Below are 54,754 nucleotides of genomic sequence, written 5' to 3'. Positions count from 1 at the left end.
GCCGATGAGCGCGCCGGTCCCGGCCGAGCCGCCCGTCGCCGCGCCGATCGCGCCGCCGGTGCCGGCGCCGAGCGCGCCTCCGGTCAAGGCGCGCGTCCCGGATCGTGGCCACAGGCCGCCGCGGCGAGGACGATGCCCGCAAAGAGGGTGTTGAGGAGAAAGCTGCGCGTCGCGGTTTGCCTCCTGAGTCGTCTCTGCACGGACCGACGTCGGACCAGGCCAAGGGTCGCAGGCGAAGGGAACCTGTCGCCGCGAGTGCCAGGGCTGCGCCGCGACGGCGGGCTGGGTCGGCGCGCCGGACCGCATCTTCCCGAGGGCGGCGCGCCGCGACCGGGCACCGGCTGCGCCTGCGGCGCAGCCGGCGCCGGAGCATCCACCCTATCGTTGGTTAAAATTCCGCAAACGCTTCGGCGTTCCTATCCTCGTTGCCCGGCGGCGATCCGCGCCTCCCCGCGCGGGCGAAGAAGCGGGACGATCGGGACGGCGGCTCCGAATGGCCAGGCTGATCCTCAGGGGCGCTGCGCTCATGGTGCTCGTGATCGCCATGGCGTTCGCCGGCGCGTTCCTTGCCCTGATCCAGCAGAGTGTCTCGGCCGAGGGACGTCCGGACAGGGCCGCCGCCCCGCCGCCCGCCGCGATGGCGCAGTTCTGATCGCGGGCGGCCGGATCCGGCCGGCAGCGCGAAGCCGCTCCGCAAGCCACGATCCGGGGCCATGGCGGCGGGAACGGCCGGGCGAGAAGGTCGCCGGCGGGCGGCACGCGCCCCGCCCCGGCAGCGCATGATCGGAGTGGCCGCGGCGCCGCGCCCCGCAGCAGGTGCCGCCACGCCGTACGGCGCCCGCCCATCGCGACCGGGGATCGTGCGCCGGCGCCCAGCCCGGCGCGGCGCCGACTTCTCGGCACGCGAAGATTCGCCAATTGCCTCTCGACCGAGGTGATGGGCCAGCCGCCGCGGGTGCCGGCGCGACACGAGACGGCGGACCGGCCAGCGGAGGCCCGCGATGGGGGAGAACCTGATCGCATTCGCCGCGGTGGGCTTCGCGGCGCAGTTCGTCGATGGCGCCATCGGCATGGCCTATGGCCTCACGGCCGCCAGCGTGCTGCTCAGCCTCGGCGTTACGCCCGCGATGGCGAGCGCCAGCGTCCATGCCGCCGAGGTGTTCACCACCGGCGCCTCCGGGCTCTCGCACTGGCTGTTCGGCAATGCGCGGCGCGCGCTGGTGGTCCGTCTCGCGGTGCCAGGCGCGCTCGGCGGGGCCCTCGGCGCCTATGTGCTGGTCGAGATGCCGATCGGTCCGGTTCGCGTCGTCGTGAGCCTCTATCTCGTGAGCATGGGCGGCCTGATCCTGCTCCGGGCGCTGCGGCCGCGACCGGCGGTGATCGCGCAGCCGCCGCTGCGGCGGGTGGGCCTGCTGGGATTCTGCGGTGGCGCCCTCGACGCGATGGGCGGCGGCGGCTGGGGGGCGATCGTCACCACGACACTGATCGGCCAGGGAACCCTCCCCCGCGTCGCGATCGGCTCCGCGAACCTCGCGGAGTTCTTCGTCGCCCTCACGATCTCGATCACCTTCCTGGCGACGATCGGCGTGTCGCTGCGCGCGGTGGTCGCGGGACTGGTGCTGGGCGGCGTGCTGGCCGCGCCCTTCGCGGCGCTGGTGGCGCGGCGGGTGCCGGAGCGGCCGATGATGGCGCTGGTGGGCGTGGCCGTCTCGCTGCTCGCGCTGCGCGGCCTGGTACTGGCCCTGCGGGATCTGGCCGCGGCAGGCTGAGGCGGCTGAACGGCCTCGCGGCAGCGGCGCCGGCCCGCCCGGGGAGCGGCCGCCGCGGCGGCGAGCGGTTCAGTCGGGCAGGCCCGGCGCGGCCCGCTCGTACGGGTGCGACCGCGCGCGGCGCAGCTGCCAGACCGCGCCGCAGAGGGCGATGAACGCCTCCGCGTCCTCCTGCCAGATCGAGAGGTCATGCCGTGGCGGGCGCCCGCGTCGTCTGGCGGGTTCGGCGATCACCGGATCGGGCCGATCCTCGAGCAGACGTCCGGCGAGCTGCAGCAGGCGTTCGGCGACCTCGACCTCCCCGGCCTCGCAGGCGGACCGGCCTGCGTCGAGGACGCGGGCGAGCACGCGGCGCCCGGCGGGCCGCGAGGCGGTGGCGTCCGCTGCGGACGGCATCGTCCGGCCTCCGCGGAGGGCGGCCGCGGCATACGCCCCCGGTCCGGCATGGCCTGCGGGTATCGGGGAGAAGGCGGCACCCGCGCCCGCGATAGGCGCGCCGTCGTGCAAAGGCGGATCGGCGGGGGAAAAATGCTCGGCCACGTGACACTTCCCGTAGTCGCTGTCCGGACCGGATCGTTGCCGCGTGCAGGGTGCGGAGCGGCCTTGCCGCGGTGGGGGGCTCCAGCCCGGGGTTCCGGAGATCGGCGTTCGCTGGCCCAAATATGCCGCGACCGAACCGATATGTCACGAAAAATTTACCGACTTGCTCTGTCTTGTGACGGGACTTGGAATCCCTTTTGCTTGAAAAAACGACCTCCGGTTGAAGCGCCCCGCCGATCGGAAAGGCTCGTCGCGGCGCCGACCGGGCCAGGCGCGGCGGCACGGCGCGCAGCCGCTCGACCGGGCAGCGCCGGGGACCTGAAGGCATTGGCCGTCGCACGCAGGTTCCAGCGCGGCGGGCACGCCCGGTCTTGATCTGCGGATGCGCCGGACGCCGGCCAGCCTAGCGCGGCGCCAGTCCCACCGCCCCCAGCACCGCGAAGGCCAGGCCCGCGATGGCAAGCACCAGATAGGGGCTGCCCCGCGGGTGCAGCAGCGCCAGCGTGGCGAGCGCGGTGGTCGCCACGCCGACGGCGCCTGCCTCCGCGGCCTGCAGCAGCGTCAGCGCGCCGGCGAAGATCAGCCCGACCGCGACCGGCGCAAGGCCGCGCTCGATCGCCGCCCGCACCGGCGAGGCGGCATGGCGGCGGCCGAGCACCCCCACCGCGCAGACCAGGAGCGAGGACGGGAGGTAGAGGCCGAGCGCCGCCACCAGCGCCCCGGGGAACCCCGCCGCCTTCCAGCCGATCAGCGCGGCGATGAGCGAGCCGGGGCCCGGCGCGGCGCGCGAGATGGCGAACAGGTCCACGAACTCCGCATCCGTCATCCAGCCGTGCACCTCGACGGCCTGGCGCTGCATCTCGGCGAAGATGCTCGGCCCGCCGCCGAGCGAGACGAGCGAGAGCGGCACGAAAACCAGGGCGAGGGCGAGCAGCCGGTCAGCCTCCATGGCCGCGCCGCTCCCGCTGCTGCGCGCGCCAGGCGAGGGCGACGCTCGCCGGGATGACCGCCAGCACCACCGGGATCATCGGCCATTTCAGCACGCCGACCGCGACGAACACGACGGCCGCGACGGCGAAGGGCGCCACGCCGCGCATCCGCCGCGCCGCGCGGATGCCCATCGAGCAGGTGAGGCCGATGCCCGCCGCGGCGACGCCGGCGAGCGCGGTGCTGACCGGCCCGACGGCCCCGTAGCGCTGATAGAGCAGCGCGAGGACGAGGATGACCAGGAAGGGCGGGCCGAGCAGCCCGATCCCCGCCGCCACCGCGCCGATCCCGCCGCGCAATTGCAGGCCGATCTGCAGCGCCAGGTTCACGCTGTTCGGCCCGGGCAGCACCTGGCCGAGGGCGAGCGCGGCGAGGAACCGCTCCTCGCCCATCCAGCGGCGGCGCTCCACGATCTCGCGGTGCATCCAGCCGGAGAGCCCGCCGCCGAAGCTCACCATGCCCATCTGCAGGAACACGGCGAGGAGCGCGGGCAGGGTGGCGGGCGAGCGCGGCGGAGCATCGTCGGGCGGCATGCGGCGAAGCTAGCCGAAGGGGCGGCCCGCGCGCAGGGGGTGGATGGCCTCGCCGGCGCGCTCCGCTAGAGTGGGCGCCGCATCGCCGAGGGGAACCGCCATGGAGCACGTGAAGGTCTGGGACGACGGCCCGGTGCGCATCGTCGCGCTGGACCGGCCGGAGAAGGGCAACGCCATCACCAGGGGCATGGCGGAGGGCGTGCAGGCGGCGATGCGCGACTTCGCCGCCTCCGAGACGAGCCGCGCCATGGTGCTGACCGGCACCGGCACCCGCGCCTTCACCTTCGGCGCCGACGTCACCGAGCCGCCGGAGCTGTGGCGCGCCGTGCCGACCGTCGGCGTCGCCACCAACAAGCCGATCATCGCCGCGATCGAGGGCTGGTGCGTCGGCGGCGGCATCGTGCTGGCGATGATGTGCGACCTCGCCGTCTGCGGCCGCAGCGCGAAGTTCTACTACCCGGAGGCCAAGCTCGGCATCACCGGCGGCATGATCGCCGGCCTCGTCTCGCGCATCCCGCACAAGATCGCGATGGAGATCGCGCTGCTCTGCCGCACCGTCGAGGCGGAGCGCGCCGAGCGCGTCGGCCTGGTCAACGAGGTGGTGCCGGACGGCGAGGCGCTGGCGAAGGCGATCGCCTGGGGCAAGGAGCTGGCGGCGATGGCGCCGCTCGTCCTCGGCGAGATCAAGCGCATGGTGACGGAGGAGATCCTTCCCCGCGGCCCCTCCGAGCGGATGGCGATCCACATGCAGCGCATGGGCGCGATCCGCAACTCGGAGGACTTCCGCGAGGGCGTGGCGGCGTTCAGGGAGAAGCGGCCGCCGCGCTTCCGGGGACGCTAGCCGGCCGGCGGCGGGAGGCGTTCCCGCTCGGCCGTGCCGGCTGCAACGGCTCCCGCTCCCTGTCTGCCGGGCCGATTCACGCTCCCGGCTGTCTCCGGCCGTCCGCGATCTGCCCTAGCGCGCGGGTGGCGCCTCCTCGCCGAGCGTGATGGCGTCGATCTCGGCGAGGTCCCCGGCGCCCAGCGCCCATCCGGTCGCCTTGACGTTCTGCGCCACCTGCTCCGGCGTGCTGGCGCCGGCGATCACGCTCGCCACGGTCGGGCGCGCGAGGAGCCAGGAGAAGGACAGCTCCAGCATCGTCCGCCCGCGCTGCTCGCAGAACCCGGCGAGTCGCTCGGTGATCTCCCAGTTCCGGTCGGTGAGGAAGGCGTTGGCGAGGCGCTGGGTGACGGTGAGCCGCGCGTTCTCCGGCATCGGGCGGTTGCGCCGGTACTTGCCGGTCAGCAGCCCGCTCGCCAGCGGGAAGTAGGGCAGCAGGCCGAGGCCGTGCGCCTGCATCGCCGGGATCAGGTCCTTCTCCGGGGCGCGCACCAGCAGGCTGTACTCGTCCTGGCACGAGACGAAGCCGTTGCAGCCGAGCGCCTTCGCCGTCCACAGCGCGTCCACCACCTGCCAGGCGGCGAAGTTCGAGACGCCGACATAGCGCACCTTGCCCTGGCGGATCAGGTCGTCGAGCGCGCGCACCGTCTCCTCGAGCGGCGTCAGCGGGTCGAAGCGGTGCACCTGGTAGAGGTCGATCCAGTCGGTGCCGAGGCGCCGCAGGCTCGCCTCCACCGCCGCCATGATGTAGCGGCGCGAGGCGCCCTGCCTCGCCCCGCTCTCGTCCATCGGGTTGCCGAACTTGGTCGCCAGGACGATGTCCTTGCGGCGCGGGCCGAGGGCGGCGCCGAGGTATTCCTCCGATCCGCCGTGGCGGACCGGGCGACCGTAGACGTCGGCCGTGTCGAACAGCGTGACGCCGTGGTCGAGGGCGGCGTGCACGACGCGCCGCGTCGCCTCCGGGTCGAGCCGCGCGGCGAAGTTGTTGCAGCCCAGGCCGACCACCGACACGCGGAGGCCGGACGGGCCGAGGTTGCGCTGCTGCATGGGCGGACCTCTCGGGCGGGGGCCGGAGCGCGAGGATAGGGGCCGCCCGCCGCGCGGCACAAGCCGCGGCGGCGCTTGACCCGGGCGGGCGCGCGCTGAAAGCTCGCGCCGCGGCGGCCGCGCCGGACCGGCGGTGCCGACCGAGGAGCCGACGAGAGGAGACGCCGATGGGCTTCCCGATGACCCAAGCCGATCCCGCCGCGCTCGGCCTCGATCCCGATGCGCTCGCACGGCTCTGCGCCCTGGTCGAGCGCCACGTCGCCGAGGGCCGCCATCCCGGCGCGCAGCTCGCCGTGGCGCGGCGCGGGCGGCTCGCGCTGTCCCGGAGCTTCGGCCAGGCGCGCATCGGCGCCGAGGCGCGCGCGGCCGACGAGCGCACGCTCTGGCTGCTCTACTCGAACACCAAGGTCGTCACCGCCGCCGCGGTGTGGAAGCTGGTCGAGGAGGGCGCGCTGCGCTTCTCCGACACCGTCGCGAGCCACGTCCCCGGCTTCGAGCGGAACGGCAAGGGCGAGATCACCGTCATCCAGCTCCTCACGCACCAGGCGGGCTTCCCCTCCGCCGCGGTCACGCCCGAGGCGTGGGAGGACCACGAACGCCTGCGCCGCGAGGTGTGCGACTTCGTCCTCGAATGGACCCCCGGCTCGCGCGTGCACTACCACCCCGCCGCCGCGCACTGGGTCGCGGCGGTACTGATCGAGGCGATCACCGGCGAGGACTTCCGCCGCGTCATCCGCGAGCGGATCGTCGCCCCGCTCGGGCTCGGCGAGGAGCTGTTCGTCGGCCTGCCGGCCGCCGAGGAGCCGCGCGCCGCCGGCATGTACGATCCCCTCCCCGGCGGCGGCTTCGCGCCGCGCATGCCGGAGAACACCTCCGCCCACCGCGCCGCGGGCGTTCCGGGCGGCGGCGGCTACGCGACGGCGCGGGCGATGGCGGCCTTCTACCAGATGCTGGCGCAGGGCGGCACGCTCAACGGCGTGCGCGTGCTGGCGCCGCGCACCCTGCAGTTCGCCATCCGCAACTTCACCGGCGAGCGGGTGGACGGCTACATGGGGATGCCGATGCACCGCGGCCTCGGCCCGCACCTGCGCGGCACGACGGAGACGATCCGCGGCCTCGGCAGCCTCGCCCACCCGCGCACCTTCGGCCACGGCGGGGTCGGCTCCTCCTACTGCTGGGCGGACCCCGAGTCCGGCGTCTCCTTCGCCTTCCTCAGCAACGCGCGGCACGAGAACGCCTTCCACGAGCCGCGCATGGACACGCTGAGCAACCTCGTCCACGCCGCGATCGTCGGGGAGTGAGGCGGCGGCGCTACACCGCCCGCACCCAGCCGCCGTCCACGTCCCACAGCGCCCCCTGCACGTAGCCGGCGGCGCGCTCGCTGGCCAGGAAGGCGACGACGCGGCCGATCTCCTCCGGCGCGCCGATCCGCGCCACGCCGTGCTCGGCGGCGAGGCTCGCCGCGCCCGCCGCCTCGTCGGCGCCGAGCTCCGCCGCCCGCGCGCGGATGCGGGCGGCGAGGCGGTCGGTCGCGATCAGGCCGGGGTTGATGCAGTTCACCCGCACGCCGTCCCTCACGCCGCGGTCGGCCAGCGCCTTGGTGAAGTTCATCAGCGCGGCGTTGACCGAGCCGCCGATGGTGAAGTCCGCGCTCGCCACGCGGCCGCCGGCGCCGGCGATGTTCACCACCGCGCCGCGCGCGGCGACGAGGTGCGGCCAGGCGGCGCGGCAGAGGCGCACCGCGCCGTGCAGCTTGAGCGCGTAGCCGTCCGCCCAGTCCTCCTCGGTGAGGGCGAGGAAGTCGCCGCGCTTCGTCGCGCCGGCGCAGTTCACCAGCAGGTCGAGCCGGCCGAAGCGCGCGACGGCGTCCGCCACCGCCGCGCCGGCGGCCTCCGGCCGGCGCAGGTCGGCCGGGTGCGTCGCCACCTCCTCGCCGGCGCCGCGCGCGGCCGCCGCCGTGGCCTCCAGCCCCTCCGAGGAGCGCGCAACGAGCAGCAGGCGCATCCCCTCCCCCGCCAGCACGCGCGCGATCGCGGCGCCGATGCCGCGGCTCGCGCCGGTCACCAGCGCGACCCGGCCTTCGAGTCCGAGCTCCATGCGGCCGTCCTCAATCCATCGTGATGCCGGCGGCGCGGATCACCTCGCCGATCTTCTCGAGGTCGCGCGCGACCAGCGCGCCGAACTCCTCCGGCGTGCCGCCCACCACCTCCGCCCCCTGCTCCAGCAGCCGCGCCCGCATCGCCGGCTGGCCGATGATGCGGTTCACTTCCGCGTTCAGTCGCCGCACCGCCGCTTCCGGCATGCCGCGCGGGCCGATCAGGCCGTACCACTCGGCGATCTCGAAGCCCGGCAGCACCGTCTCCGCAACCGTCGGCACCTCGGGCAGATGCGCCGTGCGCCGCCCCGCGGTCACCGCCAGCGGGCGCAGCCGCCCCCCGCGCACATGCGGCAGGGTGGAGGTGGCGTTGCCGAACATCGCATCCACATTGCCGGCGATGACGTCCGTCAGCGCCGGGCCGCCGCCGCGGTAGGGCACGTGCTGCATCGGGATGCCGGTGCCGAGGCGGAACATCTCGCCGGAGAAGTGCGTGGAGGTGCCGGTCCCCGCCGAGGCGAAGGCGATCGGCCGCGACCTCCGCCGCCCCTCCTCGACGAACTCCTGCACGCTGCGGATCGGGGAAGAGGCCGGCACGACCAGGATGTTGCTGACGTTCACCACCCAGATCAGCGGCGTGATGTCGCGAACCGGATGAAAGGGATGCTGGCGCACCAGATGCGCGTTCGCGACATGGGTGCTGATGATGAAGCCGAAGACATGCCCGTCCGGATCGGCGCGGACGATGGCCTCGGTGCCGATCAGCCCGGCGGCGCCGGCGCGGTTCTCGACGACGACCGTCTGGCCGAGCGCCTCGCTCAGCAGCGGGGCGAGCATGCGCGCCACGATGTCGGTGGTGCCGGCGGGCGGCCAGGGGACGATCAGGCGCATCGTGCGGCTCGGGGCCCAGGCCGCCGGCTGCGAGAGCGCGCCGCCGGCGACAGGTAGCGTGGCGCCGGGCAGCCCGGCGAGCAGGACGCGTCGTTTCATCCTTTCCTCCCTCCTTGGCCTAGCGTGGCGTCCGGCTCGGTGCCTGACAAGAGCGGCGCCCAGCCGAGATCGCGCGCGAAAGGATCGGAGCGCGCTCCGCATCCGGAGGTGGGGCCGTTCAGATCCTGCTCCACGAGGCCCGGCCCTGGCGCGCGACAGCGCGCCAGACGCATTCGCGCAGCAGGATGGCGCAGGCCCGGGTGGCGCTCGCCGGGGCGCATGCCCGTCCCGCCCGGCCGCCGCCGGGATACCGCCGGGCGCCGTCGCACTGGCGCCGAGGCGCCGGCGAGCCGGCGGCGGCGATAGCCCTGTCCAGGGTGTAAGCCCTAGCCCTGCTGGTGCGAGTAGAGCGGCGCGCCGGCGACCGGCATGTCCGCGGCGAGCACGATGCCCGTGTCGGAGACGGTGGCGAACAGCGTGCGCCCCTCCGGCCCGCCGTAGCAGACATTCGTCGTCCAGAGCCCGCGCGGCGCGCGCAGCCGCGCCATCGGCTCGCCGAGGCGCGAGAACAGCCAGACCGTGCCGAGCCCGACATGGGCGATCGCCAGGTTGCCGTCGGCATCCATCGCCATGCCGTCCGGCCCGCCGAGGCTGCCCGAGAGCTGGATGAACACGCCGACCCGCCCGACGCCGCCGTCCTCCTCGAGCGGCACGCGCCAGATCTGGTTGGCGCGGGTGACGCAGACGTAGAGCGTGCGCTCGTCGCCCGTCAGCGCCAGGCCGTTCGGGCTCGGGACGTTGTCGAGCAGGCATTCGAGCCGGCCGGTCGCCGCGCGCAGGCGGAAGACGCGGCCCGTGGGGTCGCGCAGCGAGCTCTGCCCCTGGTCGGTGAAGTAGAGGTCGCCGTTGCGCGCGAAGGTGAGGTCGTTGAGGCCCTTGAACCCCTCGCGCCGCACCCGCGTCAGCACCGCGTCCAGCCTGCCGCTGCGCGGGTCGAAGACCAGCAGGCCGCGCTTGTGGTCGGCGATGAACACGCGGCCGTCGCGGTGGATGGCGAGGCCGTTCGGCTCGCCGTCGTATTCGAGCGCGACCGTCCAGCTCCCGTCCGGCGCGACGCGGAACAGCCGGCCGAACGGGATGTCGGTGAGCCAGAGATGGCCGTCGCGGTCGAAGGCGGGCCCCTCCAGGAAGGAGTCGCCGGGCGTGCGGCCGTGGAAGAACTCGGCGGGCCGGCCCTTCAGGCGCAGCTCCGGCGGCACCTCCGTGTGGACGCGGGTCGCGATCTCGGGCGGGGCGGCGAACATCCGGCGGGGGTCCTATCCGATGGTGGTGCGGGCCTCGCGCGCCGACAGCGGGCCGGACGCCACGCGCTTGCCAGCGGAGGCCGCGGCGGCGCGGCGGCGCATCACGTGCGCGCCCCGCCGCGGCGGCGCCAGGCGCTCATCTGGTCCGCCGAGGAATGCACATGCACCACCACCGGCCGGTCCTTCACCGCGAAGGCGCGCGCGATGCCCGCCTCGACCTCCGCCTCGGTGCGGATGGTGATGCCCTCGGCGCCGAAGCTGCGCGCCCAGTCGGCGAAGTCCGGGTTCCTGAGGCTGGTCGCCGAGGCGTAGGGCCGGTTCGGGTAGCGCACCTCGTGGTGCATGCCGATCGTGCCGTACATCCGGTTGTCGGAGACGATGATGATCGGCGCGGTCTCGTAGAGACGCGCGGTGGCGATCTCGTTGCCCGTCATCAGCGCGCCGCCGTCGCCGACGAAGGCCACCGCCTGCTTCCCCGGCCGGCGCAGCGTCGCGGCCACCGCCATCGGCACGCCCGCGCCCATCGCTCCGACCACCGAGGCGAGGAACTGCTGCCCCGGGCGGAAGCGCATGTAGCGGTGCATGAAGCTGGAGAAATTGCCGGCGTCGGAGGTGATCGCCGCGTCCGGCGCGAGGTGCTTGTCCACCTCGCAGCAGACGGCCGCGAAGTTGACGCCGTCGCGCGTCTCCGCCCAGCGCGGCTCGAGCAGCCGGCGGTGGATCCGGTTCAGCCCGGACACCCAGGCGCGGCGCGCCTCGCTCACCGGCGGCGCCGGGCGGGCGAGCAGCGCGCGGATCACCGCGTGCGGGCTCGCCGCGATGCCGAGATCGGGGCGCCAGACGCGGCCCACCTCGTTCGCGTCCGGCCAGACGTGCACGAGCGGGAGCTGCGGGTCGGGCGCGGTCGGAAAGGTGTAGCTCTGGCTCACCGAATCGGTGATGCGCTCGCCGAGCGAGACCAGCAGGTCGGCGCGCTTCATCTCGTCGAGCAGGTCCCTGGGCACGCGGATGCCCATGTAGCCGCCGTAGTTCGGGTGGTGGCTGTCGAACACGTGCGGGCGCCGGTGCGTCGGGCAGATCGGCAGCCCCCAGGCCTCGGCGAGCCTCGCGAGATCGGCCGATGCCGCCTCGCCCTCGAGCGCCAGCGCGCCGCCGGCGAGGACCAGCGGCCGCTCCGCCTCGGCGAGCATCGCCGCGAGCCGCTCCAGGTCCTCCGGCGTCGGCCCGGAGGCGACGCGCGGGCGCGGCCTGGCGATCGGCGTGTCGGTCTGCTCGTCGAACAGGTCCTCGGGCAGGATCACCGCGACCGGGCCCTGCGTGCCGCTCTCGGCGAGGTGGAAGGCGCGCGCGATCGCCTCGCTCGCCTGCTCCGGCTCGTTGACCTCGATCACCCCCTTGGTGACGTCGCACAGCAGGCGGCCGTAGTGCTGCTCCTGCAGCGCCAGACGGCCGAAATCCTTGCGCTCCACCTGGCCGATCAGCGCCACCATCGGCGTCGCGTCGTGGTAGGCGGTATGGAAGGCGACCATCGCGTTGGACAGGCCGGGGCCGCGCGAGACCAGCAGCACGCCGGCGCGGCCGCCGTTCATCCGGCCGTCGGCGACCGCCATGAACCCGGCGCCCGCCTCGTGCCGGCAGACGATCAGGCGGATGCCCGCCACGTCCGTCAGCGCGTCGGTCAGGCCGAGATAGCTCTCGCCCGGGACGCAGAAGATCGTGTCCACGCCATGCGCTTCGAGGCTCTCGGCCAGCAGGCGGCCCACGGTGCGGCTCATCGGAGCATCCCTTCGGTTCGCGGTTCGTCGGTGTCGGGGGAGTCGCTCATTCGACCCGGATGCCGGCCTCGGCCACCAGGCGCTGCCAGCGCGGCATCTCCTCGGCGGCGCGGGCGGCGAGCGCCTCGGGCGCGGTCATCAGCGGCGGCGCGCCCAGGGCGAGGAAACGGTCGCGCACCGCCGGCACGTCGCGCATCGCCGCGAGCTCCGCCGAGACGCGGTCGAGGATCGGCCTCGGCAGGCCCGGCGGCGCCCACATGGCGAACCACAGCGGCACGGCGTAGCCCGGCACCGTCTCGCCGATCGTCGGCACCTCCGGCAGCACCGCCGACCGCTCGCCGGTGGTGACGGCGAGCAGGCGGACGCGGCCCTCGCGGTAGTGCCCGAGCGCCTCGACGATGCCGGCGAAGGCGAGGTCCACCTCGCCCGAGATCACCGCGGTGACGGACTGCGCCGTGCTGCGGTAGGGCACGTGCACGGTCTCGATCCGCGCCAGCGCGCCCAGCATGGCGAGCGCGAGGTGGTTGGCGCTGCCGACGCCGGCGGTCGCGACGCTGACGCGCCCCGGCGCGCCGCGCGCGGTGGCGATCGCCTCGGCCAGGCTGCCGAAGCCGGGCCGGCCGGGCTTCGCCGCGACGGTCATCGGCACGTCGGTGATCAGGCTCACCGCCGTCAGGTCGCGGCGAGGATCGATCGCCTGGCGCGGGTTCAGCGCCGGCGCGATGGTGACGGCCGAGCTGTGGAAGAGGAAGGTGTAGCCGTCCGGCGCCGCCTGCGAGGCGACGAGCGTGCCGGTGCTGCCGCCGGCGCCCGGCCGGTTCTCGACGACGAAGGGCTGGCCGAGCCGCTCGCGCAGCCGCTCGGCGACGATGCGCGCCATCACGTCGTTCGGCCCGCCGGCGCCGAAGGGGACGATGATGCGCACGGTGCGCGCCGGCCATTCGGTCCCCGCCGGGGCCTGGGCCCGCGCCGGAGCGGGTGCCGCGACGGCGGCGGCGCCCGCGATCAGGGCGCGGCGGCGCCCGACGACGATCCGGTTCATTCCGCGCGGATCCCGGCCTCGGCGACGACCCGGCGCCACCTCGGCACGTCCTCCGCGAGCCGCGCGGCGAGCGCGTCCGGCCCGAGGAACAGCGGCTCGGTGCCGACCGAGTGGAACCGCTCCCGGACCAGCGGCAGGTCGCGCAGGGACTGGAGCTCCCGCACGAAGCGGGCGACGATCGCGGGGTCGAGCCCGCGCGGGCCCGCCATCGCGTACCAGTTCGGCGCGTGGTAGCCCTCCACCACCTCCCCCGCGGCCGGGACGTCGGGAAGCTGCGCGATCCGCCGCGGCGTCGTCACCGCGAGAATCCGCACCCGCCCGTCGCGCCAGTGCGGCATCACCTCGACGGTGCTGGCGAAGACCATGTCCACGTCGCCGGCGTACATCGCGTTCATCGCCACCGCCGCGCCGCGGTAGGGCACGTGGAGGACGTCGATCCGCGCGGTGGAGGCGAACAGCGCGCCGGAGAGGTGGTTGCTCGAGCCGACGCCGCTGCTCCCGTAGGTCACCCGGCCGGGATGGGCGCGCGCCTCCGCCAGCACCTCGGCGAGGCCGCGGAAGCGCGAGTCGGCGCGCACCGCGATCGCCGTCGGCACCTCGGTCACCAGGCTGACGGGCGTGAGGTCGGCGATCGGGTCGAAGCCCTGGTTCGGATGGATCGCCGGGTTGATCGCGAGCGAGGAGGAGGTGAGCAGGAAGGCATAGCCGTCCGGCGGCGACTGCGCGACCGTGCGCGCGCCGAGGCTGCCGCCCGCGCCCGGCCGCGTCTCGACGATGAAGGGCTGGCCGAGCTTCTCGCGCAGCGGCTCGGCGATCAGGCGTGCCGTGGTGTCGATCGGCCCGCCCGGGGCGAAGGGAACGATGATGCGCACCGGACGCGACGGCCAGGACTCGTTCGCGCTGGCGGTGTGCGAGGCAAGCGGCACGCCGGCGGCCACGAGGCCGAGCGCCGCCCGACCGAGGATGTTGCGGCGGGTGGTCTTCATCGGGGACCTCAATCGCGGTAGGAGGGATCGGCGGCGTCGAGCCTGCGCAGCAGCGCCGGCCATTCGAGCAGCCCGTAGCGGCGCGAGTTCGGCGGGTCGTACATCGCGCAGGACTTCGCCACCACCTCCTCCGACGGCATGTTCAGCTTCGTGTTGCAGGCCATCGCGGCGAGCTGCGCCTGGCAGGCGCGCTCCAGCCCCCACATGGCGATGAACGCCTCCGGCACGCTCTCGCCCACCGTCAGCAGGCCGTGGTTGCGCAGGATGCAGTAGTTGTGGCGGCCGAGCGACCGCGCCAGCGCCTCGCGCTCCGCCGGGTCGCGCTCGGGGCCGCGGAAGTCGTGGTAGGCGATCCGGCCGTAGAAGCGGGTCGCCGTCTGGGTCAGCGGCAGCAGGCCGCATTCCAGCGCGGACACCGCCATCCCCGCGACGGTGTGGGTGTGCATCGCCGCCATCACGTCCGGCCGCGCGCGGTAGATCGCGCTGTGGATCGTGAATCCCGCCGGGTGCAGGCCGTAGGGGAGGTCCGGCCTGTAGAGGATGTCGCCCGAGACGGAGACCTTGAGCAGCGACGAGGCGGTGATCTCGCCGAACAGCATGCCGTTCGGGTTGATCAGGAAGTGGTCCGGGCTGTCGGGCACGCGCGCCGTGATGTGGGTGTAGATCATGTCCGACATGCCGTAGAGCTCGCAGAGCCGGTAGCAGGCGGCGAGGTCCACCCGCGCCTGCCACTCCGCGTCGCTCACCGAGCCGCGGATCGGGGCGATCCGAAGGGGAAAAGTGGTGGTCATGGCTGCGCGCTCCTCCCGGGTTGGTGCGTCCGCTTGGTCGGGCGACCGCCCGGCTGCGCCCCTACGATCCGACGTCCCGCCAGGAAGGGCAAGACGGGGCGGCGCCGGCGGGAGGTGACGGCACCGGCGGGCCGGCTATGGTGAGGGCCGACGCGACGCGCAGCGGGGGACGGCATGAGCGAGGGCGGAACCGACGGGCTTGCCGGCTGGATCGGCCGGGCGCGCGAGGTGGAGGACGAGCTGACCGCCCCCGCCATGCGCCGCCTCGCCGCGCTGCTCGACCGCGAGGGCGTCCCGCTCGCGCGCGGCACGCCGGTGCCGCCGCACTGGATCGCGGTGCTGTTCGACGACGCCGCGCCGCAGAGCCGGCTCGGCCCGGACGGCGTCGCGCTGAAGGGCGAGTTCCTGCCGCCCGTGGAGCTGCCGCGGCGCATGCTCGCCGGCCGGCGCGTCGCCTTCCACGATGCGCCGCCCCGGATCGGCGATGCGCTCGTCCGCCGCTCGGAGATCGCGGCGATCACGCCGAAGCAGGGGCGCAGCGGGCGGCTCGTCTTCGTGACGGTGCGCCACACCGTCCGCGGCCCCCTCGGCGTCGTCGCGGTGGAGGAACAGGACATCGTCTATCGCGAGGCGGCCGCCGCCGCGTCCGGCGGCGGGGCCGCCGGCGCGGGCGCCACGGTCGAGGACCGCCCCGACGCAGCCTGGGAGGAGGAGTTCCGGACCGACCCGGTGATGCTGTTCCGCTACTCCGCCCTCGGCTTCAACGGCCACCGCATCCATTACGACCTGGCCTACGCGCGCGAGGTCGAGGGCTATCCGGGACTGGTCGTGAACGGCGGCCTCAGCACGCTGATGCTGATCGAGGCCGGGCTGCGCCACGCCGGCGCCAAGGCATTGCGGCGCTACGGCGCGCGCACCCTGCGGCCGCTGATCTGCGGCCGCCTGGCGCGGCTCTGCGGCACGGCGCCGGATGCGCGCGGCGCCGCGCTGCTCTGGGTCGAGGACGACACCGGGGCGACGGCGCTGCGGCTCGAGGCGGAGTACGCGGCATGAGCGGGCCGCTCGCGGGCGTGCGCGTGCTCGACCTCTCCTCGGTCGTGGTCGGCCCGGTCTGCACCGGCGTCCTCGCCGAGCACGGCGCCGAGGTGATCAAGCTGGAGAGCCCGCCGGAGGGCGACCTGCTGCGCCGCCTCGGCGGCCTGGGGCGCACGCCGGGGATGTCCGGGAAGTTCCTCAACTTCAACCGCGGCAAGCGCTCGCTCTGCCTCGACCTCAAGCATCCGCGCGGCGCCGCCGTGCTGCGGCGGCTGGCGGCGACGGCGGACGTGTTCGTCACCAACGTGCGGCCGGAGGCGCAGCGGCGCCTCGGCGTGGACGCGGAGACGCTGGCCGCCGCGGCGCCGCGGCTGATCCACTGCGCGATCGTCGGCTTCGGCACGAAGGGCCCCTATGCGGGGCGCCCGGCCTACGACACGGTGATCCAGGGCGTCTCCGGCGTCGCCGCCTGCTTCGAGGCCTCGACCGGCGCGCCGCGCTACGTGCCGATGCTGATCGCCGACCACACGGTCGGGCTGATCGCCGCGCAGCTCATCGGCTTCGCCCTCTACCGCCGCGAGAGGACCGGCCGCGGCGAGGCGATCGAGGTGCCGATGTTCGAGAACATGGCCGCCTACGTGCTGATGGAGCACCTCGGCGCCATGTCCTTCCGCCCCGCCATCGGCCCGTTCGGCGACCACCGCGTGCTGAGCCCGGAGGCGCGCCCGCTGCCGACCGCGGACGGCCACATCTGCCTCTCCGCCAATACCGACGCGCAGGCGCACGCCTTCTTCGAGGCGATCGGGCGGCCGGAGCTGAAGACCGACCCGCGCTTCGCCACCGTCGCGGCGCGCACGGCGAACACCGGGGAGTACTTCGCGCTGCGCGCCGAGGCGCTGAAGGGCCGCACCACCGCCGAGTGGCTGGAGATCTTCGACCGGCTCGACGTGCCGGCGATGCCCTACAACACGATCGAGTCGCTGCTGACCGACCCGCACCTGCGCGCCGTCGGCCTGGTGCGCGAGGAGGAGCACCCGACCGAGGGGCCGACCTTCGCGATCGGCGCGCCGAACCGCCTCTCCGGCGGCGAGGCCCCGCCCGGCCGGCCGGCGCCGCGGCTAGGCGCCGACGGCGCCGCGGTGCTGCGCGAGGCCGGCATCGCCGAGGAGGAGATCGCGGCCCTGCGCGAGGCGGGCGCGCTCCTGGACGAAGCCGCGTGACGGACCGCCGCGCCCGGACGCCCCTTGCCGAGGAGACCAGCTTGTGAAGATCACCCGCGTCGCGACGACGATCGTCCGCAGCCCCTTCCGCTACGGCGCGCCCGAGGGCGCGGGCGGCAACCCGCACCTGCGCACCCTCGACACGCTGCTCGTGCGCGTCGAGACCGACGCCGGCGTGCACGGCTGGGGCGAGGGCTTCGGCTTCACCCTGGCGGACACCACGCGGACCGCGATCGAGACGCTGATCGGCCCGGCCTGCCTCGGCCGCGATCCGCGCGACATCGCCGGGCTGACGAACGAGCTGCGCCGCCGGCTGCACAATTTCGGCCGCAACGGGCCGGTCACCTTCGGCATCTCGGCGATCGACATCGCGCTGTGGGACATCGCCGGCAAGCTCGCGGGCAAGCCCCTGTACCGGCTGCTCGCGGGCGAGGCGAGGCCGCTCGCGCGCGTTCCCGCCTATGCCAGCCTCCTGCGCTACGGCGACGCGGCGCTGGTCGGGCGCAACGCCGCCGAGGCCTACCGCCGCGGCTACCGCGAGGTGAAGCTGCACGAGGTCGAGGTGCCGATGGTGCGCGCGGCCCGCGCCGCCCTGCCCGCGGAGGTGGCGATCACCATCGACGTCAACTGCCGCTGGGACGACCCGGCCGACGCCGTCGCCTTCGCCCGCGCGGTGGACGGCCTCGGCGTGCGCTGGCTGGAGGAGCCGGTCTGGCCGCCGGAGGACCATGCCGGCCTCGCCCGCGTGCGCGCCGAGGGCGGCCTCGCCACAGCGGCCGGCGAGAACGCCGGGCAGCCGGAGGACTTCGCGCGCATGCTGGCGGCCGGCGCGGTGGACTACGTGCAGCCGAGCGTGACCAAGATCGGCGGCGTCAGCGCCATGCGCGCGGTGGCGGAGATCGCGGCGCGGCACGGCGCGACGCTGGTGCCGCACTCGCCCTACTACGGGCCGGGCTACCTCGCCACGCTGCACCTGATCGCCGCCTGGGGGCGCGCCGACGTGCGGCTGGAGAGCTACTTCCTCGACGCCGAGCTGCCGATCTACGGCGACGCGCTCGACCCGGCCCCCGACGGCACCATCGCCGTGCCGGAGGCGCCCGGCCTCGGCCTCGAGCCGGACCCGGCGGTGCTCGCGCGCTTCGCCGGGTCGGGCTGAGGCTCAGCGGATCACCACCGGCTCCGCGGTCGCCAGCGCGGCGAGGCGGTCCGGCTCCGGCACCACGCCGATCCCCGGCCCGGCGGGGCGGAACAGCCGCCCGCCCTCGATGCGCAGCGCGTCCGGCGCCACGACATCCTCCGCCACGCCCGGCCAGCCGCAGTCCATCGGGTGCGGATCGTCGAGGCCGAGCGCCAGGGCGAGGTGCGCGTTCGCCGCCGTCACCACCGCCGTCTCGTAGAAGCTGTGCATCGCCGGCGTCGTCACGCCGAGCAGCCGCGCCGCGCGCACCATCTCGCACAGCCCCGCGACGCCGCCCCAGAGGAAGACGTCGCCGAGGACGGTGATCCGCAGCCCGCGCCGCGCCGCCGCGGCCAGGTGCTCCGGCGCGACGACGCACATGTTGGTGGCGAGCGGCGTCCGGATGTGCGCCGCGAGCCGCGCCATGCCCTCCAGCCCGTCGGTCGGGTCCTCGTGGTATTCGAGGCCGAGCGGCTCCGCGGCGAGGCAGAGGCGCCGCGCCTCCTCCGTGCCGTAGGCGGCGTTGGGGTCGCAGCGCAGCCGCGCCGCCGGGCCCAGCCGGGCGCGCAGCGCGCCGAGCGCGGCGAGGTCCCACCCGGCGCCGCTCCCCGCGCTCTTGTACTTGAAGGCCGTCACGCCCCAGCGCGCCGCGTATGCGGCGGCGAGCTCGGCCACGCGCGCGGCGTTCGCGGTCTCCGCCATGTGCGCCGCGAGGTCCGCGCGCGTCGCCCCGGCGCCCGGCACCGCCGCCGGCAGCGCGCAGGCGATCGCGACCGAGCCGTCCGCGCGCGCATCGCCGAGCAGCGCGCCGAGCGGGAGGCCGAGGTGCCGCGCCGCCGCGTCCCAGGCGCCGAGTTCCAGCGCCGCCAGCGCCGAGAGGCCGTTCCGCCCGTTGCGGTTCTCGAAGCCGATGCGCGCGAAGCGGCGGCGCAGCGCGGCGCGCTCGCGCAGCAGGTCGCGGCCGAGCCACTCGCGCGCCAGGGCGGCGACGCGCGCCGCCACCTCCGGCCCGCCATGCCCCTCGCCCCAGCCCACCGTGCCGTCGGCGCAGCGCAATTCGACCAGCGTCCGCGCCTGGCGGTCGGTGAGGTACATCGAGGAGACGTAGAGCTCGCGCAGCGGCAGCGCGACGCGGTGGATGCGGACCTCGCGCAGCGCCAGCGGCGGATCGGCCGCCGGCACCACGGCGGGCGCGGGCAGGCCGCCCGAGGCGCCCGGCCGCACCGCCACCGCGGCGCCGAGCGCGGCGGCCAGCGTCGCGGCGCGCGCGGTCTCCGCCGCGTCGTCGCGCAGCGGCCGGATCGCCAGGCGCACGTCCATCACGCGCGCGAGCGCGGCCAGGTCGCGCAGTCCCTCCGGCCCGCCGGTCGCGGCGTCGGCCACCACCAGCGTCGTCGACGGATCGAGGCAGGCGGCGACGGGATCGGCGGCCGGCGCGGCATCGGTCTCCAGCGCCGGGGGCGCCGCCGCCATGCCGCCGCCCAGCGCCACCGCCTCGTCCACGCCGAGCACCGCGGCGCGCAGGGCGTGGCGTGCGGCGCGCAGCGCGCCCGCCCCGGCGCGCTCGCCCGCCGGCCGCGCGAGCCAGCCGCGAAGCGCGCCCTCGGCCGGGGACTCCAGCGCGCTCGCCCCGGGGAGCGACGCGGCCTCGCGCGCCAGCGCCGCCGCGTCCGCCGCGTCCGGCAGCGCCACCTCCGCCGCCGCGCCGCCGGAGGCGGCGACGGCCAGGGCGCCGCGCGCCGGCACCGGCGTCGCCGCGACGATCCGTGCGGTCCGCGTCGCCATCCGAGCCTCCCTCGCCCTGCGTCCCCGGGAGTCCCTACAACCGCGCGCGGCCCGCGTGAATGGCGCGGCGCTGGACGGACCCGCCGGGCGGCTGGTATGGCCATGTCCAGCCCCGGAGGCCCCGCCACGATGATGGTCCTGCACTGGTCCTCGCGCTCGCCCTTCGTCCGCAAGGTGATGGTGGCGGCGCACGAGACCGGCCAGGCCGGGCGCATCCGCACCGAGCGCGTCGTCGTCTCCGCGCGCACCACGAACGCCGCGGTCATGCGCGACAACCCGCTCGGCAAGATCCCGACGCTGCGGCTGCCGGACGGCACCGTGCTCTACGACTCGGCCGTGATCTGCGAGTACCTGGACAGCCTGCACGACGGGCCGAAGCTCTTCCCGCCGGCGGGGACGGCGCGCTGGACGGCGCTGCGGCGCCACGCGCTCGGCAACGGGCTGCTCGACAACCTCGTCCTCTGGCGCGGCGCGCGGGAGTGGCCGCACCGCGTCGCCGACCTGGAGGCCGCGCTCGAGGCCAAGACGAAAGCCGCGCTCGACGCCATGGAGGCCGAGGCGGAGGCGCTGGCCGCCGATCCCTTCTCCATCGGGCAGATCGCGATCGGCGTCGCGCTCGCCTATCTCGATTTCCGCTTCGCCGCGCTGGAATGGCGGGCGGGCCGCCCGGCGCTCGCCGCCTGGCACGAGGCGTTCTCGGCCCGTCCGTCGGTCCAGGCGACCGCCTTCCTCGACGTGACCTGACGAAGCTGGGGAGGACGCCATGACCGCCATGTCCCGCCGCCGTGCCGTCATCGCGGCGGGCGCGATCGCCGGCCCCGCCGCGGCGCGGCCGGACGGGGCGCGCGCGCAGCCGGCCTGGCCGGACCGGCCGATCCGCCTGATCGTCCCCTTCCCGCCCGGCGGGCCCGCCGACACCATAGCGCGCCTCGTCGCGCCCGGCATGGGCGAGCGGCTCGGCGGCCGCCCGATCGTGATCGAGAGCCGCTCCGGCGCCGGCGGCATGGTCGGCATCGAGGCCGTGGCCCGCGCGCTGGCAGACGGCTACACGATCGGGCTTGGCAGTTCGGGCGTGATGGCGATCATGCCGGTGCTGCAGCCGAACATGCCCTTCGACCCGCATCGCGATCTCGCCATGATCGGGCTGGTCCTGTCGGTGCCGCAGGTCCTGGCGGTACATCCCTCGCTCCCGGTGCGCAGCGTGGCGGAGCTGATCGCCCATGCGCGGCAGCGGCCCGGTCAGATCAGCTACGGCAGCGCCGGCATCGGCAGCACCCTGCACCTCGCGACCGAGCTGTTCCGCGCGCGCGCCGGCGGCATCGACATCGTGCACGTGCCCTATCGCGGCGCGGCGCCGGCGATCCCGGACCTGCTGAGCGGGCGCGTGCAGATGATGTTCGCCGACGTGCCGATCCTCCTGCCCCAGGTGCGCGCCGGCGCGGTCCGTCCGCTGGGCGTGACCGCCCCGCAGCGCCTGGAACTGCTGCCCGAGCTGCCGACCATGATCGAGTCGGGGCTGGAAGGGATGGTCTCGGCCAGCAGCTATGGCCTGGTCGCGCCGGCGGGCGTGCCGGCCGAGCGCATCGCCGCGATGAACGCGGCGATGAACGCCTCGCTCGCCGCGCCGGCCACGCGGCGCGCCCTGGTCGAGCAGGGCGGGGTGCCGCGCGGCGGCACGCCGGAGGAGGCCGCCGCGTTCTTCCGCGGCGAGATGGAGACCTGGCGCGAGGTCGCGCGCACCGCCAACGTCCGGCTGGAGTAGCGGCGGGGCGCGCCGCGCCTCACGCCGCGCGGTGGCGCGCGATGATCTCCGGATCGGGATCGAGGCCGAGCCCCGGGCCCTGCGGCACGGCCAGCCAGCCCTCGCGCGGCACGGTCGCCGCGCCGAAGGGATCAACGGGCAGGTCGAAATCCATCCGCTCCACCCAGACCTGCTCGGGGAGCGTCGCGCAGAGGTGGAGGGTGGCGAGGAATCCCGGCCCGAAATAGGGCGAGTGGGGCACGACCGCCACGCCCTGCGCCCGGGCATGGCGCGCCACCTCCGCCCAGGCCGCGACGCCGCCGATCTTGGTCACGCTCGGCTGGATGAAGTCCACCGCGCCGGCGGCGATCATCGCCGCGCATTCGGCCGGGCTCGCGGCGTTCTCGCCGGCCGCGGTGCGGATGCCGCCCCCGTGCCGCACGCGGGCGAGGCCCGCATGGTCCTCCGGCGGCCAGACCGGCTCCTCGATCCAGTGGAGATCGAAGGGCCGCAGCCGCGCCGCCATCTCCAGCGCCTGCGGCACGCTCCAGGGGCAGTTGGTGTCGAGCATCAGGGCGATGTCGCGACCGACGGCCGCGCGGGCGGCGCTCGTCTGCTCGACGCCGGTCTCGTGCAGCTTCACCGCGCGGTAGCCGCGCGCGACGGCGGCGGCCGAGACGCGCGCCACCGCCCGCGGATCGGAATAGCGCGGCAGGCTGGCGTAGGCGGGCAGCCGGTCGTGCCGAGCGCCGCCGAGCAGCGCGTGCAGCGGCTTGCCGGCGGCCTTGCCGGCGATGTCCCACAGCGCGATCTCCAGCCCCGAGAGCGCGTAGGTGATCGGGCCGCTGCGCCCGAACAGGTGCAGCGTCTTCTGGATCTCGAGCGCGAGCGCCTCGATCGCGGTCTCGTCGCGGCCGAGGGCGAGCGGCGCCACCACCTCGGTCAGCGCCGTCGCGGTCGGCGCCCAGGCGGCGTGGCTGAACGCCTCGCCCCAGCCGACGATGCCCTCCTCCGTCTCCACGCGCACCAGCAGCGTCGGCACGGTCTCGCGCGGCTTGCCGGCGAAGAGCGGGCGCGGGCCGAGCACCTCGAAGGGCAGGATGATCGGCAGCGCGGCGATGGAGCGTATGGCCATCGGTGCCTCCCCTCCGCCTCAACCCGCCCCGACCGGCTCGAGCCGCGGCGCGGCCGAGGGCACCGGCGCGAAGGGCACCGCGTTCGGGTGCAGCACCGTCGCGCGGCCCGCCTCCTCGGCCGAGCGCGCGCCGATCTGCGCGAAGACCGTTGAGATCTCCTCGCGGAAGGAGGCGGTCGCGTGGTCGCCCCCGGCCTCGCCCAGCGCGCCGACGCTCCAGAGGAAGGCGCGGCCGGCGAGCGTCGCCGCCGCGCCCAGCGCCAGCGCCCGCGCCACGTCGAGCCCGCTCCGCACCGAGCCGTCGAGCAGCACCGTCGCCCGCCCGCGCGCCTGCGCCACGATCGCCGGCAGCACGTCGATCGAGGCCGGCGCGGCGTCGAGCTGCCGCCCGCCATGGTTGGTCACCAGCAGCCCGTCGAAGCCGAGCGCGATCGCCCGCTCCGCGTCCTCCGGGTGCATCGGGCCCTTGAGGATCAGGGCGCGCGGCCAGGCGTCGCGGATCCGCGCCATCACCTCCCAGGTCAGGCCGCTGGTCATGTTGTTGTAGACGAAGGCGGCGAGCTCCCCGGTGCCGGCGCCCTCGCCGAGATACTTCCGGAAGTTCTCGAAACGCGGCTGGCCGTGCCGCAGCACCTCGATCGCCCAGCGCGGCGAGGCGGCGATGTCGAGCAGCGTGCGCGGCCGCAGGCGGAACGGCACCGAGAGCCCGTTCGCGATGTCGTGCACCCGCTTCTGCCGCACCGGCACGTCCACCGTGAGCAGCAGCGCGTGCGCCCCGGCGCGCTCGGCGCGGGCGACCAGGTCGAAGGAGAGGCGGTGGTCCTCGGCCGGCAGCCCGTAGAGCTGGAACCAGAACACGTCGGGCGCGATCCGCCCGAGGTCCTCGATCGAGACGTTGGCCACCGTCGAGCTGACATAGGGGATGCGCGCCTTCTGCGCCGCCGCGGCGAGGATCGCGTCGGCCCGCGGCCAGAGCAGCCCCGTGTTGCCCATCGGCGCGACGCCGACCGGCATGGCGTAGTCGCGGCCGAACAGCCTCACCCCGGTTTCCACGCGCGAGACGTCCATGCCGTAGCGCGGCACGATCCGCACGGCGTCCATCGCCGCGCGGTTGTGCGCCACGTTCGGCGCCCCGTCGCCCACGCCGCCGGCGACGAAGTCGTAGGCGAAGCGCGGCACGCGCCGGCGCGTGCGCTGCTGCAGCGCGCGGTAGGTCGGGAAGCGCCGGCGCAGGCGCGCCGCCTCGGTCTCGCCCTGGCCGATGCCCCAGCCCTGCGCGGCCCGCGCCGCGGTGCCGCCCGAATTCGCCGTCCCCGTGTGCCCGCTCATCCGCGCATCCCTCCCCGGCGCGCCCGCCGGGCGGCGCCGATGGCGGCAGGATTGCGCGGCTTCGCGAGGAGGGCAAATCGCCCGGTTTGACGCCCGCCGCCGCGCAGCGCAGGCTCCGCGCCGCGGAGGAACGAGACCCATGGCCACCACCACCCAGATCGCCGTCGAGCGGCGCGGCGCCGTCCTGCGCCTGCTGCACGACCGGCCGGAGATGCGCAACGCCGAGAGCCAGACCCTGCTCGACGAGCTCGACGCCGCGCTGCGCGAGGCGATCGCGGACGAGACGGTGCGCGTCATCGTCATCGGCGGCCGCGGCGACCACTTCTCGGCCGGCCACGACCTCAAGGAGGCCGCGGCCAGGCGCGCCGGCTTCGGCGTCGAGGAGCGCTGGGCCTACGAGGAGCTCCGCTACCTCGACTACGCGCTGCGCATCTGGGACTGCCCGAAGCCGACCATCGCCGAGGTGAAGGGCGCCTGCATCGCCGGCGGCTTCATGGTGGCGAACATGTGCGACCTGATCGTCGCCTCCGACGACGCCTTCTTCGCCGACCCGGTGTGCCGGACCCTCGCCGCCGCCGCGGTCGAGGTGCTGGTCCACCCCTGGGTGATGGGCCTGCGCGCGGCGAAGGAGTTCCTCTTCACCGGCCGCCGCCTGGGCGCCGAGGAGGCGCACCGCATCGGCATGGTCAACCGCGTCGTGCCGCGCGCCGAGCTGGAGGCGGCGACGATGGCGCTCGCGCAGGGCATCGCCGAGGCGCCGCCCTTCGCGCTGAGGCTGACCAAGCGCTCGCTCAACCGCACGCTCGACATCCAGGGCTTCCGCGCCGCGATCGCGGCGCATTTCGACACGCACCAGCTCTCGCACATGACCGACGAGTTCCGCCGCACCCGCGAGGCCGGCCTCGCCGGCGCCATCGCCCGCGGCAAGGCGGCGACGACGGGGGCGCGCTGATGTCGCGGCGCGAGAGCTGGGAGCCGGAGCTCGAGGAGCTGCGCCGCCGCGAGGCCCTCGCGCGCGCGATGGGCGGCCCCGACAAGGTGAAGCGCCAGCACGACGCCGGGCGCCTCACCGTGCGCGAGCGCATCGAGCGCCTGGTGGACCGCGGCAGCTTCCACGAGGTCGGCGCCATCGCCGGCCGCGCCGAGTACGACGAGAAGGGGGAGCTGAAGCGCTTCACCCCCTCGAACTGCGTCCTCGGCCGCGCCACGCTCGACGGCCGGCCGGTGGTCGTGGTCGGCGACGACTTCACCGTGCGCGGCGGCAGCGCCGACGCGACGATCCGCGAGAAGCCGATCATGGCCGAGCGCATGGCCGGCGAGCTGCGCCTCCCGATCGTCCGGCTGATCGAGGGCTCGGGCGGCGGCGGCTCGGTCAGGACGATCGAGACCACCGGCCGCGCCAACCTCCCGGGCGGCGTCGGCGGCACGGCGCTCTACCACCACACGACGCTGAACCTGGGGCTGGTGCCGGTGGTGGCGCTCGGCCTCGGCTCGGTGGCGGGGCTCGGCGCGGCGCGGCTCGCCGCCTCGCACTACTCGCTGATGACCAAGGCGACCTCGGCGATGTTCGTCGCCGGCCCGCCGGTGGTGGCGCGGCTCGGCCAGAGCCTCGACAAGCACGAGCTGGGCGGCTGGGAGATCCAGACCCGCGCCGGCGCCGTGGACGACGCCGTGGACACGGAGGAGGAGGCCTTCGCGCGCGCGCGCCGCTTCCTCTCCTACCTCCCCTCGTCGGTGGACGAGCTGCCGCCGGCCGTGCGCAACCGGGAGGACGACCCGGCGAGGCGCGAGGAATCGCTGTTCACCGCCATCCCGCGCGACCCGCGCGCCGCCTACAAGGTGCGGCCGATCATCGAGGCGGTCGTGGACCGCGGCTCCTTCTTCGAGATGGGACGGATGTTCGGCCGCTCCGTCGTCACCGGATTCGCGCGGCTCGACGGGCGGCCGGTGGCGCTGCTCGCCTCCGACCCGGTGTTCCACGGCGGCGCCTGGACCGCGGATGCCTGCGCCAAGGTCATCCGCTTCGTGGACCTCGCCGAGACCTTCCACCTGCCGGTCGTCTACCTGATGGACTGCCCCGGCTTCGCCGTCGGGCTGGAGGCGGAGCGCACCGCCACCATCCGCCTCGGCGTGCGGGCGATGGCGGCGGTGAACCAGTCCACCGTGCCCTGGTGCACCGTCATCATGCGCAACGCCTTCGGCGTCGCCGGCGTGGTGCACCAGCCCGCCGGCCGCTTCTCGCTGCGCTACGCCTGGCTCTCGGCGCGCTGGGGCTCGCTGCCGCTCGAGGGCGGCATCGAGGCGGCCTACCGCGCCGAGATCGAGGCCGCGCCGGACCCCGCGGCGAAGCTCGCCGAGATCGAGGCGCGGCTGCAGCGCCTGCGCTCCCCCTTCCGCACCGCGGAGGCGTTCTGGGTGGAGGAGATCATAGACCCCCGCGACACCCGGCGCCTGCTCTGCGAGTTCGCCCGCCTGGCGCAGAAGCGCCTGCGGCCCGGCCTCGCCTCCTTCACCATGCGGCCGTGAGAGGGTCGGCGCGCTCAGCCCCGCAGCAGCTCCTCCAGCGCGCAGGCGACCGCCTCGGTCGCCCGGTACAGGTCCACGAGCGGCAGCCGCTCGTCGGCGCGGTGCGCGTTCGCCTCCTCGATGGTGCGCGGCCCGGCGCCGTAGAGCACGACCGGAACGCCCCGCGCGGCGTAGTGCCGCGCGTCGGTGTAGAGCGGCACGCCGCCGGTGCGCACCGTCCCGCCCGTCACGCGGCTGGCGTGGCGGCAGAGCGCCGCGCCCAGCCGCCCGCTGCCGGCGACCGGCACCAGCGGCGCCGCGAGCAGGATCCGCCGCACCGCGACCTGCACGGCGGGAAAGGCGCGCGCCGCGCCCGCGACCACCGCCCGCAGCTCGGCCTCCGCCTCGGCCGGGTCCTCCTCGGGCACGATGCGCCGGTCGAGGCGCAGGACGACGCGGTCCGGCACGACGTTGGTGTTGATCCCGCCCGAGATCAGCCCGACGGTCATCTGCGGCGACCCGATCCCCGGGATCGGCGAGACGCGCGCGGCCAGCCCCCGCCGCCAGGCATAGAGCGCGCCGAGCACCTGGCTCGCCGCCTCCAGCGCGTCCACGCCGGTCCAGGGCTGCGCCGCGTGGGCGGAGCGGCCGCGCAGCTCGACCTCCAGATGCAGGCACCCGTTGTGCGCGTCCACGACGAGGTGGGAGAAGCCGGCGGCGATCGCGCAGTCCGGCGCGCTGATGCCCTCGGCGAGCAGCCAGGCCGGGCCGAGCTCGCCGCCGGACTCCTCGTCGTAGGTGAAGTGCAGCTCGACCGCGCCGCTCCGCGGCCCCGCCTCGCCCAGGGCCTTCAGCGCCAGCAGCGCCCAGGCGTAGGTGGCGAAGTCCGACTTCGAGACCGCGACGCCGCGCCCGTACATCCAGCCGTCCGCGATCTCGGCGCCGTAGGGATCGCGCGTCCAGCCCTCGCCGGGCGGCACCGCGTCGCCGTGGGCGTTGAGCGCGATCACCGGCCCGCCTGGGCCGAAGCGGTGCCGCACCACCAGGTTCGTCACCGAGACCATGCCGCGCGCGCGCACGAGCGCCTCCGGCACCGCGTGGCGCTCGACCGCGAAGCCGAGCCCCTCCAGCAGTGCCGCGGCCCGCGCGGCATGCGGCGCGCAGTCGCCCGGCGGGTTGTCCGAGGGGGCGCGGACCAGCGCGGCGAGGAACTCCGTCTGCCGGACCCTCTCTCCCTCCAGGAATGCGGCGATGGACGCGGCGGTCTCCGGCATGCGGGCTCCCTCCGGGGCGGCCAACACATGGCCCGCGGCGCGCCGCCCGTCGAGCCCTGCCCCCCTGCCGACGCGGCGGCGGCGCGGACCGGCACGATGCGCGCTTCGGCGCCGTTGACCGGAAGGCGGGTCGGCGCTTCACCGATCCGTCCGCCCATGCTTGCCTGTCGCGGCGGCCGCACCGCCGATCCGCGATCGCTCGGCCCGACCGGGAGAAGAAGGACCATGCAGAACACCGAGGAGATCTGGCGCCTCGTGGATGCGAAGTCGGAGGACTTCATCGCCCTCAGCGACCGCATCTGGGGCATGCCCGAGCTCTGCTACGCCGAGCACCGCTCCTGCGCCGAGCACACCGCGATGCTGGAGCGGCAGGGCTTCCGCGTCGCCCGCGCGGTCGCCGGAATCCCGACCGCGGTGATGGGCGAGGCCGGCGAGGGCGGGCCGGTGATCGCCATCCTCGGGGAATACGACGCCCTTCCCGGCCTCAGCCAGGAGGCGGGGGTGGCCGAGCGCCGGCCGCTGCCCGGCGACGGCAGCGGGCATGGCTGCGGGCACAACCTGCTCGGCGCCGCCTCGATGCTCGCCGCGACCGCGGTGAAGGACTGGCTGGAAAGGAACGGCCTGCCGGGCCGGGTGCGCTACTACGGCTGCCCGGCGGAGGAGGGCGGCGCCGCCAAGGGCTTCATGGTCCGCGCCGGCGCCTTCGACGACGTGGACATCGCCATCTCCTGGCACCCGGCGGCGTTCTCCGGGGTGAACGAGCCCGTCTCGCTCGCCAACACGCGCATCGACTTCACCTTCACCGGCCGCTCCTCCCACGCCGCCGCCGCGCCGCATCTCGGCCGCAGCGCGCTCGACGCCGTGGAGCTGATGAACGTCGGCGTCAACTACATGCGCGAGCACATGCCCTCCGACGCGCGCGTGCACTACGCCTATCTCGACGCCGGCGGCATCGCGCCGAACGTGGTGCAGGGCCGCGCCACGGTGCGCTACCTGATCCGCGCGCGCGACCTCGCCGAGCTCAACGCGCTGGTCGCGCGCGTGCGCAGGATCGCCGAGGGCGCGGCGCTGATGACGGAGACGGCGGTCGCGGCGAAGGTGGTGAGCGCCGTCTCCAACCTGCTCGGCAACGCGCCGCTCGAGCAGGCGATGCACGACAACCTCCTCCGCCTCGGCCCGCCGCCCTTCGACGAGGCCGACCGCGCCTTCGCGCGCGAGATCCGCGCCACGCTGAAGGAGGAGGACATCGTCGCCGCCTTCCGCCGCCACGGCCTGCCCGTGGACCGCGACAAGCCGCTCTGCGACCTGATCGTGCCGCTGGAGGCGAAGGGCGAGGGCGGCGTCGGCTCGACCGACGTCGGCGACGTGAGCTGGGTGGTGCCGACGGTGCAGGCGCGCGGCGCGACCTACGCGATCGGCACGCCCGGCCATTCCTGGCAGCTCACCGCGCAGGGCAAGACGCCGGCGGCGCACAAGGGGCTGGTGCACGTGGCGAAGGTGATGGCCGGCACCGCGGTGGACGCGCTCCGCGACCCCGACCTGATCGCGCGCGCCAAGGCCGACCACCGGGCGCGCACCGCGGCCACGCCTTACGTGTGCCCGCTGCCGCCGGAGGTGCAGCCGCCGATCGGCATGTCCGGCGGCGTCGCCGGAGCCTGAGGCGCCTTGGACCGCCGGCGCGCCCGAAGCGATCGGACCTCGACGCCGGCCGGGCCGGCGCGAGCCCGACGAAGCGTCTTCACGTCCCGGACATGTCCGCCCACTCTGTCGTCGCCCGGACCCGTCCGATCGGGTCAGACCATGCATCGAGGATCCGACCGACATGCCGACACGCCACACGCCGCTCACCCGCCGGGGCCTGGCCGCGCTGGCCGGCGCCGGCCTCGTCGCGGGGGAGGCGCGCGCCCAGCAAGCGGAGTATCCGAGCCGAACGGTCACCATCGTCGTGCCCTTCACGCCGGGCGGCGCGGCCGACACGGCGGGCCGCGTCATCGCCAAGGGGCTCTCCGACCGGCTCGGCCAGTCCTTCGTGGTGGAGAACCGCCCCGGCGGCGGTTCCACCCTCGGCGCCGGGATCGTCGCGCGCGCCGCCCCGGACGGCTACACGCTGCTGGCCCACTCCACCGGCGCGGTGCTGATCGCGCCGCACCTGATCAACGTGCCCTACGACCCCTTCCGCAGCTTCACGCCGATCGCGATGACCTGCCAGTCGAACAGCGTCGTCGCGGCGCATCCCGCAGTGCCGTTCCGCGACATCCCCGGCCTGATCGCCTACGCCAAGGCCAATCCCGGCAAGCTGCGCTTCGGCTCCTCGGGCAACGGGACCATCACCCACCTGTTCGGCGAGATCTTCAAGCTCGAGGCCGGCATCGACATCGAGCACGTGCCCTACCGAGGCTCCTCGCCGGCGCTGGTGGACCTGCTCGCCGGGCGGGTCGAGCTGATCTTCGACACCATCGCGACCGAGCCGGTGCGCAACGGGCAGCTGATCGGCCTCGCCGTGGTGGGCGAGCAGCGCAGCCCGGAGCTTCCGGACGTGCCGACGCTGCGCGAGTACGGCTACAACCGCGGCGGCGCAGTGTCGTGGTTCGGCCTGTGCGGCCCCGCCGGACTGCCCGACCCGATCGTCGCCAGGCTGGTGCGCGAGATCGAGGCGATCTGCGCCGATCCCGAGACCGCTCAGGCGATGGTGCGCATCGGCCTCACGCCGAAGTTCGAGGCGGGCGACGCGCTGCGCGCCCGCTGGCGGCGCGAATACGAGGTCTTCGGCGAGGTGATCCGCCGCGCCGGCGTCCGGCCAGGCTGAGCGGGCGCGCTCAGCCGGGCTTCGCGCCGCGCTGCAGGAAGGCCTCCAGGGCGGCGATCTCGCGCCGCTCGCCGGCCTCGTCGGCGGCGAGGCGCTCGTAGAGCCGCGCCGCGCCGTCGTAGATCGCGCTCTCGGCGCGGTCGCGGCCGATGAAGTCCGCGATCTCCTCCATCTCGCCCGCCCAGCGGTAGGCCTTCGCGTACATGCTCGGCACCATGCGCCCGAACCAGGCGAGGAGCTGCGGCTGGCTCTGCGACAGCTCCGCGTGCAGCGCCTCCGCCGCGCCGGCGCGCGTGGCGGCGAGCATCATCGTCGAGGCGAGCGCGGTCAGCCCCTTGGTGATGCCGGCATAGGACATCTTGAGCGCCGACGCCGCGCCCACCGGCCCCTCGATGAGCCGGATGTCGAGCCCGCCGCGCTCGCGCAGCACGGCGAGGCGCGGCGCCTCGGCCCCGGAGACGTAGATCGCGGGATTGTAGCCGTCCTCCCGCGGCGGCCCGCCGATGATGCCGCCGTCGGCGAAGGCCATGCCGGCCGCTTCGGCGATCCCGGCGACGCGCGCCGCGGTCTCCGGGCTGACGGCGTTGAGATCGGCGTAGAGCGGGCGCGCGCCGGTCCGGCGGCAGATCGCGGCGAAGCGCTCGACGGTCGCGACCGCCTCCGAGGGCGGCACGATGGAGAGCACGATCGGCACGGCGACGAGCGCGGCGTCCTCCACGTCGCGCATGCCCGCGGCGGCGGCGCGCTCGGCGCTGGCGCGGCTGCGGCCGGCGAGCGAGGTGCGCACCTCGACGCCGTTGCGGGCGAGGCGCCTGCCCACGCCGGCGCCCATGGCGCCCTGCGCGACGACGGTGACGGCGAGCGGCGGCTGCGTCATCGGATCGGTCCTCCCGTGCGGGTCTCCAGTCTAGCCGGCGCAGGGCCGCGGCCAAGGCCGCCCCCTGGCGCCCCCCGGCGCCGCGCCGTAGCGTTCCGCCGACGCCCGCGCCAGAGGAGGAGCCGCGCATGACCGAGTTCGCCTTCGACCACATCCACCTGCGCACCCCGGACGTCGAGGCGACGGCGCGGTGGTACGAGCGCATGTTCGGCGCGAAGGTCCTGCGCTCGACGCAGCAGGGCCAGCCGCGGGTGGACCTGGAGCTCGGCGGGCAGAAGATCTTCCTCGCCCCCGTGGCGGACGGCAGCACCGCCGACCCGCCCTCCGCGCCCTACCAGGGGCTGGAGCATTTCGGCCTGCGCGTGACCGGCCTCGATGCGGTGGTGGCCGAGCTGAAGGCCAAGGGCGCGGAATTCACCCTGGAGCCCATGAGCCCGCGCCCCGGCATCCGCATCGCCTTCCTGCGCGGCCCGCAGAACGTCTCGATCGAGCTGCTGGAGCGCGGCGTCTGAGGACGCGCGCCGCCGCCCGCGCCGGTGCCCGCCCTCAGGCGAGCACCGGGCAGCCCGTGGCGGCGCGCACCTCCTCCAGCGTCACGCCGGGCGCCAGGTCGCGCACGCGGAACGCCTCGCCCGCCGGCTCGAACAGGCCGAGATTGGTCGCCGCCAGCGTCACCACGCCGCGCGCCGTCACCGGCAGCGCGCAGCGCGCGACCAGGCGCGGCCTGCCGTCGCGCGTCGTGTGCTCGAGGATGATGAAGACGCGCCGCGCGCAGGCGGCGAGGTCCATCGCCCCGCCGATGCCGCCGCCCTTCGCGCCGGCGACCTTCCAGTTGGCGAAGTCGCCGTTGCAGGCGACCTCGTAGGCGCCCATCACGGTGGCGTCTATGCGGCCGCCGCGGATGATGGCGAAGGAATCGGCGTGGTGCACCACCGCCGCGCCCGGCTTCAGCGTCACGTTCTGGCCGCCGGCGTTGACCAGGTTCAGGTCCTCCTCCCCCGGCCCGGCGATCGGGCCGTAGCCGATCACGCCGTTCTCGGAGTGGTAGATCACCTCGCGCCCGCCGATGTCGGTGTTGGAGCAGAGCGTCGGCAGGCCGACGCCGAGGTTGACGATCCAGCCGTCCTGGAACTCCCGCGCGATGCGGTCGGCCATCTGCTGGCGGTTCCAGCCCTTCGTCCCGCTCATCTCAGCGATTCCTCTCCTGGCGCTTCTGCGGCCAGAGGCCCTCGGGCGGCGGCGGCACCTTGACGAGGCGATGGACGAAGATGCCGGGCGTGTGCACGTCGTCCGGGTCCATCGCGCCGACGGGCAGGATCTCCTCGTCCACCTCCGCGATGGTGACGCGCGCCGCCATCGCCATCACCGGATTGAAGTTGCGCTGCGAGCGCCAGTAGCGGAGGTTGCCGAAGGCGTCGGCGCGGTGCGCGCGCACGAAGGCGTAGTCGAGCGGCAGCGCGTATTCGAGCAGGTATTCGCGCCCGTTGATCACCCGCGTCTCGCGCCCCTCGGCAAGCTCGGTGCCGACCGCCGTCGGCGTGTAGAAGGCCGGGATGCCGGCGCCCGCGGCGCGCATCCGCTCGGCGAGCGTGCCCTGGGGCACCAGCTCGGCCTCGACCTCGCCGGCCTCGTAGTACTTCGTGAAGGGCAGCACGTCCGAGGCGCGGGTCGCGGCGGTGAAGGCGCAGATCACCTTGCGCACCTGGCCGTTCTCGACCAGCAGGGCGATGTCGGGCATGCGGGGCTGCTGCGCGCCGCCCGTGGTGTTGGCGACGAGCGTGAGGTTCCTCGCCCCCTGCTCGGCCAGCGCCCTGATCAGGTTGAACGGCGTGCCGGGCATGGCGAACCCGCCGAAGCCGATGGTCGCTCCGTCCGGGATGTCCCGCACCGCCTCCGCGAAGCTGGCGACGACCTTGTTCCGTTGGCTCATGCGCTGCCTTCCCCCGGCCCGCGGAACGGGGCCTCCGTGGCGCCCATTATGGCGGCCGGGACGGCGCTGTCATCCCGCGCCGGTCGCGGCGGCGGCCCGCCCCGGCTATACCGGCCGCCACGCGCCGCCGCGCGGCGCGAGCCGATCGGGGGGAGCAGGTGGACCAGCAGACCGAGCTTGCGAAGGTGAAGGCCCGCATCCGCGCCCTCGCCGCCCGCACCGTGGAGCGCGGCTGCTCCGAGGCCGAGGCGATGGCGGCGGCGGCGAAGGTCGGCGAGCTGCTCGACGTGTACGGCCTCACCATGTCGGAGGTGGAGCTGCGCGAGGAGGCCTGCGTCCAGCGCAGCCTCGTCTTCGCCGATCCGCGCCGCGCGGCGCTGAAGTGGCTGTTCCCGGCGGTGCTGCGCTTCACCGAATGCCGCGGCTGGACCGTGGGGCGCGCCGAGTTCGCGCTCTTCGGCCTGGAGCCCGACGTGCAGATGGCGGAGTACCTGATGCACGTCATCGCCGGCGCCCTGGCCTACGAGGAGCGCCGCTTCCGCGAGTCGTCCGAATACGCGGCGCGGCGCCGGCCGGCCCAGGCGGTGCTGCGCTCCTTCCGCTTCGGCTTCGCCGCGCGCGTCGCCGACCGGCTGGATGCGATGGCGGAGCGGCGCGAGGCTGCCGCCGAGGCCGCCCGCGCCGCGACGCCGGCCGGCACCGCGCTGGTGCTGCTGAAGGAGCAGCGCCTGTCGGAGGGCTTCCGTCGCCTCGGCATCCGCCTCACGACCGTGCACCGGCGCATGACCGTGCAGGACCGCGCCGCCTATGGCCGCGGGCGCGAGGCCGGCGGCCGCGTCGGCCTGGACCGGCCGGTGGAGGGCGGCGGCGCCATGCCGGCCCTGCCGCGCCGGCGCCGATGAGCCGCGGCGACGCCGCGGCGCGGCGGCTCTACGTCTGGGAGGACGCGGTCGTCGCCCCGCGCGACCGCTCGCTGGTCCCGTTCCGGCAGCTGCAGGCCCTGGTGGACCACGTCTGGGCCGGCGAGGGCCTGCGCTGGCCGCCGCGCGTGCGCCCCCTGCCCCGCCAGGCGCGCGCCACCATGGCGCGCGCCACGCGCCTCTCCATCGAGGCGCCGGCGGCGCTGCCGAGCTGGGTGCTGCTGCACGAGCTGGCGCATGCGATGACGAGCACGGCGGAAGGCGGAACCGACGGCCACGGCCCCGATTTCGTCGGCCTCTACGCGCGCCTGCTCGTCCGCTATGCGCGCCTGCCCGAGACGCTCGTCGCGGAGACGCTGGCCGCGGCGGGGATCGCCTGGAACCGCGACGCCCGCCCCGCCTTCCTGTGACGGCGCCGGTCAGTCCACGACGGCGATCTGCCGCGGGTCCATCTCCAGCCAGACCGGGTCGCCCACTTCGTGGACCTGCAGGGGCGGGGCGGCGACGCGCAGGCGCAGCCCGGAATCGCGCGGCCGCACGACGTAGTCCCAGGACTCGCCGAGATAGACGCGCTCCGCCACCATCGCCGGCAGCACCGGCCGCCCGTTCGCGCTCGGCGGCGTGCGGTGCAGCACCATGCTCTGCGGCCGCACCGAGAGCAGGATCGGCCGGTTCCCGGCCTCGGGTACGCGGTCCGCGAGCTGCGCCACCTTCAGCGCGAAGCCGTCGAGGGCGATCTCGCCCTCGGCGAGCCGCCCCTCCAGCAGGTTGGTCCGCCCGATGAAGCCGGCGACGAAGCGGGTGCGCGGCCGCGTGTAGAGCAGGTGCGGCACGTCCACCTGCTCGATGCGCCCGGCGTTCATCACCGCGATGCGGTCCGAGGTCGCCATCGCCTCCGCCTGGTCGTGGGTGACGTAGACCGTGGTGATGCGGAACTCGTCGTGCAGGCGGCGGATCTCGAAGCGCATCTCCTCGCGCAGGTTGGCGTCGAGGTTCGACAGCGGCTCGTCGAGCAGCAGCACGGAGGGCTTGACGACGATCGCCCGCGCCAGCGCCACGCGCTGCTGCTGCCCGCCCGACAGCTCCGCCGGGTAGCGGCCGGCGAGGTGGCTCATCTGCACGACCTCGAGGATCTCCGCGGTGCGCCGCCGCACCTCCTCCGACGGCAGCTTGCGAAGCTTCAGGCCGAAGGCGACGTTCTCCTCGACCGTCATGTTCGGCCAGATGGCGTAGCTCTGGAAGATCATGGACATCCGCCGCCGCTCCGGCGGCATGACGGAGCCGGGCGAGGAGATCACCCTCCCGTCCATCTCGATGGCGCCGGCGGTGGGCTCGAGGAAGCCGGCGATCATGCGCAGGGTGGTCGTCTTGCCGCAGCCGGAGGGGCCGAGGAGCGAGACGAACTCCCCCTCCTCGAGCGCGAGGTCCACGGCATCGACGACGGTGAGCTTCCCAAACGCCTTGGTCAGCCCGCGCAGGACGAGGCGGGACATGTCACTCCCTCCGCAGCATGAAGTCGCGCCCGGCCAGCTTCATGCCGACCGCGACGAGCACCAGGGTGATGGCGAGCAGGATGCCGCCGAAGGCCGCGAGCACCTCGAAATTCCCCGCCTCGCTCAGGTCGTAGAGCAGCACGGACATGGTCCGCGTGCGGGGTCCGACCAGGAACACCGCCGCCGAGAGCTCGCGCGAGGCGAGGATGAACACGATCAGCCACCCGCCGAGCAGGCTCTTCTTCAGGAGCGGCGCGGTGACGCGCGCGATGGACTGCAGCCGCCCGGCGCCGAGGATGCGCGCCGCCTCCTCCATCTCCGGGTGCACCGCCCGCACGGCGGCCTGGGAGTTGGCGTAGGCGATCGGCAGGAAGCGCGCCGTGAAGGCGAGGATCAGCAGCGTCGCCGTGCCGTACAGCGCGAGCGGCGGCGAGGCGTAGGCGGCGTAGAAGCCGATCGCCATGACGATGCCGGGAATGACGAAGGGCGCCATGCAGAGGAAGCCCAGCACCTCGCCGAACGGCACCAGCCGCCGGTTCACCAGGTAGGCGACGAGCAGCGCGATGGCGCCGGCGATCGTCGCCGCCGCGGCGGAGAACCAGATCGTGTTCCACACCGAGGTGAGCGCCATCTCGTGCTCGAACAGCAGCAGCGCGTAGTTGCGCAGCGTGAGGTTGTCGAGCGCGAGGCCCCTCCCCCACGCCTTGGCGAAGGAGGCCTGGATCAGCACCAGCACCGGCATCACCACCGCCAGCGCGCCGACCCCCGCGCACCAGCCGAACAGCACCCAGCGGAACGGCCCCAGCCGCACCATCCGCCGCTCGCCGCCCTTGCCGGTCTGCGAGACGAACCCCTTGCGGCCGAGCAGCAGCTTCTGCACGGCGATCAGCCCCACGGTGACGAGCAGCAGCGGCATGGCGTAGGCGGCCGCGACCTCCACCCGCACCGGGTACTCGAAGAACTGCCAGAGCTGGGTCGTGACGACGTTGATCCGCGCCGGGATGCCGATGATGGCGGGCGTCCCGAACAGCGCGATGGTCTCGAGGAAGACGAGGATGAAGCCGGCGAGGACCGCGGGCCAGGCGAGCGGCAGCGTCACCTTCCACATCGTCGTCCACGGACCGGCGCCGATGATGTTCGCGGCGTCCTCCATCTCCGACGAGATCAGGTCGAGCGCCGCCTTCACCAGGATGAACACCAGAGGGAAGGAGTTCAGGGCGATCACCAGCGCGAGGCCGGTGAAGCTGTAGACGTTGACCAGCGCCCCTTCCGCCCCGGTGAGCCAGCGCCAGGCCTGGTTGACGAAGCCGGAGTTCGGCCCGGCGAGCAGGATCCAGCCGATCGCGGCGAGGTAGGGCGGCACCACGAAGGCGCCGAGCACCGCGGCCCAGGTGAGCCCCTTGCCGGGCATGTCGGTGCGCGACACCGCCCAGGCCATCGGCACCGCCAGCACCACCGAGATCGCCGCCGAGAGCAGCCCGAGCGTGAGCGAGTTCACCAGCGCGTCGAGGTAGCGCTGCCGGCCGTAGGCGGTCGCGTAGTTGGAGAGGGTGAAGGCGCCCGTCCCCTGCGTCTCGAAGCTCGCCACGAACAGCTTGACCAGCGGCGCCGCGACGAGGAACAGCAGGGCGGCCGCCAGCGCCGCCCAGAGCAGGCTCACCGGCTCGATGTTGCGCAGCCGGTCGAGCAGTCCGCCGGCGCGGGACGCCGCGGCCGGCCTGGGCAGGACGGTGACGGTGTCGCCGCTCATCGCGGCGCCGTCAGACGCCGAAGGTGTCACGCCAGAGCTCCTTCACCTCCGGGATGCCGCGTTCCACCTCCTCGGCGGTCGGCATCAGGAGCGGCACCTGGTCGAGCGGACGCGCCCCGTCCGGCGGCGGCACCTCGGGCCGCAGCGATTCCGCGAAGAACGGGCGCGTCGCCCGCGAGTACGCCGGGCTGGCGATGAACTCGAGGAACAGCCGCGCGGCATTGGGGTGCGGCGCGTTGCGCAGCGCGCCGCTCGGCGCCGGCACCATCAGCGTGCCGTCGGCCGGATAGACCAGCGCCAGCGGATTGCCGCGCGCGATGCTGAGCAGCGTGGTGGGGCTCGGCACCCCCATGCCGATCGTGCGCTCGCCGGCATTGAGCAGCGTCACCGGATCGCCGGCCGAGCGGCCGATGTGCGGCCGGTTGCGCTCGAGCTGCCGGAAGTAGTCCCAGCCGTAGAGCTTCCGCAGCGCGACGCAGAGCGAACCGATCGCACCGCTGAAGCCGGGGTGGCCGACCGCGATCTGCCCGCGCCAGCGCGGATCGAGGAGATCGCGCCAGCTGCGCGGCGCCTCAGCTTCCGTCACGCGCCGGTGGCGGCCGATCAGGTAGATGGCGAGGTAGCTGACCTGGAAGTAGCCGTCCGGATCGCCCGCCTCGCGCACCGCCGGGATCAGGCCCGACGCGTTCAGCGGCCTGTACTGCGCCAGCCGCTCCTGCCGCTTGAGCAGGGTGAGGTGGCTCTGGTCCACCGAGCTGAACACGTCGCACTGCGCGACGCCCGCGCGCGCGTCCTGCGACAGCCGCTGGAACGCGACCTGCGAGGTGGAGCGCACCACGTTCACCTTCACGCCCGGGAAGCGCTCGGTGAAGGCGCGGCCGATCGCCTCCGAGGGCTCGGCCTGCATCTGGCCCGTGTACCAGGTGAGCTCGCCCTCGCGCCTCGCCGCCTCGTGGAGCTCGCGCTCGTGCGGGAGGAGCTGCTGCTCCTGCGCCGCGGCGCCGCCTGCGCGGCCGCCGCCGAGCGCCGCCGCGGCCGCCAGCACGCCACGTCGGGTGATCCTCGCCATCCGCCCCGTCTCCCCGCCGCACTCAGACGCCGAAGGTGTCGCGCCAGGCCTCGCGCACCTCCGGCACGCCCTTCTCCTGCTCCTCGATCGAGGGCGCGAGCAGCGTGATCTGGTCGAGCGGCCGCGCGCCCTCCGCCTGCGGCACGTCGGCGCGCATCGGCTCGTTGTAGAATTCCTTGATGACCTCCGACATCCGCCTGGAGGCCTGGAACTCCATGAACAGCTTCGCCGCGTTCGGGTGCGGCGCGTTGCGCGGGATCGCCGAGGGCGCGATGGTCGCCAGCACGCCTTCGGTCGGATAGATCACCCGCAGCGGATTGCCGCGCGCGATGCTGTACGCCGTCGTCCCGAGCGGGACGCAGATGCCGACCGAGCGCTCGCCGGCGTTGAGCAGCGTCACCGGGTCCTGGCTGGAGCGGCCGATCTGTGGCCGGTTGCGTTCCAGCCGGCGGAAGTAGTCCCAGGTGTACATCTTGCGCATCTGCACCGCCCAGACGCCGATCGCGCCGCTGAACCCGGGATGCCCGACCGCGAGCTGGTCGCGCCACTTCGGGTCGAGCACGTCGGTCCAGCTCTTCGGCGCCTCCTCCTCCCTCACCTTGCGGGTGTTGTGCGCCATCAGGAACAGGCCGAGGAAGGTCGTCTGGAAATAGTTGTCCGGATCGGCGACGCGGAGCGAGGGCAGCATCTCGTCCACGTTGCGCGGCCGGAACTGCATCAGCCGGTTCTCGCGCTTGAGCTGCGTGAAGTGCCCGGAATTGGTCGAGCTGAACACGTCGCACTGCGCCACCCCCGCGCGCGCGTCCTGCGACAGCCGCTGGAACGCGACCTGCGAGGTGGAGCGCACCACGTTGCAGCGCACGCCCGGGAAGCGCTCGGTGAAGGCGCGGCCGACCGCCTCCGCGGTTTCCGCGTTGTACTGGCCGCAATACCAGGTGATCTCGCCTTCGCGCCTCGCCGCCTCGTACAGCTCGCGCTCGTGCGGCGGCAGCTGCGGCTGGGCCGCCGCGCGGCGGCCGGCGCCGAGCGCGGCGCCCGCGCCGACGACGAACATTCCACGCCGGGTGATGCGGTGCATGGCCATCGGTCCTCCCTAGCCGCTTCCCGTTGTGCCGGCCGGACCGGCCGCAGGGGTATGCTCTTCTGCGGCCATAGTGCCACGCCCCGGCGCGGCGTCCAGCGGCAAGGCGCGGCGCCCTCAGCGCCCGGTAAAGGACGGCGCGCGGCGCCCCAGGAAGGCCGCCACGCCCTCCGCGAAGTCCGCCGTCGCCGTCCCGGCCAGGAAGGCGTCGCGCTCGGCGTCGAGCTGCGCCGCGAGGTCGCGGCCGAGCGAGGCCCGCAGCAGCGCCTTGGTGCGCGCGATCGCCTGCGCCGGCCCGGCGGCGAGCCGGCGCGCCAGCGCCATCGTCTCCGCCTCGAGCCGCGCGCCCGGCACGACGCGGTTGACGAGCCCGAGATCGAGCGCCGCCCGCGCGTCGAGCTCCTCCTCGAGCAGCGCGATGCCCATCGCGCGGCGCAGGCCGACGAGCCGCGGCAGCGCCCAGGTCCCGCCGCCGTCCGGACTGATGCCGAGGCGGAGATAGGCCAGCACGAACCGCGTGTCCTCCTCCGCCGCGACGGCGAGGTCGGCCGCCATCGCCACGCTCATCCCGGCGCCGGCGACCGGGCCGTGCACGGCCGCGATCACCGGCGCCGGCAGCGCCGCGAGCAGGCGCAGCGCGGCATGGAGGGACCCGATCAGCCGCCCGACCACGGCGGGCGCATCCGCGCCGGCGGCGTGGAACAGCCGGATGTCGCCGCCCGCCATGAAGGCCCGCCCCTCGCCGGAGAGCACCACGCAGCGGACCGAGGGATCGGCGGCGAGCCCCTTCGCCGCCTCGTGGAACGCATCGGCCATCGCCTGGTCGAGCGCGTTCAGCGCCGCCGGGCGGTTGAAGCGCAGGCGGACGACGCCGGCCTCGCGCTCCGTCAGGATCGGCGATGCCGCCATGGCCTCCCTCCCCTCGCGCCGCCCTACTCCGGCCGGCGCAGCAGCGCCTCCAGCGGCGACTGCGGCTCGCGCTTCAGCTCCCGGCGCGCGACGACGTTCAGGTGCACCTCGTCCGGCCCGTCAATGAAGCGCAGCGCCCGGCCCCAGGTGTAGAGGTAGGCGAGCGGCGTGTCGGGCGTCAGCCCCATCGCGCCGAAGACCTGGATCGCGCGGTCGGCGATCCGCGTCTGCATCCGCGCCGCGACGATCTTGATCGCCGAGACCTCGGTGCGCGCCGCGCGGTTGCCGAGCCGGTCCATCATCCACGCCGCGTGCAGCGTCAGCAGCCGCGCCTGGTCTATCTCCAGCCGGCACTCGGCGATGGCGTCGCGCACGTTGGAGAAGTCGGCGAGCTTGCGCCCGAACGCCTCGCGCTCCTTTGCCCGCGCCACCATCAGCTCCAGCGCCAGCTCGCACTGGCCGATGGTGCGCATGCAGTGGTGGATGCGCCCCGGCCCGAGCCGCGCCTGGGCGATGGCGAAGCCCTTGCCCTCCTCGCCGAGGCGGTTCGCCACCGGCACGCGCACCTCCTCGAACGCCACCTCCGCGTGCCCCTCGGGCGAGTGGTGGCCGAGCAGCGGCAGGTCGCGCACCACGCGCACGCCCGGCGCGTCGAAGGGCACGATGACGAAGGAATGGCGCCCGTGGGGCTCGGCCTCCGGGTTCGTCACCCCCATCACCAGGCAGAAGCGGACCAAGGGGTGCCGCGCGCCGGTGTTGAACCACTTGCGCCCGGTGATGACGTAGTGGTCGCCGTCGCGCACGATCCGCGTCTTCAGGTTGGTCGGGTCGGAGGACGCGACCCCCGGCTCCGTGATCCCGACCGTGGAGCGGATCTCGCCCCGCAGCAGCGGCATCAGCCAGCGCTCGCGCTGCTCGGGCGTGGCGAAGAGGTGCAGGATCTCCATGTTGCCGGTGTCGGGGGCGCTGCAGTTGAACACCTCCGACGACCAGGGGACGCGGCCCATGATCTCGGCGAGCGGGGCGTATTCCAGGTTGGTCAGGCGGGTGCCGGGCTCGTCCTCGCGCAGGCCGGGCAGGAACAGGTTCCACAGCCCCTCCGCCCGGGCGAGGCCCTTGAGGCGCTGGACGATGTCGAGCGGGAACGCCCCTGCCTCGGCGCGCGCGCGGAACTCCGCGTCCGCGGGATAGACGTGGCTCTGCATGAAGGCGGTGAGCCGCGCCTGCAGCGCCTTCACCTTGTCGCTGTACTCGAAGTCCATGGCGGTGTGCTCCCGGAGTCAGGCGGTGGCGCCGCCCGCCTCGATCGTCTCGACGCCGATGCGGGCGAAGGCGAGGGAGAGGTCGCCGACCTGCGCCGCGTCGGCCGCCGCCGCGGTGCCGATCCGCGCGCGCGCCGCGATGCCCTCGAAGATCACGGCGAAGCGGAAGATGGCGAAGGCGATGTGGAAGGTCCCCGGCGGCTCCGCCGGACCGCGCTTGCGGCTGGCGAGGTAGTGCGCGACGAACTCCCGCTCCGTCGGCATGCCGAGCGCCGCGAGGTCGAGGCCGAGCAGCCCGCCGTACATCTCCGGCCGGCTGCGCCAGGCGAGGCAGGCGAAGGCCACGTCCGCCAGCGGGTGCCCGAGCGTCGAGAGCTCCCAGTCGAGCACCGCCACCACCCGCGGCGCGTCCGGCGCGAACATCACGTTGCCGATGCGGTAGTCGCCATGGACGATCGTCGTCACGCCGTCGTCGGGCGGCATGTGCGCCGGCAGCCAGGCGGCGAGGCGCGCGAGATCGGGGATGTCGCGGAAGCGCTGCGCCTCCCACTGCCTGATCCAGCGCGCGACCTGGCGCGCGTAGTAGTTCCCCGGCCGGCCGAAGCCCTCCAGCCCGACCGCCCGCCAGTCCACGTCGTGCAGCGCCGCCAGCGTCTCGGCGAAGGACATCACCATGGCGCGCCGTTCCTCGCGCGCCGCGCCCTTCATGTCGGAGGTGCCGAACACGCGCCCCTCGACGCGCTCCATGACGTAGAAGGGCGTGCCGACCACCTCGCGCCCCTCGTGGAACAGCAGCGCCGGCGGCACCGGGACCGGCGTGCCGGCCAGGGCGCGCATCACCCGGAACTCGCGGTCCACCGCGTGCGCGGAGGGCAGCAGCTCGCCCGGCGGCTGCTTGCGCAGCACCAGGCGCCGGTTGGCGTAGCTCACGAAGAAGGTCGGGTTCGACTGGCCGCCGGCGATGCGCTCGAGCGCCATCGGCCCCTCGAGCCCGGGGATCGCGCTCCGCAGGAAGGCATCGAGCCGCGCGGGATCGAATTCCGGCGCGGCCGCCGCCGCGGCCGCCTTCGTCGCCTCGCCCATGCCCGCGCCGTCCTCCTCTCTCCCGTCCTGGCTTGCCTCCGCCCCGCCGGCAGGTCAACCGCGAAGGGCGCGCCGGCGCGTGCGCCGCCACACCCCCTCGACAGCGCGGCGCGGAATGTCCAGCCTGCCCCTCGCGGACGCCGGGCGGAGCGCCGCCGGCGCGGGGGAGGGACCGAGCATGACCGCCACCATCCTGGGCAGCGGCGCGTACCGCTACGAGCCCGTCGAGGGCTGGGGCCGCGTGCCCGAGGGCATCCGGCTCGGCGAGGTCGCCGCGGTCGCGGTGGACAGCCAGGACCGCGTCTACGCCTTCAATCGCGGCGAGCACCCGATGGTCGTCTTCGACCGCGACGGCAGGTTCCTCGCCTCCTGGGGCGAGGGCCTGTTCAAGCGCCCGCACGGCCTGCAGATCGGCCCCGACGACACGATCTGGTGCACCGACGACGGCGACCACACGGTGCGCCGCTGCACCCTCGACGGCCGCGTGCTGCTGACCATCGGCCTCCCCGGCCGCCCCGCGCCCTACATGAGCGGCCGGCCCTTCAACCGCTGCACCCACACGGCGCTGTCGCCGGAGGGCGACCTCTACGTCTCCGACGGCTACGGCAACGCCTGCGTGCACAAATTCTCGCCCGAGGGGCGGCACCTCTTCTCCTGGGGCCGCTCCGGCACCGATCCCGGCGAGTTCAACCTGCCGCACAACATCGCCTGCGACGCCGACGGCTGGGTCTACGTCGCCGACCGCGAGAACCACCGCATCCAGATCTTCGACGGCAAGGGCCGCTACGAGACGCAGTGGAACAACCTGCACCGCCCCTGCGCGCTGTTCCTCGGCAAGGGCAGGTGCCCGATCTGCTACGTGGGCGAGCTCGGCGCCGGGCTCGACGTGAACATCCGCGCGCCGAACATCGGCCCGCGCATCAGCATCCTGTCGAACGAGGGCAGGCTGATCGCGCGCTTCGGCGAGCTGGGCGAGGCGCCGGGCCAGTTCACCGCGCCGCACGGGCTCGCCGTGGATTCGCAGGGCGACCTCTATGTCGGCGAGGTCGCCGTGACCGCCTGGCCGCGCTACCACGACGGGCGGAAGCCGCCGGCCTCGGGCGTACGGTCCTTCCAGAAGTTCCGGCGCGTGCCGGCCGGCTGAGCGCGCCACCGGTCGGCCCCCGGCGCTCTGCGCTCCCGGCTTAGTGGTGAACGAACAGCGCCGCCGGGCAATGGCCCAGCAGCCGCCGGGTGCAGGAGCCGAACACCATCTCCCGCAGGCCGCGATGGCCATAGGCGCCCATGGCGACGATGCCGGCGCCGGCAGCCTGCACCTGCCCGACGATGATGTCCGCCGGGTCGGCGCCCGAGGCCACCGCCGCGACGTCCACCCGTTCCACGCCGTGGAGCCGCAGAAGCTCCGCCGCCGCCGCCGCCCGTGCCTCGGCGGCGGCCTTCTCCTCGGCGACCGTCAGGACCAGCGCTTGGCGCCCGACCGCGAGACCTAGCAGCGCGAGCATGTGCAGCGACCGCGAGGACGGTGCGCTGCCGTCGAAGGCGACGAGCATCCGGCCCGCATCTCCGAACGGCCGGGACGGTGCCAGGAGCAGCGGCCGCGGATTGCGGGCGAGCAGCCCGAGCGCGGCCGCCGAAACCTCGTCCCCCTCCCGGCCGTAGAAGCTGGCCTCGCGGCCGAGCACGAGGAGGTCGCTCGTCGTCGCCTCCGCCTCGATGGTCTCCGCGGGGTCGCCCCCCTTCTGGGCGCCCTCGCAGGCGACCCCGGCCTCCGCCGCGGCGGCAGCGAGCGCGGCCAGCGCGCGCTCGCTCCGCCGATGGGCGCTCCGGAGCTGCTCCAGCTCCGTCTGGACCTTGTACGCGGTCCCCCCGATGCCGACCGCCATCGGCCGGGTGATCCAGGGCGTGTCGATCACGGCGATGCCGCGCAGCCGCGCGCCGCGCTGCCGCGCCAGGGCCACCGCGAGCCGCCGGGCCTCGTCGCTGCTGGGCGAGTCGTCGACGGCGATGAGCAACTTCCGCAGCATGTCGGCCTCTCCCGGACGGTCCCGAGCCCAGCAACATCCCGCCGCAACCCGGACGCCTTGATCCGCGTCAAGAACCGGCCGGGTCAGGCACCACCCCGGTTCAGCCTCGCGCGGCGGGCAACACGACCACCGTGCCGCGCTTGCCGCCGGCCTCGACCATCGCGTGGGCCGCCGCCGTCCCGGCCAGCGGGAAGCGGCCGGCGATGCGGTGCAGCCTCCGGCCGCCCCTCAGCCAGGCGAGGATGTCCGCCTGCGCCTGGCGCCGTGCCGCGATCGGCGCGCTGTTCAGCAGCACCCCGCGCAGCGTGACGTTGCGGCGCATCAGCGCGGCGAAGGGGATGCGCGGCTGCGGCTCGGCGGCCGAGGCATATGCCGCGACCGCGCCGTTCCGCGCCACCGCCTGCGACCAGATCGCGACGTTTCCGCCGAACTCGACCTCGACGACGCGGTCCACGCCGCGACCGCCGGTCATCTCCAGCGCGACCCGCGCCACGTCCTCGCGCCTGTGGTCGATCACGCGATCGGCGCCGGCCGCCGCGGCGTCCGCCGACTTCCAGCCGCCGCTCGCGGTCGCCAGCACCAGCGCGGCGCCGCCCCATTTCGCGAGCTGCACCGCATAGTTCCCGACCGCGCCGCCGCCGCCGCTGACCAGCACCGAGAGTCCCTCCACCTGCCCGTCGGCGAACAGGCAGCGATGGGCCGTCATGGCCGGGATGCCGAGGCAGGCGCCCTCCTCGAAGGTCACGCCCTCCGGCAGTTCGGTCGCCAGATCCGCCGGCACGCAGGTGAACTCCGCCGCGGTGCCGAAGGGCCGCCCGCGCTGCGCGTTGTAGAGCCAGACCCGCTGGCCGATGCGCCCCGGGTCCACGCCCTCGCCCACCGCGTCCACGACGCCCGCGCCGTCGCTGTTCGGGATGACGAGGGAGAACTCCATCACGTGGTTCCGCCCGGCGCGCCGGTTGCAGTCCGACGGGTTCACCGCCGAGGCGAACAGCCGCACGCGGACCTCGCCGGCCGCGGGTTCCGGCGCCGGCCGCTCGCCGAGCTCCAGCACCTCGGCGGGAGGACCCTGGCGCGTGTACCAGACGGCGCGCATCGCAACGGCGTCAGATGCCGCTCACCGGCGGCACGGTCGCCTGGAAGGAGCGCCGCGCCGAGGCCGCGTCGAGCCAGGCCGAGAGCGCCGGCCGCCCCTCGCGCCAGGCCCAGACCCGGTGGCGCCGCTCGCAATAGCCGAGCGTGGCGGCGAGGGCGATCCACGCCGCATCCACCGCGCCGCCGGCGCCGGCGGCGTAGCCGCCCGCGGCGACCGCGCGCTCCAGCGCGTCGGCGACGCGGTTCGCGCGCACCGTCTCGTGCGCGATCACGCCCGGCGAGCGTTCGTGCTCCGGCCGGCGCAGCTCGCGGTTCCACACCGCGATGCCGTCGAGCATCCCGATCGCCCGCCCCAGGGCCGACATCGTCCGCCACCCGTCCGAACCGTCGAGCGGCAGCAGCCCGCGGCCCTCGGGCAGCGTGGCGAGATGGACCAGGATCAGCGCCGTCTCGCCCAGCACGGTGCCGTCGTCCAGCACCAGCGTCGGCACGCGCCCCACCGGATTGACCGGCAGCAGCGTCGAGGCCGGATCGCGCAGCGTCGTCTCCTCCTGCGCCACCCGGGCGTCGAGCCCGGTCTCGATCAGCGCCATGCGCGCGATCCGCGCATAGGGGGAACCGGAGGAGAAGTAGAGCTTCATGCCGCGATCGCTCCGCGCCGGGGAACCGGCGCGATCCTAGGCCGGGCCTGCCGCATGGGCCAGACGGGCGATTCGGGGGCCGCGCCGACGCCGCGCGCCGGCCCGGCCCCGTGTTGCCGCGCGCCAACGCGTTGCGAGTGTTCCGGCCGGCTTCGCGCCGCTTTCGCCCCGGGCGCGCGCGGCGGCGGCGGCCCCCGGCTTGCGCCCTCCCGGCGCCCCGCCCGATCATCGGCGCCCACCTGCCTTCAGAGGTCATCCGCCCGTGACGCTGCTGCCCCCCAAGGACCGCCTGACCATCTGCTTCGCCCATTCGGCCTACCGGATGCAGGAGCGCTTCGAGGCCCGCGGCACCGGCATCGCCAGCATCGAGCTGCGCAGCCGCGAGGAGCTGGAGCGGCGGATCGGCGAGGCCGACGTGCTGGTGGTCTCCGGCTTCTGGCACAACGGCCTGCTCGCGTCGGCGGCCCGCCTGCGCTTCGTGCAGTCCATCAGCGCCGGCACCGATCAGTACGACCGCGCGGCCTTCGCCGCGAAGGGCGTGCGCCTCGCGAGCGCGGCCGGCGTCAACGCCCGCGCGGTGGCGGAACACGCGATGGCGCTGATCCTCGCCCTCGCCCGCCGCCTGCCGGAGGCGCGCGACAACCAGGCGAAGCGCGTCTGGCGCGGCATGATCGGCGACCTCGCGCGGCGCGAGGACGAGCTCGGCGGCAAGACCCTCCTCGTCGTCGGCCTCGGCCGCATCGGCGGCCATCTCGCGCGCCTCGCCCGGGCGTTCGAGATGCGGGTGATCGGCACGCGGCGCGACCCCGCGGCCGGACCCAACGGCGCCGACGAGGTGCACGGCACCGCCGCGCTCAAATCGCTGCTGCCGCGCGCGGATTTCGTCGCCCTCACCTGCCCCCTCACCCCCGAGACGGAGGGGCTGATGGACGCCGAGGCGCTGGCGATGATGCGTCCCGGCGCCTGGCTGGTGAACGTCGCGCGCGGCCGCTGCGTCGTGGAGCCCGCGCTCATCGAGGCGCTCGCGGCCGGCCGCATCGCCGGCGCCGCGCTCGACTGCACGCGCGAGGAGCCGCTGCCGGCGGACTCGCCCCTCTGGGGCCTGCCCAACGTCCTCATCACGCCGCACACGGCCGGAGAGACGCGGCGCTACGAGGACGGGGTAATCGACATCCTGCTCGACAACCTCGACCGCCTATGGAGGGGCGAGGAGATGCTGCGCAACCAGGTGGTGTGAATGGGCGCGTCCGGCGGCGGGGAGCGCCGTCCGCAGGTCCGCGTCAAGGTGTGGGACGGCTGGGTGCGCCTGTTCCACTGGGCGCTGGTCGCGCTGGTCGCCTTCTCCTGGTGGACCGCCCGGAGCGGCCGGATCCACTGGCACATGCTCTCCGGCCACGCGATCCTGGCGCTGCTGCTCTGGCGCATCGCCTGGGGCTTCGTCGGCTCGGAGACCGCGCGCTTCAGCCGCTTCCTGCGCGCCCCGCGCACGGCGCTGCGCCATCTCGGCGGGCTGCGGGCCGGCGGGCAGGAGGTGACGATCGGCCACAACCCGGCGGGCGGCTGGATGGTGCTCGCGATGCTCGTCCTGCTGCTGGCGCAGGTGGCGACCGGCCTGTTCGCCGACGACGAAGAGCTCTACCGCGGCCCCTTCGCCGACTGGATCGGCTTCGAGGCGAGCCAGCGGATCACCGGCTTGCACCAGCGCCTGGCCGATGTGCTGCTGGCGGCGATCGCGCTGCACGTCGCGGCGATCGCGCTGTACCGGCTGCTGCTCGGGCGGAACCTGGTCGGCCCGATGATCACGGGGACAATGCTGGTCCCGGCGGAGCGGCGTGCCGAGCCGCGCATGGGCCACCCCGGGCGCGCCGCGGCCCTGCTGGCCGTCGCGGCAGGGCTGGCCGTCGCGCTGTGGCGCTTCGGCCAGCCCTGAGGCGGAGGCGGCCCGTCAGCCGGGCGCCAGGACCGTTTTCGCTCGGCCGCGCTCGGTGCAACGGCCGAGCCGCCGTTTGCAGCGCGATCCGCGCGCCCGGCCGTCCGCGCTCCGCCCTACCGCCGTTGCGGGAACTGGAACCGCTCGTGGCAGGCGCCGCAGGCGGCGGTCGTCGCCTGGAAGGCCGGCTGGAAGGCGGCGCGGTCGCCCGCCGCCGCCGCGGCGGCGAGACGTTCGGCCGCCTCGACCAGGGCCTGTCCGGCACGGTCGAATTCCGCGCGGTGGGTCCAGATTTCCGGCCTCGCGCGGTCGTCGTCGCGGTCGCTGCCGGGCGGGAACAGCTCGAGCTTCCGCCGGCCGGTCGCGACCAGCGATTCCGCCTGCTCCCGAACCGATTGCGGTTCGCCGCCACCCTGCGCCACCGGCGCGATGGCGCGGACCGCCTGCAGCTGCTGGCGCATCAGCGCACGGCGCTCGGCGCCGAGGTCCTGCGGCGGCGGCTGCGCGACAGCCGTACCACCTCCAGCCGCCGTCATCACGACCGCGAGGGTCCAGCCCATCGTTCTGTTCACCCGCCTCCCCCATTCACACCGATCCATGCCGTGCGGATCATGGGACCGCGCATGGTCGCGCATAATTCGTATGCGAGCCACGCGCGTTTGTCACGCCGGCGGCGCGACCCGTGGAAGGATGGCGCGTTAGCCGCCATCGAGGTCGCCCTTCTGTCATGATCGAACCCATCCGCTCCGTCGCCGTGTTCTGCGGCAGCCGTTTCGGCCACGATCCTGCCCACCGGGCCGCCGCCGAGGCCCTCGGCCGCGGCCTTGCCCGCGCCGGGCTGACCCTGGTCTATGGCGGCGGCAGCATCGGGCTGATGGGTGCGGTCGCCGACGCCGCCCTCGCCGAGGGCGGCAAGGTGCTCGGCGTGATCCCGGACTTCCTGTCCCGGATCGAACGGCCGCACGCCGGCCTCACCCGGCTCGAGGTCACCGACAGCATGCATGCGCGAAAGGCGCGGATGTTCGCGCTTGCCGATGCGTTCGTGGTGCTCTCCGGCGGTCTCGGCACGCTGGACGAGACGCTGGAGATCGTCACCTGGCGCCAGCTCGGCCTGCACGCCAAGCCGATCCTGCTGCTCGACGTCGGCGGCTGGGCCGCGCCGCTGGTCGCGCTGATCGAGTCGGTGATCGGCATGGGCTTCGCCTCGCCCGAGCACCGGAACCTGTTCACCCTCGCGCCCGACGTGCCGTCGGCGCTGGCGCTGCTCGGCGTGATGGAGACCGAGACCGCGGCCGCCGAGACGCGGCTCTGACCAAGGACGTGGCGCACCCCGCACGGGCCCGGAGCGGCCGCCGCAGCGGGTTCGGCCCAGCCCGGCGTCCGCCGGTCCGGCGACATCCGCCGGACGTGCCGCGCCTTGCCCCCGCGCGCGCCCGGCGCTATATGGCCGGCCGCACGCGGACCCTCCCGGCGCCGGAGTGTAGCTCAGCCTGGTAGAGCACTGTGTTCGGGACGCAGGGGCCGGAGGTTCGAATCCTCTCACTCCGACCAATCAAAACAACGGGTTACGTGCGAAGGACGCGGTGCTCGGCGGGCAGGATGGGCCGGTTGCCCGCCGGGTACTGGTCCGTTGCGGCCGCGACTTCGCCGATCGGCCGCTGTTGCGCTTCACCCTCGGCCGCCCGCACGCCAGGCACTCCTTTGGCGTGCTGATCCGCGGCCCCGGCGGCACGGCCGGCATCCGCACCGAGCCCTGCCGCGTTGACAGGCACCTCGACGGGCCCCGGCCGGCTGCCGGGCACGGGCGCAACGCGCGGATGCCGAGCGGGGCCGACCAGGCCCCGTCGTCGCCGTTCCGGGCGGCAAGGGCACCGCGCACATGGTCAGGATCGCCCGCGCCGCCGGGCTCGGCGCGATCGAGGCCGCCCCGCGCCGGCCGACCGGCAACGAAAGATCGGGGAATCCGCCCCGGGGTCCAGCCACGGCGGCGGCGCAGCCGCGCGGCAGGGCGCCCGACGCCTGCCCGCCTCGCGGAGGTCTGGTCGCCGCCATCCGAAGCGTTCGGTCCGGACCAGACCCCGCGGAGCGTCACCTCAATCGGCGCGGATGCCGGCGCGGCGCACCACCTCGCCCCAGCGCCGCGCCTCCGCCTCGAAGAAGGCGTTGAGCTGGGCCCGGCGCACGTCGGCGGGGAACATGCCATAGGACAGCATGCGCTCGCGGAACGCCGGCTGCTTCAGGAGCCCGGCGAGCCTGGCGTCGAGGTCGTCGAGGGCCGCCTCCGGCACCCCGCGGGCCGCGACCAGGGCCCACCACGGGGCAATATCCTCGAAGCCCTCGACGCCCTGGGCACGCATCGACGGCACGCCCGGCAGCATGGGGAGCGGAGTCTCGGTGGTGACGGCGAGGGCCCGCAGGCGCCCGTCCCTCAGCAGCGGCAGCGGCGCCAGGAGGTTCAGGAACCCGACCGTCACCGTGCCCGTGATCAGGTCTGGCAGCAGCGCGCCCTCGCCGCGGTAGGTGACGTTGACGAGGTCCACCTGCTCCCGGAGCTTGAACAGCTCGGCCGCAAGGTGGTTGATCGTGCCGTTGCCGGCGGAGGCGTAGCTGAGCCGGCCGGGCTGCGCCTGCGCCGCGGCGATCAGGTCGCGCAGGCTGCGCAGCGGCGAGTTCGCGCCGACCACGACCACCAGCGGCGTGGTGGAGACCAGGCCGATGGGCGCGAAATCCTTCAGGGGATCATACGGAAGATTGGGGTAGAGGCTGGGGTTCACCACGTGGCTCATGCTGGCCATGAGCAGCGTGTGGCCGTCGTTCGCCTGCGCGGCCGCGGTGGAGCCGACCACGCTCCCCGCGCCCGGGCGGTTCTCGACGATGACGGGCTGGCCGGAGAGCGGCGACAGGGCCTCGGCCAGCAGCCGCGCCATGCCGTCCGAAGGGCCGCCGGGCGCGAACGGCACGATGATCCGCACCGGCCGAGACGGCCACGCGGCGGTGGCTTGTGCGGAACGGTGCGCAAGCGCCGGAACGGCCGTGGCCAGCAGCCCCAGGACGGCACGGCGCCCATTCTCGGCCTTGGCTTCGCGGCGAAGGGTGGTCATGGTCTGGTTCGCCTCCTGTCGGTGCGGATGGTCGGTCGGATCGCGCGCCGGCGGCCTTCAGGCGGTGGCCGGCGCCGCAGCGGAGCGGGTCACGGCGTCGCCGACTTTGTAGGCGGCACCCTCGCGCCGCAGCAGCGCCTGCACGGCGCCGGCCGGGATGGAGCGGGTGGAGTTCGCGCCGCGCGCGGCGAGCGCGGCCATGGCGCCGGCCGCCTGGCCGAGCGCCATCGCCGTCGCCATGTGGCGGGCGCCGCCGTTCGCCTCCTGGGTGGCCGAGATGCTGCGGCCGGTGACCAGGAGACCCTCGACGTCCCGCGGCACCAGGCAACGCATCGGGATCTCGAACGGCGCCGGCGGCATGAAGAGCTGGATGCCGGTGCCGCCGGGGTCGTGGATGTCCATGGGACCGCTGCCGAGCGCGACGGAATCCTCGAAGGCCACCTGGCCGAGGATGTCCTCCTGCGTCAGGACGTACTGGCCGCGGATGCGCCGCGACTCCCGCACGCCGACGCGCGCGGCGATGCCGGCGATCAGCGCCTTTTCGAAGCCGGGCACCTCGCGCCGCAGGAACTCGACGATGCCGCGGACCTGCCGCCGCCCGGCCCGCTCGGCCTCCGAGGCCTGCACGGGGTCGAGCGGATCGAGCCCGCGGATGCGGCTCATCAGGCAGATCGCGTCCGTCCCGCCCGGCGTGCTCATGAAGGAGAGGCTCTCCCAGTAGAGCTCGCCGCGCCGCACGCCCTCGAGCGCGATGGCGCGCTTCCGTTCGCGCGGGATGGCGCGGAACCGCGCGACGTCCACGTTGGAGAGCCGGAACACCAGGCTGTGCGGCTGGCGCATGCCGCGCCCGCCCTCGAGGTCCGCCTGCATCTCGACGCCCGCCTTCGCGGCGACCGCGGCGTCGCCGGTGGCGTCCACCACGACCGGCGCGAGGTAGGCGCGCCGGCCGCCTATGTCCTCGACCACCAGCCCCTCGACGCGGCGCTCGCGCATCACCGGGCCGACGACGCTGGAGCGCAGCAGGACCTCGACGCCTGTCTCCGCGGCCCAGTCGTCGGCGACCCATTTGACGACCTCGGGGTTGAACGGGAAGTTGCGGATCTCGATCGGGCTGGCCGAGGCTTCCGCCAGGATGTAGCGGGCAAAGCCCTCGCTGCCCCCGGCCTGCACGATCCTCCGGGTGAGTTCGAGCGGGAGGCCCCAGACCGCCTGCACGTCGTGGTTGAAGAACCCGATGTACTGGGCGACGTAGGATGCGGTCGCCGTCCCGCCGAGGCAGCCCTGCTGCTCGACGAGCAGCGTCCTCGCCCCGGCCCGCGCCGCCGCGACCGCGGCGACGAGGCCGGAGGCGCCGCCGCCCGCGACGATGACCTCGTATCGCCCGGCCACCGGGGTGTGGAGGCGCTCCTCGAGAAGGGTGGGAGACACCTCCGAGCCCGATGCCGTTGCGCCGTGCCCATCCTCCATGCGCTTCGCTCCCCGCAGCCGTCGTGGTTCGGCGATTCCCTAAGCTTGTTCCCAAGTGTGCGGAATGGTACGAAGCGTGGAGGCATCTTTTCCCGGCCGCGAAAGGTGATGGACGGCTTATTGGTCCTCCGGGCGTTCCTCGCGACCGCGCATCACGGGAGCTTCTCCGCCGCGGCACGACAGGCGGGTGTGGTGCCCTCGGTCATCGCCAAGCGCGTCGACCAGCTCGAGTGGCGGCTGGGGCGGAGGCTGTTCCACCGCTCGACGCGGGCGGTGCGGCTGACCGAGTTCGGGCGCGCCGCCCTGTCGCGCATCCAGCGCATCGTCGGCGAGTTCGACCACCTGGTGGAGACGGCAGCGGAGCGGCGGCCGGCGCTCCAGGGGCGGATCCGCGTCAAGGCACCGACCTCGCTCACCATTCTCCACCTGGGGGAGATGCTCGGCGGGTTCCAGCGGGCGCATCCCGGCATCGACCTGGACGTCTGCGTGATGGATCGGCCGGCGAACCCGCTCGAGGAGGGCTTCGACATCGCCATCGGCTCCGCGCCGGTCCTCCATCCCGGCATCGTCGAGGTGCCGCTCTGCCCGCTGCGCCGCGTGGTCTGCGCAGCGCCGGACTATCTCCGGCGGCGCGGCGTCCCGCGCCATCCGCGCGACCTGGCGACGCACGACTGCCTCAACTTCTCGCCGACGGGCACGCAGTGGTCGTTCGACGGCGGCAAGGGGCCGATCATCGTCGACATCCAAGCGAAGCTGAACGCCAACGACCTGCAGGTGCTGCTGGCCGCCGCCCGGCGCGGCAACGGCATCGCGATGCTGTCCCGCTACGTCGCAGCGTCGTCCCTGGAGGCTGGCGAACTGGTGCCGGTGCTGCCCGAGTTCCCGATCTCGGAGATGTGGATCAAGGCGCTGGTGCCGGAGGCCCGCCTCGGCGTGCCCCGGGTGAGGGCGCTCCTCGAGTGGCTCCAGACGGCCCTTTCCCCGGTCCCACCGTGGGACCGCGACAGTCCGGAGCGACGCGCAGGGGTGCGCGCGAACGCGGAGGCGGGGATCGGCGCCGAACGCAAGCCGGACCGACGCTCCCGGAAGCTCCGGACAGAGCCCGCGCCCCGCCGGGTCCTGGCGGGTGCATCAGGTCGCGGCGGAGCCGCTGCCCTGACACAGGCTGCCACAGCCTGCCGGCCGGCGCGGCTCCGCCGCGGTCGCCATCCGCATCCACTGGATCCGGATCAGGGTCCGTCGACAGACGGGTGATAGGATACCTCGAATACCCTCGTCTCCGGCCCTGCCGTAAGCGCGGCGACGAGGCCGTTCTTCCAGCGCTTATACCAACTTCCACTGATCAGAACCCATGAGCCCATTCGCGCAGGCCGATGGACATGATGCGCCATGGCTGATCGACGAGGCTGTTCCAGTGATGGCAGCAGTGAGCGACG

The 54,754-nt window shown here is 74.6% G+C and carries 53 protein-coding genes and 1 tRNA gene (1 of these 54 cut by a window edge); 22 read left to right on the top strand and 32 right to left on the bottom strand.

The genetic code is table 11. The features are described from left to right. Positions 1–87: the 5' portion of a hypothetical protein gene (locus IEX99_RS17380; protein ID WP_188902634.1), read on the bottom strand. 54 nt of this gene lie to the left of the window's left edge; the window shows 87 of its 141 coding nt (coding positions 1–87); the start codon lies at positions 85–87; its stop codon lies off the left edge, out of view. Between the two features lie 406 nt (positions 88–493). Between IEX99_RS17380 and IEX99_RS17375 the strand changes: the two genes are divergently transcribed. Both IEX99_RS17375 and IEX99_RS17370 read left to right on the top strand, forming a co-directional pair. Next, complete coding sequence (locus tag IEX99_RS17375; protein ID WP_188902632.1) at positions 494–652, top strand: hypothetical protein; 159 nt, start codon at positions 494–496, stop codon at positions 650–652. A 349-nt stretch (positions 653–1,001) separates the two neighbouring features. Next, complete coding sequence (locus IEX99_RS17370) at positions 1,002–1,769, top strand: sulfite exporter TauE/SafE family protein (RefSeq protein ID WP_188902630.1); 768 nt, start codon at positions 1,002–1,004, stop codon at positions 1,767–1,769. Positions 1,770–1,838: 69 nt separating this feature from the next. On the opposite strand, the gene IEX99_RS17365 is transcribed toward IEX99_RS17370, so the two are convergent. The 3 genes from IEX99_RS17365 to IEX99_RS17355 all read right to left on the bottom strand — a co-directional run bounded on the left by IEX99_RS17365 (position 1,839) and on the right by IEX99_RS17355 (position 3,829). Beyond that, entirely contained in the window at positions 1,839–2,165 is a 327-nt protein-coding gene (locus IEX99_RS17365) for a hypothetical protein (protein ID WP_188902628.1), read from the bottom strand. A 547-nt stretch (positions 2,166–2,712) separates the two neighbouring features. Further along, positions 2,713–3,258, bottom strand: a complete 546-nt coding sequence (locus IEX99_RS17360; protein WP_188902626.1) for a chromate transporter — start codon at positions 3,256–3,258, stop codon at positions 2,713–2,715. Then, positions 3,248–3,829, bottom strand: a complete 582-nt coding sequence (locus tag IEX99_RS17355; protein ID WP_188902624.1) for a chromate transporter — start codon at positions 3,827–3,829, stop codon at positions 3,248–3,250. Before IEX99_RS17355 ends, IEX99_RS17360 begins: the two co-directional genes overlap by 11 nt. Positions 3,830–3,929: 100 nt before the next feature. On the opposite strand from IEX99_RS17355, the gene IEX99_RS17350 reads away from it, so the two are divergent. After that, the gene (locus IEX99_RS17350; RefSeq protein ID WP_188902623.1) at positions 3,930–4,670 is read left to right on the top strand and encodes an enoyl-CoA hydratase/isomerase family protein; all 741 of its coding nucleotides are present in this window, start codon (positions 3,930–3,932) and stop codon (positions 4,668–4,670) included. 114 nt (positions 4,671–4,784) lie between these two features. Here IEX99_RS17350 and IEX99_RS17345 read toward each other — a convergent pair whose 3' ends face one another. After that, positions 4,785–5,756 (bottom strand): aldo/keto reductase, encoded by a 972-nt coding sequence (locus IEX99_RS17345; protein WP_188902621.1) that lies wholly within the window; start codon positions 5,754–5,756, stop codon positions 4,785–4,787. 167 nt (positions 5,757–5,923) lie between these two features. On the opposite strand from IEX99_RS17345, the gene IEX99_RS17340 reads away from it, so the two are divergent. Next, the gene (locus IEX99_RS17340; RefSeq protein WP_188902619.1) at positions 5,924–7,057 is read left to right on the top strand and encodes a serine hydrolase domain-containing protein; all 1,134 of its coding nucleotides are present in this window, start codon (positions 5,924–5,926) and stop codon (positions 7,055–7,057) included. Between the two features lie 10 nt (positions 7,058–7,067). On the opposite strand, the gene IEX99_RS17335 is transcribed toward IEX99_RS17340, so the two are convergent. From IEX99_RS17335 to IEX99_RS17305, 7 genes are all read right to left on the bottom strand, one after another. Beyond that, positions 7,068–7,853, bottom strand: a complete 786-nt coding sequence (locus IEX99_RS17335; protein WP_188902617.1) for an SDR family oxidoreductase — start codon at positions 7,851–7,853, stop codon at positions 7,068–7,070. A 10-nt stretch (positions 7,854–7,863) separates the two neighbouring features. Continuing rightward, positions 7,864–8,841, bottom strand: a complete 978-nt coding sequence (locus IEX99_RS17330; protein WP_188902615.1) for a Bug family tripartite tricarboxylate transporter substrate binding protein — start codon at positions 8,839–8,841, stop codon at positions 7,864–7,866. A gap of 326 nt (positions 8,842–9,167) precedes the next feature. Further along, positions 9,168–10,085: an SMP-30/gluconolactonase/LRE family protein gene (locus tag IEX99_RS17325; protein ID WP_188902613.1), complete on the bottom strand. Its 918-nt coding sequence runs from the start codon at positions 10,083–10,085 to the stop codon at positions 9,168–9,170. Positions 10,086–10,186: 101 nt separating this feature from the next. After that, on the bottom strand, positions 10,187–11,860 hold the full coding sequence (locus tag IEX99_RS17320; RefSeq protein WP_188902611.1) for a thiamine pyrophosphate-dependent enzyme: 1,674 nt from the start codon (positions 11,858–11,860) through the stop codon (positions 10,187–10,189). Between the two features lie 46 nt (positions 11,861–11,906). Further along, positions 11,907–12,902 carry a Bug family tripartite tricarboxylate transporter substrate binding protein gene (locus IEX99_RS17315; RefSeq protein ID WP_188902609.1) on the bottom strand — a complete coding sequence of 332 codons (996 nt, stop codon included), beginning with the start codon at positions 12,900–12,902 and terminating at the stop codon, positions 11,907–11,909. After that, positions 12,899–13,888: a Bug family tripartite tricarboxylate transporter substrate binding protein gene (locus IEX99_RS17310; protein ID WP_188902608.1), complete on the bottom strand. Its 990-nt coding sequence runs from the start codon at positions 13,886–13,888 to the stop codon at positions 12,899–12,901. The genes IEX99_RS17315 and IEX99_RS17310 overlap by 4 nt, the downstream gene beginning before the upstream one ends. Before the next feature lie 8 nt (positions 13,889–13,896). Further along, positions 13,897–14,679, bottom strand: a complete 783-nt coding sequence (locus tag IEX99_RS17305; RefSeq protein WP_188902606.1) for a class II aldolase/adducin family protein — start codon at positions 14,677–14,679, stop codon at positions 13,897–13,899. A gap of 174 nt (positions 14,680–14,853) precedes the next feature. Here IEX99_RS17305 and IEX99_RS17300 point away from each other — a divergent pair, with 174 nt between their 5' ends. From IEX99_RS17300 to IEX99_RS17290, 3 genes are read left to right on the top strand one after another with little or no spacing between them, the layout of a single operon-like run. After that, positions 14,854–15,732, top strand: coding sequence for an FAS1-like dehydratase domain-containing protein (locus IEX99_RS17300; RefSeq protein WP_188902604.1), 879 nt, complete (start codon positions 14,854–14,856; stop codon positions 15,730–15,732). Further along, on the top strand, positions 15,729–16,934 hold the full coding sequence (locus IEX99_RS17295; RefSeq protein ID WP_188902602.1) for a CaiB/BaiF CoA transferase family protein: 1,206 nt from the start codon (positions 15,729–15,731) through the stop codon (positions 16,932–16,934). The genes IEX99_RS17300 and IEX99_RS17295 overlap by 4 nt, the downstream gene beginning before the upstream one ends. Before the next feature lie 43 nt (positions 16,935–16,977). Beyond that, on the top strand, positions 16,978–18,090 hold the full coding sequence (locus IEX99_RS17290) for a mandelate racemase/muconate lactonizing enzyme family protein (protein WP_188902600.1): 1,113 nt from the start codon (positions 16,978–16,980) through the stop codon (positions 18,088–18,090). Between the two features lie 3 nt (positions 18,091–18,093). On the opposite strand, the gene IEX99_RS17285 is transcribed toward IEX99_RS17290, so the two are convergent. Beyond that, the gene (locus IEX99_RS17285) at positions 18,094–19,896 is read right to left on the bottom strand and encodes a mandelate racemase/muconate lactonizing enzyme family protein (protein ID WP_188902598.1); all 1,803 of its coding nucleotides are present in this window, start codon (positions 19,894–19,896) and stop codon (positions 18,094–18,096) included. Positions 19,897–19,998: 102 nt separating this feature from the next. Here IEX99_RS17285 and IEX99_RS17280 point away from each other — a divergent pair, with 102 nt between their 5' ends. Both IEX99_RS17280 and IEX99_RS17275 read left to right on the top strand, forming a co-directional pair. Next, a complete protein-coding gene (locus IEX99_RS17280; RefSeq protein WP_229678102.1) occupies positions 19,999–20,640 on the top strand; it encodes a glutathione S-transferase family protein in 642 nt (213 codons plus the stop codon). A gap of 19 nt (positions 20,641–20,659) precedes the next feature. Then, positions 20,660–21,658, top strand: a complete 999-nt coding sequence (locus IEX99_RS17275; protein ID WP_188902596.1) for a Bug family tripartite tricarboxylate transporter substrate binding protein — start codon at positions 20,660–20,662, stop codon at positions 21,656–21,658. 19 nt (positions 21,659–21,677) lie between these two features. On the opposite strand, the gene IEX99_RS17270 is transcribed toward IEX99_RS17275, so the two are convergent. Both IEX99_RS17270 and IEX99_RS17265 read right to left on the bottom strand, forming a co-directional pair. Next, a complete protein-coding gene (locus tag IEX99_RS17270; RefSeq protein WP_188902594.1) occupies positions 21,678–22,772 on the bottom strand; it encodes a mandelate racemase/muconate lactonizing enzyme family protein in 1,095 nt (364 codons plus the stop codon). Positions 22,773–22,790: 18 nt separating this feature from the next. Further along, positions 22,791–24,101 (bottom strand): alpha-hydroxy acid oxidase, encoded by a 1,311-nt coding sequence (locus IEX99_RS17265; RefSeq protein WP_188902592.1) that lies wholly within the window; start codon positions 24,099–24,101, stop codon positions 22,791–22,793. Positions 24,102–24,240: 139 nt separating this feature from the next. Between IEX99_RS17265 and IEX99_RS17260 the strand changes: the two genes are divergently transcribed. Further along, positions 24,241–25,053 carry an enoyl-CoA hydratase gene (locus IEX99_RS17260; RefSeq protein ID WP_188902590.1) on the top strand — a complete coding sequence of 271 codons (813 nt, stop codon included), beginning with the start codon at positions 24,241–24,243 and terminating at the stop codon, positions 25,051–25,053. After that, a complete protein-coding gene (locus IEX99_RS17255; protein ID WP_188902588.1) occupies positions 25,053–26,627 on the top strand; it encodes an acyl-CoA carboxylase subunit beta in 1,575 nt (524 codons plus the stop codon). The genes IEX99_RS17260 and IEX99_RS17255 overlap by 1 nt, the downstream gene beginning before the upstream one ends. Before the next feature lie 14 nt (positions 26,628–26,641). On the opposite strand, the gene IEX99_RS17250 is transcribed toward IEX99_RS17255, so the two are convergent. Beyond that, positions 26,642–27,880, bottom strand: a complete 1,239-nt coding sequence (locus IEX99_RS17250; protein ID WP_188902585.1) for a M20/M25/M40 family metallo-hydrolase — start codon at positions 27,878–27,880, stop codon at positions 26,642–26,644. 225 nt (positions 27,881–28,105) lie between these two features. Between IEX99_RS17250 and IEX99_RS17245 the strand changes: the two genes are divergently transcribed. Further along, positions 28,106–29,539: a M20 family metallopeptidase gene (locus IEX99_RS17245; protein WP_188902583.1), complete on the top strand. Its 1,434-nt coding sequence runs from the start codon at positions 28,106–28,108 to the stop codon at positions 29,537–29,539. 163 nt (positions 29,540–29,702) lie between these two features. After that, on the top strand, positions 29,703–30,686 hold the full coding sequence (locus tag IEX99_RS17240) for a Bug family tripartite tricarboxylate transporter substrate binding protein (RefSeq protein WP_188902581.1): 984 nt from the start codon (positions 29,703–29,705) through the stop codon (positions 30,684–30,686). Positions 30,687–30,696: 10 nt separating this feature from the next. Here the strand turns inward: IEX99_RS17240 and IEX99_RS17235 are convergent, their stop codons facing one another. After that, positions 30,697–31,563: an NAD(P)-dependent oxidoreductase gene (locus IEX99_RS17235; RefSeq protein WP_188902579.1), complete on the bottom strand. Its 867-nt coding sequence runs from the start codon at positions 31,561–31,563 to the stop codon at positions 30,697–30,699. 128 nt (positions 31,564–31,691) lie between these two features. Between IEX99_RS17235 and IEX99_RS17230 the strand changes: the two genes are divergently transcribed. Beyond that, entirely contained in the window at positions 31,692–32,075 is a 384-nt protein-coding gene (locus IEX99_RS17230) for a VOC family protein (RefSeq protein ID WP_188902577.1), read from the top strand. Between the two features lie 34 nt (positions 32,076–32,109). Here IEX99_RS17230 and IEX99_RS17225 read toward each other — a convergent pair whose 3' ends face one another. Further along, on the bottom strand, positions 32,110–32,751 hold the full coding sequence (locus IEX99_RS17225) for a 3-oxoacid CoA-transferase subunit B (protein ID WP_188902575.1): 642 nt from the start codon (positions 32,749–32,751) through the stop codon (positions 32,110–32,112). A gap of 1 nt (position 32,752) precedes the next feature. Continuing rightward, entirely contained in the window at positions 32,753–33,493 is a 741-nt protein-coding gene (locus IEX99_RS17220) for a CoA transferase subunit A (protein WP_188902573.1), read from the bottom strand. 158 nt (positions 33,494–33,651) lie between these two features. On the opposite strand from IEX99_RS17220, the gene IEX99_RS17215 reads away from it, so the two are divergent. Together IEX99_RS17215 and IEX99_RS17210 are read left to right on the top strand one after the other, a co-directional pair. Next, positions 33,652–34,395, top strand: coding sequence for a DUF7168 domain-containing protein (locus IEX99_RS17215; RefSeq protein ID WP_188902571.1), 744 nt, complete (start codon positions 33,652–33,654; stop codon positions 34,393–34,395). After that, positions 34,392–34,823, top strand: a complete 432-nt coding sequence (locus IEX99_RS17210; RefSeq protein ID WP_188902569.1) for a SprT family zinc-dependent metalloprotease — start codon at positions 34,392–34,394, stop codon at positions 34,821–34,823. Before IEX99_RS17215 ends, IEX99_RS17210 begins: the two co-directional genes overlap by 4 nt. Before the next feature lie 9 nt (positions 34,824–34,832). On the opposite strand, the gene IEX99_RS17205 is transcribed toward IEX99_RS17210, so the two are convergent. The 7 genes from IEX99_RS17205 to IEX99_RS17175 form a co-directional block, all read right to left on the bottom strand. Then, positions 34,833–35,906 (bottom strand): ABC transporter ATP-binding protein, encoded by a 1,074-nt coding sequence (locus IEX99_RS17205; protein ID WP_188902567.1) that lies wholly within the window; start codon positions 35,904–35,906, stop codon positions 34,833–34,835. Between the two features lies 1 nt (position 35,907). Then, on the bottom strand, positions 35,908–37,686 hold the full coding sequence (locus tag IEX99_RS17200; RefSeq protein WP_229678101.1) for an ABC transporter permease: 1,779 nt from the start codon (positions 37,684–37,686) through the stop codon (positions 35,908–35,910). Continuing rightward, on the bottom strand, positions 37,667–38,725 hold the full coding sequence (locus IEX99_RS17195; protein WP_188902565.1) for an ABC transporter substrate-binding protein: 1,059 nt from the start codon (positions 38,723–38,725) through the stop codon (positions 37,667–37,669). The genes IEX99_RS17200 and IEX99_RS17195 overlap by 20 nt, the downstream gene beginning before the upstream one ends. 22 nt (positions 38,726–38,747) lie before the next feature. Beyond that, on the bottom strand, positions 38,748–39,803 hold the full coding sequence (locus IEX99_RS17190) for an ABC transporter substrate-binding protein (RefSeq protein WP_188902564.1): 1,056 nt from the start codon (positions 39,801–39,803) through the stop codon (positions 38,748–38,750). A gap of 120 nt (positions 39,804–39,923) precedes the next feature. Next, complete coding sequence (locus IEX99_RS17185; RefSeq protein ID WP_188902562.1) at positions 39,924–40,715, bottom strand: enoyl-CoA hydratase/isomerase family protein; 792 nt, start codon at positions 40,713–40,715, stop codon at positions 39,924–39,926. 23 nt (positions 40,716–40,738) lie between these two features. After that, on the bottom strand, positions 40,739–41,977 hold the full coding sequence (locus IEX99_RS17180) for an acyl-CoA dehydrogenase family protein (RefSeq protein ID WP_188902560.1): 1,239 nt from the start codon (positions 41,975–41,977) through the stop codon (positions 40,739–40,741). An 18-nt stretch (positions 41,978–41,995) separates the two neighbouring features. Continuing rightward, complete coding sequence (locus tag IEX99_RS17175; protein ID WP_188902558.1) at positions 41,996–43,060, bottom strand: phosphotransferase family protein; 1,065 nt, start codon at positions 43,058–43,060, stop codon at positions 41,996–41,998. Positions 43,061–43,238: 178 nt separating this feature from the next. On the opposite strand from IEX99_RS17175, the gene IEX99_RS17170 reads away from it, so the two are divergent. Next, the gene (locus IEX99_RS17170; RefSeq protein ID WP_188902556.1) at positions 43,239–44,204 is read left to right on the top strand and encodes a peptidyl-alpha-hydroxyglycine alpha-amidating lyase family protein; all 966 of its coding nucleotides are present in this window, start codon (positions 43,239–43,241) and stop codon (positions 44,202–44,204) included. 40 nt (positions 44,205–44,244) lie between these two features. On the opposite strand, the gene IEX99_RS17165 is transcribed toward IEX99_RS17170, so the two are convergent. The 3 genes from IEX99_RS17165 to IEX99_RS17155 form a co-directional block, all read right to left on the bottom strand. Beyond that, complete coding sequence (locus IEX99_RS17165; protein WP_188902554.1) at positions 44,245–45,084, bottom strand: universal stress protein; 840 nt, start codon at positions 45,082–45,084, stop codon at positions 44,245–44,247. A 100-nt stretch (positions 45,085–45,184) separates the two neighbouring features. Continuing rightward, positions 45,185–46,180, bottom strand: a complete 996-nt coding sequence (locus IEX99_RS17160; RefSeq protein WP_188902552.1) for an NADPH:quinone reductase — start codon at positions 46,178–46,180, stop codon at positions 45,185–45,187. A gap of 10 nt (positions 46,181–46,190) precedes the next feature. Then, entirely contained in the window at positions 46,191–46,820 is a 630-nt protein-coding gene (locus IEX99_RS17155; protein ID WP_188902550.1) for a glutathione S-transferase family protein, read from the bottom strand. Positions 46,821–47,082: 262 nt separating this feature from the next. Here IEX99_RS17155 and IEX99_RS17150 point away from each other — a divergent pair, with 262 nt between their 5' ends. Next, a complete protein-coding gene (locus IEX99_RS17150; protein WP_229678100.1) occupies positions 47,083–48,057 on the top strand; it encodes a D-2-hydroxyacid dehydrogenase in 975 nt (324 codons plus the stop codon). Further along, complete coding sequence (locus IEX99_RS17145) at positions 48,058–48,750, top strand: cytochrome b/b6 domain-containing protein (protein ID WP_188902548.1); 693 nt, start codon at positions 48,058–48,060, stop codon at positions 48,748–48,750. It abuts the gene before it with no gap. A gap of 116 nt (positions 48,751–48,866) precedes the next feature. Here the strand turns inward: IEX99_RS17145 and IEX99_RS17140 are convergent, their stop codons facing one another. Continuing rightward, positions 48,867–49,310, bottom strand: a complete 444-nt coding sequence (locus IEX99_RS17140) for a c-type cytochrome (protein ID WP_188902546.1) — start codon at positions 49,308–49,310, stop codon at positions 48,867–48,869. Between the two features lie 167 nt (positions 49,311–49,477). Between IEX99_RS17140 and IEX99_RS17135 the strand changes: the two genes are divergently transcribed. Continuing rightward, positions 49,478–50,062, top strand: coding sequence for an LOG family protein (locus tag IEX99_RS17135; protein WP_188902544.1), 585 nt, complete (start codon positions 49,478–49,480; stop codon positions 50,060–50,062). Positions 50,063–50,224: 162 nt separating this feature from the next. Next, a tRNA-Pro gene (locus IEX99_RS17130) sits at positions 50,225–50,301 on the top strand. Between the two features lie 542 nt (positions 50,302–50,843). Here IEX99_RS17130 and IEX99_RS17125 read toward each other — a convergent pair. Together IEX99_RS17125 and IEX99_RS17120 are read right to left on the bottom strand one after the other, a co-directional pair. Continuing rightward, positions 50,844–51,710 carry a Bug family tripartite tricarboxylate transporter substrate binding protein gene (locus IEX99_RS17125; RefSeq protein WP_188902542.1) on the bottom strand — a complete coding sequence of 289 codons (867 nt, stop codon included), beginning with the start codon at positions 51,708–51,710 and terminating at the stop codon, positions 50,844–50,846. 198 nt (positions 51,711–51,908) lie between these two features. Next, positions 51,909–53,279, bottom strand: coding sequence for an FAD-dependent oxidoreductase (locus IEX99_RS17120; RefSeq protein WP_188902540.1), 1,371 nt, complete (start codon positions 53,277–53,279; stop codon positions 51,909–51,911). 84 nt (positions 53,280–53,363) lie between these two features. Between IEX99_RS17120 and IEX99_RS17115 the strand changes: the two genes are divergently transcribed. Continuing rightward, positions 53,364–54,572: a LysR family transcriptional regulator gene (locus IEX99_RS17115; RefSeq protein WP_229678099.1), complete on the top strand. Its 1,209-nt coding sequence runs from the start codon at positions 53,364–53,366 to the stop codon at positions 54,570–54,572. Positions 54,573–54,754: the final 182 nt, after the last annotated feature.

The organism is Caldovatus sediminis, assembly GCF_014644455.1.
GTDB classification, from domain to species: domain Bacteria; phylum Pseudomonadota; class Alphaproteobacteria; order Acetobacterales; family Acetobacteraceae; genus Caldovatus; species Caldovatus sediminis.
The sequence above is the reverse complement of the archived record's forward strand: the minus strand, read 5'-3'. Positions and strand labels throughout refer to the sequence as shown.

Bases quoted from the DNA above. Each gene is read 5' to 3' on its own strand.
- IEX99_RS17185 (WP_188902562.1), bottom strand. From the start codon at position 40,715: ATGGCGGCATCGCCGATCCTGACGGAGCGCGAGGCCGGCGTCGTCCGC.
- IEX99_RS17335 (WP_188902617.1), bottom strand. From the start codon at position 7,853: ATGGAGCTCGGACTCGAAGGCCGGGTCGCGCTGGTGACCGGCGCGAGC.
- IEX99_RS17330 (WP_188902615.1), bottom strand. From the start codon at position 8,841: ATGAAACGACGCGTCCTGCTCGCCGGGCTGCCCGGCGCCACGCTACCT.
- IEX99_RS17245 (WP_188902583.1), top strand. From the start codon at position 28,106: ATGCAGAACACCGAGGAGATCTGGCGCCTCGTGGATGCGAAGTCGGAG.
- IEX99_RS17350 (WP_188902623.1), top strand. From the start codon at position 3,930: ATGGAGCACGTGAAGGTCTGGGACGACGGCCCGGTGCGCATCGTCGCG.
- IEX99_RS17140 (WP_188902546.1), bottom strand. From the start codon at position 49,310: ATGGGCTGGACCCTCGCGGTCGTGATGACGGCGGCTGGAGGTGGTACG.
- IEX99_RS17255 (WP_188902588.1), top strand. From the start codon at position 25,053: ATGTCGCGGCGCGAGAGCTGGGAGCCGGAGCTCGAGGAGCTGCGCCGC.
- IEX99_RS17275 (WP_188902596.1), top strand. From the start codon at position 20,660: ATGACCGCCATGTCCCGCCGCCGTGCCGTCATCGCGGCGGGCGCGATC.
- IEX99_RS17135 (WP_188902544.1), top strand. From the start codon at position 49,478: ATGATCGAACCCATCCGCTCCGTCGCCGTGTTCTGCGGCAGCCGTTTC.
- IEX99_RS17305 (WP_188902606.1), bottom strand. From the start codon at position 14,679: ATGACCACCACTTTTCCCCTTCGGATCGCCCCGATCCGCGGCTCGGTG.
- IEX99_RS17315 (WP_188902609.1), bottom strand. From the start codon at position 12,902: ATGAACCGGATCGTCGTCGGGCGCCGCCGCGCCCTGATCGCGGGCGCC.
- IEX99_RS17375 (WP_188902632.1), top strand. From the start codon at position 494: ATGGCCAGGCTGATCCTCAGGGGCGCTGCGCTCATGGTGCTCGTGATC.
- IEX99_RS17210 (WP_188902569.1), top strand. From the start codon at position 34,392: ATGAGCCGCGGCGACGCCGCGGCGCGGCGGCTCTACGTCTGGGAGGAC.
- IEX99_RS17240 (WP_188902581.1), top strand. From the start codon at position 29,703: ATGCCGACACGCCACACGCCGCTCACCCGCCGGGGCCTGGCCGCGCTG.
- IEX99_RS17260 (WP_188902590.1), top strand. From the start codon at position 24,241: ATGGCCACCACCACCCAGATCGCCGTCGAGCGGCGCGGCGCCGTCCTG.
- IEX99_RS17310 (WP_188902608.1), bottom strand. From the start codon at position 13,888: ATGAAGACCACCCGCCGCAACATCCTCGGTCGGGCGGCGCTCGGCCTC.
- IEX99_RS17340 (WP_188902619.1), top strand. From the start codon at position 5,924: ATGGGCTTCCCGATGACCCAAGCCGATCCCGCCGCGCTCGGCCTCGAT.
- IEX99_RS17250 (WP_188902585.1), bottom strand. From the start codon at position 27,880: ATGCCGGAGACCGCCGCGTCCATCGCCGCATTCCTGGAGGGAGAGAGG.
- IEX99_RS17195 (WP_188902565.1), bottom strand. From the start codon at position 38,725: ATGGCGAGGATCACCCGACGTGGCGTGCTGGCGGCCGCGGCGGCGCTC.
- IEX99_RS17280 (WP_229678102.1), top strand. From the start codon at position 19,999: ATGTCCAGCCCCGGAGGCCCCGCCACGATGATGGTCCTGCACTGGTCC.
- IEX99_RS17265 (WP_188902592.1), bottom strand. From the start codon at position 24,101: ATGAGCGGGCACACGGGGACGGCGAATTCGGGCGGCACCGCGGCGCGG.
- IEX99_RS17225 (WP_188902575.1), bottom strand. From the start codon at position 32,751: ATGAGCGGGACGAAGGGCTGGAACCGCCAGCAGATGGCCGACCGCATC.
- IEX99_RS17285 (WP_188902598.1), bottom strand. From the start codon at position 19,896: ATGGCGACGCGGACCGCACGGATCGTCGCGGCGACGCCGGTGCCGGCG.
- IEX99_RS17165 (WP_188902554.1), bottom strand. From the start codon at position 45,084: ATGCTGCGGAAGTTGCTCATCGCCGTCGACGACTCGCCCAGCAGCGAC.
- IEX99_RS17205 (WP_188902567.1), bottom strand. From the start codon at position 35,906: ATGTCCCGCCTCGTCCTGCGCGGGCTGACCAAGGCGTTTGGGAAGCTC.
- IEX99_RS17220 (WP_188902573.1), bottom strand. From the start codon at position 33,493: ATGAGCCAACGGAACAAGGTCGTCGCCAGCTTCGCGGAGGCGGTGCGG.
- IEX99_RS17320 (WP_188902611.1), bottom strand. From the start codon at position 11,860: ATGAGCCGCACCGTGGGCCGCCTGCTGGCCGAGAGCCTCGAAGCGCAT.
- IEX99_RS17300 (WP_188902604.1), top strand. From the start codon at position 14,854: ATGAGCGAGGGCGGAACCGACGGGCTTGCCGGCTGGATCGGCCGGGCG.
- IEX99_RS17230 (WP_188902577.1), top strand. From the start codon at position 31,692: ATGACCGAGTTCGCCTTCGACCACATCCACCTGCGCACCCCGGACGTC.
- IEX99_RS17145 (WP_188902548.1), top strand. From the start codon at position 48,058: ATGGGCGCGTCCGGCGGCGGGGAGCGCCGTCCGCAGGTCCGCGTCAAG.
- IEX99_RS17365 (WP_188902628.1), bottom strand. From the start codon at position 2,165: ATGCCGTCCGCAGCGGACGCCACCGCCTCGCGGCCCGCCGGGCGCCGC.
- IEX99_RS17180 (WP_188902560.1), bottom strand. From the start codon at position 41,977: ATGGACTTCGAGTACAGCGACAAGGTGAAGGCGCTGCAGGCGCGGCTC.
- IEX99_RS17370 (WP_188902630.1), top strand. From the start codon at position 1,002: ATGGGGGAGAACCTGATCGCATTCGCCGCGGTGGGCTTCGCGGCGCAG.
- IEX99_RS17190 (WP_188902564.1), bottom strand. From the start codon at position 39,803: ATGCACCGCATCACCCGGCGTGGAATGTTCGTCGTCGGCGCGGGCGCC.
- IEX99_RS17325 (WP_188902613.1), bottom strand. From the start codon at position 10,085: ATGTTCGCCGCCCCGCCCGAGATCGCGACCCGCGTCCACACGGAGGTG.
- IEX99_RS17170 (WP_188902556.1), top strand. From the start codon at position 43,239: ATGACCGCCACCATCCTGGGCAGCGGCGCGTACCGCTACGAGCCCGTC.
- IEX99_RS17270 (WP_188902594.1), bottom strand. From the start codon at position 22,772: ATGGCCATACGCTCCATCGCCGCGCTGCCGATCATCCTGCCCTTCGAG.
- IEX99_RS17345 (WP_188902621.1), bottom strand. From the start codon at position 5,756: ATGCAGCAGCGCAACCTCGGCCCGTCCGGCCTCCGCGTGTCGGTGGTC.
- IEX99_RS17295 (WP_188902602.1), top strand. From the start codon at position 15,729: ATGAGCGGGCCGCTCGCGGGCGTGCGCGTGCTCGACCTCTCCTCGGTC.
- IEX99_RS17355 (WP_188902624.1), bottom strand. From the start codon at position 3,829: ATGCCGCCCGACGATGCTCCGCCGCGCTCGCCCGCCACCCTGCCCGCG.
- IEX99_RS17160 (WP_188902552.1), bottom strand. From the start codon at position 46,180: ATGCGCGCCGTCTGGTACACGCGCCAGGGTCCTCCCGCCGAGGTGCTG.
- IEX99_RS17175 (WP_188902558.1), bottom strand. From the start codon at position 43,060: ATGGGCGAGGCGACGAAGGCGGCCGCGGCGGCGGCCGCGCCGGAATTC.
- IEX99_RS17360 (WP_188902626.1), bottom strand. From the start codon at position 3,258: ATGGAGGCTGACCGGCTGCTCGCCCTCGCCCTGGTTTTCGTGCCGCTC.
- IEX99_RS17235 (WP_188902579.1), bottom strand. From the start codon at position 31,563: ATGACGCAGCCGCCGCTCGCCGTCACCGTCGTCGCGCAGGGCGCCATG.
- IEX99_RS17155 (WP_188902550.1), bottom strand. From the start codon at position 46,820: ATGAAGCTCTACTTCTCCTCCGGTTCCCCCTATGCGCGGATCGCGCGC.